This window comes from Streptomyces sp. NPDC020681 (assembly GCF_044334895.1).
GTDB lineage: Bacteria > Actinomycetota > Actinomycetes > Streptomycetales > Streptomycetaceae > Streptomyces.
Window position 1 is genome coordinate 1 of record NZ_JBIRTX010000032.1, and the last position, 46,839, is coordinate 46,839.

Annotated in this window: 34 protein-coding genes and 1 pseudogene; 13 read left to right on the forward strand and 22 right to left on the reverse strand. The window is 70.4% G+C overall.

The window, feature by feature from the left end:
- Positions 1-122: 122 nt before the first annotated feature.
- The 3 genes from ACH4YL_RS37930 to ACH4YL_RS37940 all read right to left on the reverse strand — a co-directional run bounded on the left by ACH4YL_RS37930 (position 123) and on the right by ACH4YL_RS37940 (position 4,302).
- Positions 123-980, reverse strand: coding sequence for an ABC transporter permease (locus ACH4YL_RS37930; protein WP_398512086.1), 858 nt, complete (start codon positions 978-980; stop codon positions 123-125).
- Positions 977-3,757, reverse strand: a complete 2,781-nt coding sequence (locus ACH4YL_RS37935) for an alpha/beta fold hydrolase (RefSeq protein ID WP_398512087.1) — start codon at positions 3,755-3,757, stop codon at positions 977-979. The genes ACH4YL_RS37930 and ACH4YL_RS37935 overlap by 4 nt, the downstream gene beginning before the upstream one ends.
- A 200-nt stretch (positions 3,758-3,957) precedes the next feature.
- Positions 3,958-4,302 (reverse strand): class I SAM-dependent methyltransferase, encoded by a 345-nt coding sequence (locus ACH4YL_RS37940; protein WP_398512088.1) that lies wholly within the window; start codon positions 4,300-4,302, stop codon positions 3,958-3,960.
- Positions 4,303-4,604: 302 nt separating this feature from the next.
- Here ACH4YL_RS37940 and ACH4YL_RS37945 point away from each other — a divergent pair, with 302 nt between their 5' ends.
- On the forward strand, positions 4,605-5,792 hold the full coding sequence (locus ACH4YL_RS37945) for a S8 family serine peptidase (protein ID WP_398512089.1): 1,188 nt from the start codon (positions 4,605-4,607) through the stop codon (positions 5,790-5,792).
- Here the strand turns inward: ACH4YL_RS37945 and ACH4YL_RS37950 are convergent.
- The 6 genes from ACH4YL_RS37950 to iolC are packed head-to-tail and all read right to left on the reverse strand — an operon-like array spanning position 5,789 to position 12,671.
- Positions 5,789-6,406, reverse strand: a complete 618-nt coding sequence (locus ACH4YL_RS37950; protein ID WP_398512090.1) for a DUF4291 domain-containing protein — start codon at positions 6,404-6,406, stop codon at positions 5,789-5,791. The genes ACH4YL_RS37945 and ACH4YL_RS37950 overlap by 4 nt on opposite strands.
- A 57-nt stretch (positions 6,407-6,463) precedes the next feature.
- A complete protein-coding gene (locus tag ACH4YL_RS37955; protein WP_398512091.1) occupies positions 6,464-7,963 on the reverse strand; it encodes a CoA-acylating methylmalonate-semialdehyde dehydrogenase in 1,500 nt (499 codons plus the stop codon).
- 11 nt (positions 7,964-7,974) lie between these two features.
- Complete coding sequence (iolD, locus tag ACH4YL_RS37960; protein WP_398512092.1) at positions 7,975-9,885, reverse strand: 3D-(3,5/4)-trihydroxycyclohexane-1,2-dione acylhydrolase (decyclizing); 1,911 nt, start codon at positions 9,883-9,885, stop codon at positions 7,975-7,977.
- Entirely contained in the window at positions 9,882-10,766 is an 885-nt protein-coding gene (gene iolB, locus ACH4YL_RS37965) for a 5-deoxy-glucuronate isomerase (protein ID WP_398512093.1), read from the reverse strand. The genes iolD and iolB overlap by 4 nt, the downstream gene beginning before the upstream one ends.
- A 16-nt stretch (positions 10,767-10,782) precedes the next feature.
- Positions 10,783-11,667, reverse strand: a complete 885-nt coding sequence (locus ACH4YL_RS37970; RefSeq protein WP_398512094.1) for a deoxyribose-phosphate aldolase — start codon at positions 11,665-11,667, stop codon at positions 10,783-10,785.
- Entirely contained in the window at positions 11,664-12,671 is a 1,008-nt protein-coding gene (iolC, locus tag ACH4YL_RS37975) for a 5-dehydro-2-deoxygluconokinase (protein ID WP_398512095.1), read from the reverse strand. The genes ACH4YL_RS37970 and iolC overlap by 4 nt, the downstream gene beginning before the upstream one ends.
- A gap of 129 nt (positions 12,672-12,800) precedes the next feature.
- Between iolC and ACH4YL_RS37980 the strand changes: the two genes are divergently transcribed.
- Entirely contained in the window at positions 12,801-13,712 is a 912-nt protein-coding gene (locus ACH4YL_RS37980; RefSeq protein WP_398512096.1) for a sugar phosphate isomerase/epimerase family protein, read from the forward strand.
- 227 nt (positions 13,713-13,939) lie between these two features.
- Positions 13,940-14,140, forward strand: coding sequence for a helix-turn-helix transcriptional regulator (locus ACH4YL_RS37985; RefSeq protein WP_398512097.1), 201 nt, complete (start codon positions 13,940-13,942; stop codon positions 14,138-14,140).
- A gap of 58 nt (positions 14,141-14,198) precedes the next feature.
- Here ACH4YL_RS37985 and ACH4YL_RS37990 read toward each other — a convergent pair whose 3' ends face one another.
- Positions 14,199-16,484 (reverse strand): MMPL family transporter, encoded by a 2,286-nt coding sequence (locus ACH4YL_RS37990; RefSeq protein ID WP_398512098.1) that lies wholly within the window; start codon positions 16,482-16,484, stop codon positions 14,199-14,201.
- Between the two features lie 163 nt (positions 16,485-16,647).
- On the opposite strand from ACH4YL_RS37990, the gene ACH4YL_RS37995 reads away from it, so the two are divergent.
- The 3 genes from ACH4YL_RS37995 to ACH4YL_RS38005 all read left to right on the forward strand — a co-directional run bounded on the left by ACH4YL_RS37995 (position 16,648) and on the right by ACH4YL_RS38005 (position 20,352).
- Positions 16,648-17,451: a TetR/AcrR family transcriptional regulator gene (locus tag ACH4YL_RS37995; protein WP_398512099.1), complete on the forward strand. Its 804-nt coding sequence runs from the start codon at positions 16,648-16,650 to the stop codon at positions 17,449-17,451.
- 122 nt (positions 17,452-17,573) lie between these two features.
- Positions 17,574-17,882, forward strand: coding sequence for a heavy-metal-associated domain-containing protein (locus ACH4YL_RS38000; protein WP_398512100.1), 309 nt, complete (start codon positions 17,574-17,576; stop codon positions 17,880-17,882).
- Between the two features lie 205 nt (positions 17,883-18,087).
- Positions 18,088-20,352, forward strand: a complete 2,265-nt coding sequence (locus tag ACH4YL_RS38005; RefSeq protein WP_398512117.1) for a heavy metal translocating P-type ATPase — start codon at positions 18,088-18,090, stop codon at positions 20,350-20,352.
- Between the two features lie 581 nt (positions 20,353-20,933).
- On the opposite strand, the gene ACH4YL_RS38010 is transcribed toward ACH4YL_RS38005, so the two are convergent.
- Together ACH4YL_RS38010 and ACH4YL_RS38015 are read right to left on the reverse strand one after the other, a co-directional pair.
- Complete coding sequence (locus ACH4YL_RS38010; RefSeq protein ID WP_398512101.1) at positions 20,934-22,223, reverse strand: citrate synthase; 1,290 nt, start codon at positions 22,221-22,223, stop codon at positions 20,934-20,936.
- A 229-nt stretch (positions 22,224-22,452) separates the two neighbouring features.
- Positions 22,453-24,660 (reverse strand): ATP-dependent RecD-like DNA helicase, encoded by a 2,208-nt coding sequence (locus ACH4YL_RS38015; RefSeq protein ID WP_398512102.1) that lies wholly within the window; start codon positions 24,658-24,660, stop codon positions 22,453-22,455.
- A gap of 404 nt (positions 24,661-25,064) precedes the next feature.
- Here ACH4YL_RS38015 and ACH4YL_RS38020 point away from each other — a divergent pair, with 404 nt between their 5' ends.
- The gene (locus ACH4YL_RS38020) at positions 25,065-25,700 is read left to right on the forward strand and encodes a C39 family peptidase (RefSeq protein ID WP_398512103.1); all 636 of its coding nucleotides are present in this window, start codon (positions 25,065-25,067) and stop codon (positions 25,698-25,700) included.
- Here the strand turns inward: ACH4YL_RS38020 and ACH4YL_RS38025 are convergent.
- The 3 genes from ACH4YL_RS38025 to ACH4YL_RS38035 form a co-directional block, all read right to left on the reverse strand.
- Positions 25,697-26,527, reverse strand: a complete 831-nt coding sequence (locus ACH4YL_RS38025) for a sugar phosphate isomerase/epimerase family protein (protein ID WP_398512104.1) — start codon at positions 26,525-26,527, stop codon at positions 25,697-25,699. The two genes, ACH4YL_RS38020 and ACH4YL_RS38025, sit on opposite strands and share 4 nt — an antisense overlap.
- The gene (locus ACH4YL_RS38030) at positions 26,524-27,681 is read right to left on the reverse strand and encodes a dihydrodipicolinate synthase family protein (RefSeq protein WP_398512105.1); all 1,158 of its coding nucleotides are present in this window, start codon (positions 27,679-27,681) and stop codon (positions 26,524-26,526) included. Before ACH4YL_RS38030 ends, ACH4YL_RS38025 begins: the two co-directional genes overlap by 4 nt.
- 79 nt (positions 27,682-27,760) lie before the next feature.
- On the reverse strand, positions 27,761-28,912 hold the full coding sequence (locus tag ACH4YL_RS38035; RefSeq protein WP_398512106.1) for a Gfo/Idh/MocA family protein: 1,152 nt from the start codon (positions 28,910-28,912) through the stop codon (positions 27,761-27,763).
- A 167-nt stretch (positions 28,913-29,079) separates the two neighbouring features.
- Between ACH4YL_RS38035 and ACH4YL_RS38040 the strand changes: the two genes are divergently transcribed.
- The 3 genes and pseudogenes from ACH4YL_RS38040 to ACH4YL_RS38050 all read left to right on the forward strand — a co-directional run.
- Positions 29,080-30,141: a LacI family DNA-binding transcriptional regulator gene (locus tag ACH4YL_RS38040; protein ID WP_398512107.1), complete on the forward strand. Its 1,062-nt coding sequence runs from the start codon at positions 29,080-29,082 to the stop codon at positions 30,139-30,141.
- A 116-nt stretch (positions 30,142-30,257) separates the two neighbouring features.
- Positions 30,258-31,193: a GNAT family N-acetyltransferase gene (locus tag ACH4YL_RS38045; protein WP_398512108.1), complete on the forward strand. Its 936-nt coding sequence runs from the start codon at positions 30,258-30,260 to the stop codon at positions 31,191-31,193.
- Positions 31,190-31,951 (forward strand): annotated as a pseudogene (locus ACH4YL_RS38050) (sugar phosphate isomerase/epimerase family protein); the annotation flags it as partial. The gene ACH4YL_RS38045 and the pseudogene ACH4YL_RS38050, both read left to right, overlap by 4 nt.
- On the opposite strand, the gene ACH4YL_RS38055 reads toward ACH4YL_RS38050, so the two are convergent.
- Positions 31,854-32,810: an EamA family transporter gene (locus tag ACH4YL_RS38055; RefSeq protein WP_398512109.1), complete on the reverse strand. Its 957-nt coding sequence runs from the start codon at positions 32,808-32,810 to the stop codon at positions 31,854-31,856. The pseudogene ACH4YL_RS38050 and the gene ACH4YL_RS38055 overlap by 98 nt on opposite strands.
- Positions 32,811-32,953: 143 nt before the next feature.
- On the opposite strand from ACH4YL_RS38055, the gene ACH4YL_RS38060 reads away from it, so the two are divergent.
- From ACH4YL_RS38060 to ACH4YL_RS38070, 3 genes are all read left to right on the forward strand, one after another.
- Positions 32,954-33,868: a LysR family transcriptional regulator gene (locus ACH4YL_RS38060; RefSeq protein ID WP_398512110.1), complete on the forward strand. Its 915-nt coding sequence runs from the start codon at positions 32,954-32,956 to the stop codon at positions 33,866-33,868.
- A 220-nt stretch (positions 33,869-34,088) separates the two neighbouring features.
- Positions 34,089-35,930: a glycoside hydrolase family 3 protein gene (locus ACH4YL_RS38065; RefSeq protein ID WP_398512111.1), complete on the forward strand. Its 1,842-nt coding sequence runs from the start codon at positions 34,089-34,091 to the stop codon at positions 35,928-35,930.
- Between the two features lie 322 nt (positions 35,931-36,252).
- Entirely contained in the window at positions 36,253-36,852 is a 600-nt protein-coding gene (locus ACH4YL_RS38070) for a hypothetical protein (RefSeq protein ID WP_398512118.1), read from the forward strand.
- Positions 36,853-36,884: 32 nt separating this feature from the next.
- On the opposite strand, the gene ACH4YL_RS38075 is transcribed toward ACH4YL_RS38070, so the two are convergent.
- From ACH4YL_RS38075 to ACH4YL_RS38100, 6 genes are all read right to left on the reverse strand, one after another.
- Positions 36,885-38,318: a S28 family serine protease gene (locus tag ACH4YL_RS38075; RefSeq protein ID WP_398512112.1), complete on the reverse strand. Its 1,434-nt coding sequence runs from the start codon at positions 38,316-38,318 to the stop codon at positions 36,885-36,887.
- A 119-nt stretch (positions 38,319-38,437) separates the two neighbouring features.
- The gene (locus ACH4YL_RS38080; protein WP_398512119.1) at positions 38,438-38,782 is read right to left on the reverse strand and encodes a hypothetical protein; all 345 of its coding nucleotides are present in this window, start codon (positions 38,780-38,782) and stop codon (positions 38,438-38,440) included.
- A gap of 159 nt (positions 38,783-38,941) precedes the next feature.
- Positions 38,942-42,661 carry an ABC transporter ATP-binding protein gene (locus tag ACH4YL_RS38085; RefSeq protein WP_398512113.1) on the reverse strand — a complete coding sequence of 1,240 codons (3,720 nt, stop codon included), beginning with the start codon at positions 42,659-42,661 and terminating at the stop codon, positions 38,942-38,944.
- Positions 42,662-42,758: 97 nt separating this feature from the next.
- Positions 42,759-43,712, reverse strand: a complete 954-nt coding sequence (locus ACH4YL_RS38090) for a serine hydrolase (RefSeq protein WP_398512114.1) — start codon at positions 43,710-43,712, stop codon at positions 42,759-42,761.
- Positions 43,713-43,824: 112 nt separating this feature from the next.
- Positions 43,825-44,865, reverse strand: coding sequence for an esterase-like activity of phytase family protein (locus tag ACH4YL_RS38095; RefSeq protein ID WP_398512115.1), 1,041 nt, complete (start codon positions 44,863-44,865; stop codon positions 43,825-43,827).
- Between the two features lie 9 nt (positions 44,866-44,874).
- On the reverse strand, positions 44,875-46,401 hold the full coding sequence (locus tag ACH4YL_RS38100) for a UDP-N-acetylmuramoyl-L-alanyl-D-glutamate--2,6-diaminopimelate ligase (RefSeq protein ID WP_398512116.1): 1,527 nt from the start codon (positions 46,399-46,401) through the stop codon (positions 44,875-44,877).
- Between the last annotated feature and the right edge of the window lie 438 nt (positions 46,402-46,839).

The window sequence follows — 46,839 nt, forward strand, 5'->3', positions numbered from 1 at the left end:
CCTCCGTGCGGTGTGTTCCTAGACAGCTCCACCACATCGGAGGTCTTCGCCATGTTCAAGACCCACAACTGTCAACAACGCTCGTGATCAATACATCTAGGGCCTGTCGTCTGGATCTGGCCCTAGGACACGATGTCCTTGCGGGAGAAGTTCCGGAAGGCCAGTGCGAACAGGACCAGGGCGTACGTCACCGACACCGCGGCGCCCTTGACCATGCCGTTCCACTCCAGCTGCGGCTGGAGTGCGTCGATCCAGGCGAACTGCCAGTGCGCGGGCAGCACATCGCGCCAGGAGCCGAGCGCGGTGACCGCGTCCAGCACATTGCCGACGATCGTCAGTCCGACCGCTCCGCCGACCGCGCCCAGAGGTGCGTCGGTCTTGGTGGACAGCCAGAACGCAAGCCCGGCGGTGACCAGTTGGGAGACAAAGATGAAGCCCACGACCAGAGCAATACGCGGCACGGTGTCGCCCGCGGCGAGGGAACCTCCCGTGGGCAGCTCCAGCGGCCCCCAGCCGTAGGCGATCGAGCCCACCGTCAGGGCGACGAGCGGCAGCAGCACCATCGCCGCCGCGCTGAAGCCGAGCGCCACCGCGAGCTTGGACCACAGCAGCCGGGAGCGCGGGACGGGGGCGGCGAGCAGATAGCGAAGGGAGGACCAGCTCGCCTCCGAGGCCACGGTGTCCCCGCAGAACAGCGCCACCGGCACCACGAGCAGGAAGCCCGCCGAGACGAACAGGCAGGTGGCGGCGAAGTTGGCGCCCGACGCGGTGGCCGTGTCCATCAGGGTGATCCGGCCGTTCTCGCCGGCCTCCGGTGACCCGGCGATGGCGAAGGCGATGAGCAGCACGAACGGCAGCGCCGTCAGCACGCCGGCCATCACCAGCGTCCGCCTGCGCTTCAGCTGCCGTACGGCCTCCACTCGCAGCGGCAGTGTGCGGCGTGGCCGGTAGCCGGGTGCCGAGTCGACGAGCGTGCTCATGCGTTTCCTCCGATCAGGGTGAGGAAGGCATCCTCCAGGCGGCGGTGCGGTCCGACGCCGGTCAACGGCACGTCCAGCCGGACGAGTTCGCTGATCATGCCGGTGGGGGTGGCCCCGTCGAGGCGTACGAGCAGGCCCTCGTCGACGCGTACGGCCGAGCCGATGCCGGGCAGCGCGCCGATCTTCTCGACCACCGGATCGGCGACTTCGGCGGCGGTCGTGACGAGCAGGGTGTCGCTCTCGCCGGTGATCTCCGCGACCGGTCCTGCCTGCACCAGCCGACCGCGGTCCATGACGACGAGATGGGTGCAGGACTGCTCGACCTCGGAAAGGAGGTGGCTGGAGACGATCACGGTCCGGCCTGCGGCGGCGTACCGGATCATCACGTCCCGCATTTCGCGGATCTGCGGCGGGTCGAGTCCGTTGGTCGGTTCGTCGAGGATCAGGAGATCCGGCATGCCGAGCATGGCCTGGGCGATGGCGAGCCGCTGCCGCATGCCCTGCGAGTAGGTGCGTACGGCGCGGGCGAGGGCGTCGCCGAGGCCGGCGATCTCCAGGGCCTCCTCGATGTGCGCGTCGCTCGCGGGGCGGCCGGTGGCCCGCCAGTACAGCTCCAGGTTGTCGCGGCCCGAAAGGTGCGGCAGGAAGCCCGCGCCCTCGACGAACGCGCCGACCCGGGAGAGTACGGGCGCGCCGGGCCGGATGGCGTGGCCGAAGACACGGATCTCGCCGTCGTCGGGCCTGATGAGGCCCATCAGCATGCGCAGGGTGGTGGTCTTGCCCGCACCGTTGGGGCCGAGGAGGCCGAGGAGCTGGCCCTTTTCGACACGGAAGGAGAGTTCCCGTACGGCGTACCGGTCGGACGACTTGGAGTACCGCTTGGTCAACCCGGTGATCTCCAGCGGCACTTCGGCGAGTTCCGGGTCGGGTGCCGGTGCGAGTGTCCGGCGGCGGGCGGTGAATAGCAGGGCCGCCGCCACGAGCGCGCCCGCGGCCGGGAGCCCCCAGGTCCACCAGGGCAGCCCTGTGGCCTGGGTCTCCACGGCGGGCGCGGTCGGGACGGCGAGCGTGCCTCCGTCGGCGAGCGCGACGGTGTACGTGGCGGGCGCGGCCGGGGACGCGTAGCCGAGGTCGGTCGCGGAGAGCACCAGCCGCAGCCGGTGACCGGCGTCGACCTCGTGGTCGACGGAGGGAAGGGTGAGCGCGACGTCCTTGCCCTGCTCGGCGTCCTCGATGTGGACGGGTGCGACGAGTTGGGCGGGCAGCACCTGTTCGCGGCCGTCGGGGCCGACGTCGTACACCTTGCCGAACAGGACCGCTTCGCCGCTGGAGGAGCTGACCTTGACGCGGACGGTCGGCGAGCCGGTGATCCGCAGCGACTGCTGGAGCGGCTGGGACTCGAAGCGTGCGAACTGGCCAGGGAAGTCGAGGGAGAGGCCGAGGCCGAGAGAGGAGAGCTGGCTCAGGCCGCCGCCGAGGCCGGGGACGGCGGAGATGGCGGGCGGGCTGGCGCCTGCCGGGTTGGCGAAGCTCTGTTCGCGGCCGGTGAGCGCGATGGGCTGGGCGCCGCTGGTGAGACCGGGGTAGCGATCGCCGGTCGCGCCTCGCAGCAGTGCCTCGCCGTCGGTGGAGTCGACGCCGCCGGTCCGGCTGACGCGGAAGGCAGGTCCGGTGTCGGCGCCCTTGTCCTGCTTGAGATAGCGGTCGAACCAGGAGGTGACACGGCTCTCGATGCGGTCGCCCTCGCGGTCGCCGCCGTCGTGGCCGCCGGCGATCCAGTCGACGGAGACGGGCGCGCCGTTGGCGCTGATCTTCTTGGCCATGGCGTCGGCGTGCGCGAGCGGGAAGAGCGAGTCGGACTGGCCCTGCACCATCAGCGTGGGCACCTTGATGCGGTCGCCGACGGCGGAAGGGCTCCGGCGTTCGAGGAGCGCGCGGGCCTGAGCGTCGGGCTTTCCGGCGACCGCGACGCGTTCGTACATGGCACACAGCGCGGGCTGGAAGCGGCCGCAGCTGCCGGGGTTGGCGGGCCCCGCGGACGTGCTGGTGCCTGGCGCGCCGTCCGTCCCGGCGCCGTCCGTCCCGGTGCCGCCCGCCGGCTGGTCTCCGGCGGGTGCGTCGGCCGGCCGGCCGGCGGGCTGGTCACCGGCGATGCCCGGCGCGCCCGCCGAGCCGGTGGAGAAGAAGATCCCGGCCCAGAGCTTCTTGAAGACGCCGTCCGGGAAGAGCGCGTCGGAGAGGTTCCAGTAGGTGATGGCGGGAGCAATGGCGTCCACGCGCTGGTCGTATCCGGCGGCGAGCAGTGAGATGGCCCCGCCGTAGGAGGCGCCGGCGACGCCGACGCGCGGGTCCCCGTCCTTGTCCAGCTGCACGTCGGGACGTTTCGCCAGCCAGTCGAGCAGCCGCGAGACGTCCTTGACCTCGAAGTCGGGGTCGTTGAGTCCGATCTGTCCGGTGGACGCGCCGAAACCGCGGGCGGACCAGGTCAGCACGGCGTATCCGTCGCGGGCCAGCTTCTCGGCCTGTTCGCGGACGTCGTCCTTGCTGCCGCCGAAGCCGTGCCCGAGGAGCACGGCCGGGCGCCGGGCGGTGCCGCCTGCGGTGAAGTAAGAGGTGTCGATCTTCGCCCCGGGCATCTCCTGCACCCGGTCCTCGCGGTGCACGGTCGGTGCGCCGTCGTCGGCGACCGCGGTCCAGGTGCCCGCGCCGGCGAGAACGGCGACGGCGGCGACGCCTGCGAGCCATCGGCCGCGTGGCCGGGGGATTCGGATCTGCATGATTGAAACCCTAAGCGGATGCCTCTGCTCTCTCGGCTGCCGCCAGGCGGAACTGAAGAGCCTCCTCGAGTAGTAGGCAGTGCCGTCGCCGTACACCAGATGCGGTATGCACCGCCCCTCGTCCTTTATGTGCCGCATACGCGCCGGGTCGGCGACGTGCGGCGGCGCCGGTCCGTCGTCCTCCGAGAGGTCCGGCAGCGTCACGTCTCGTCGGCGGCCCTGAAGATCGCGAACTGGTCCATCCGCTCAAAAGCCCCAGGACAGAGGAAGACGAGCCGTCCGCCGGGCCGCGGCGCCCGGCCGAAGTTGGCCAAGACGGCAACGGAGTTTGTGAAGAACAAGATCCCGTAGCGGCTGACGGCAACGTCGGACTCGGCCCCACCTAAGGGGTGCGCCTGGGCTGCGGCCTGGATGGGATCACAGTTCGCCATGCCTTCTTCGTCGGCGCCCGCGCGGGTTCGCGTGACCATCGGCCAAGCGAGGTCGACGCCGCGCGGAAGCCGCGTGCGTGCCCGGCGCGGCGGGGCGCGAGAGGGGTGAGGCATCCGTTGCCGCAGTCGATGCCGAGCACGGAATCGGTCATATCGATGGGGGCTGCAGCCAGGAACGGAGCGCCGGCAGGGCTGTTGAGGAAGTCGCAGCGGGACGGGCTGCCGGCGCGGTGGCGGCCCCCGTATCCGCCCCGGACTTCGGCTTGATGAGTGTTCACAATGTGTGGATCCGTCATGCAGCAGATGGCGATGCTGTCTTGTGTCGCACGTCACGTCACGAGACGCTGGTCAGCGCATATGCAACGGCTGGCACCATGCACACCCGTACTTGCCCGTGAACGGTCAACGAAAGGTAGGTGCACGAGATGAGAGCCACTGCCCGACGCTACGGGGCGCTGATACCCACAGTCGCCCTTGCCGCCGGTCTCCAGTTCGCCGCCTCCCCCACCGCGCAGAGCGCGCCCGTCGGCGATCTTCGTCTCGCTCCCACTGCAACCGCCGTACAGAACAGCTGGATTGTCGTCCTGAGGGACGGCTCGACGCGCGCCGCCGATTTCGGGGTCACGTCGAAACACACCTACCGCAATGTGCTCAAGGGCTTCTCCGCGACGATGTCCGACGCGAAGGCGGCGAAGCTCGCCGCGGATCCGCGCGTGGCGTATGTCGAGCAGAACGAGATCGTCCGCCTCAACGACACACAGCCCAATGCGACATGGGGCATCGACCGCGTCGACCAGCGGAATCTGCCGCTGTCCAAGACGTACACATACAACACGTCCGCGTCGAATGTGAACGCGTACATCATCGACACCGGAATCCGCACGTCCCACAGCGAGTTCGGCGGCCGCGCGAGCGTCGGCACGGACACGGTGGGCGGCGGCCAGAACGGTCAGGACTGCCAGGGTCACGGCACGCATGTGGCCGGCACGGTCGGCGGCAAGACGTACGGCGTCGCCAAGAGCGTCAAGCTCATTGCCGTACGCGTCCTGGACTGCAATGGCTCCGGCACAACGGCCGGTGTCATCGCGGGCGTCGACTGGGTGACCGCGAACGCGAAGAAGCCGGCCGTGGCGAACATGAGCCTGGGCGGCAGCGCGAGCACCTCGCTGGACAACGCCGTGAAGAAGTCGATCGCGTCGGGCGTCAGCTATGCGATCGCCGCGGGCAACGGCAACTTCCTGGGCATGCCGGTCAACGCGTGCGGGGTCTCCCCCGCCCGTGTCCCCGAGGCGATCACGGTCGGCGCGACGGACATCACGGACCGCCGGGCGTCGTTCTCCAACTACGGCACGTGCCTCGACCTGTTCGCTCCGGGCGTCAACATCACCTCGGCGTGGCGGACGAACGACACGGCCACGAACACGATCTCGGGCACGTCGATGGCCACGCCTCACACGGCGGGCGTCGCGGCGCTGTACCTGGCGACCCACACGACGGCCACCCCGGCCCAGGTCCGGGACGCCCTCGTCAACAACGCCACGAACGGCAAGGTCCAGAACCCCATCTCCGGCTCCCCGAACAAGCTGCTGTACTCGCTGTTCTAGCCGGTCAGCTGCCCGAGGAGGTCCTGCCCTGCGGGGTACGGACGCTCCTCGGGCAGCAGTCTGTCCGCGGCATCCAGGTCACCGTCCCGCACGAGGGCGTGGATCCGGTGCGCGAGCGGCGTCACATCGCTGATCGACACGGTCCACTCGTCCGCGTACAGCCGCGGGGCCTCACCGCCGAGGCCGAGCTGCAGCGAGCGGTACGGCAGGGGGTTGAGCCGCAGATCGCGCTCGGGATCCCACTGGACCCGGGCGGGCGAGCTTCTCAACTGCCGCTTCCAGTCCGCCTGATCGGTGTGCACATCGCTGTCGTAGTGCGAGAGGCAGGCGTTCCGCAGAGCCCAGTCGAATCCTTCGCGGGTGATCTCGACGGCGAGGACCGTCTCCTGGTCCTCCTTCAGGCCCCAGCCGCAGCGGTACATCATCCACAGGAACGACGGCTTGATCCACGTCATGCGGTCCCGCTTCCACTCGGCGGGAAAGCGGCCGTCGCGGGCTGCGGGCAGGCCGATGCGCGGGGCGTAGGCCTGGTACACGGTGATCGTGTCCGCCGTGTGGAGTGCGCGGATGCGGCGTGCCGGCTCGTCCGTGAGCCGACGTGATGGTTCGTTCATGAGCCCAGGGTGGTCCGGCCGGTGCGGCCGGACCACCGAATTACGCTGCGGGCGTGCTCAGTCGTGGCGCGGGAAGCCCAGGTCGACGCCCGCCGGGGCCTCCGACGGGTCCGGCCAGCGGGTGGTGACGACCTTGCCGCGGGTGTAGAAGTGCACTCCGTCGTTGCCGTAGATGTGGTGGTCGCCGAAGAGCGAGTCCTTCCAGCCGCCGAAGGAGTGGTAGCCCACGGGGACCGGGATCGGCACGTTCACGCCGACCATGCCCGCCTCGATCTCCAGCTGGAAGCGGCGGGCCGCGCCGCCGTCGCGGGTGAAGATGGCCGTGCCGTTGCCGAACGGTGAGGCGTTGATGAGCGCCACGCCGTCCTCGTACGTCTCCGTCCGCAGCACGCACAGCACCGGACCGAAGATCTCGTCGCGGTACGCGTCGGAGTCCGTGGAGACCTTGTCGAGCAGCGACAGGCCGATCCAGTGGCCGTCCTCGAAGCCGTCGACCGTGTAGCCGGTGCCGTCGAGCACGACCTCCGCGCCCTGGGCCGCGGCGCCCGTGACGTACGAGGCGACCTTGTCGCGGTGCACCTTGGTGATCAGCGGGCCCATCTCGGACTCCGGGTCGTTGCCCGGGCCGATCTTGATCTTCTCGGCGCGTTCGCGGATCTTCTGCACCAGTTCGTCCGCGATGGAGCTGACCGCGACGACCGCGGAGATCGCCATGCAGCGCTCGCCCGCGGAGCCGTACGCCGCCGAGACCGCCGCGTCGGCCGCCGCGTCCAGGTCCGCGTCGGGCAGGACCAGCATGTGGTTCTTCGCGCCGCCGAGCGCCTGGACCCGCTTGCCGTTCGCCGAGGCGGTGGCGTGGATGTACTTCGCGATCGGCGTCGAGCCGACGAAGGAGACCGCGGTCACGTCCGGGTGCGTGAGCAGGGCGTCGACCGCGACCTTGTCGCCGTGGACGACATTGAGCACACCGTCGGGCAGCCCGGCCTCCGCGGCCAGTTCCGCGAGGAGAATCGAGGCCGACGGGTCCTTCTCGCTCGGCTTCAGTACGAAGGTGTTGCCGCAGGCGATGGCGAGCGGGAACATCCACATCGGCACCATCGCCGGGAAGTTGAACGGCGTGATGCCTGCGACGACGCCGAGCGACTGGCGGATCGCGGAGACGTCGACGCGGTTGGAGACCTGCGTGGACAGTTCGCCCTTGAGCTGCGTGGTGATGCCGCAGGCCAGCTCGACGATCTCCAGGCCGCGGGCGACCTCGCCGAGCGCGTCGGAGTGCACCTTGCCGTGCTCGGCGGTGATCAGCGCCGCGATGTCGTCACGGTGGGCGTCCAGCAGCGCGCGGTAGCGGAAGAGGATCGAGGTGCGCTGGGCGAGCGAGGACGTGCCCCAGGTGGCGTACGCGTCCTTCGCCGCGGTGACGGCCGCGTCGACCTCTTCGGCCGAGGCCAGCGCCACCTGCGTGGTGACGGCGCCGGTCGCCGGGTCGGTGACCGGACCCCAGTTGCCGGACGCGCCGTCGACGGTCTTGCCACCGATCCAGTGGTTGACGGTCTTCATTTCGAGCTCCTTCACAGATGGCGGCGTCGGGCTGCGGCCTGCCGGTCGTACTCCTCCCGGGCCTTGACCGCCGACGGTCGGGTCGCGGTCTCGGCCACCGGAACATCCCACCACGCCTGAGCGGGAGGCGCGCCCGACACAGTGTCTGCCGTTTCGGTCTCGACGTAGACACCTGTGGGGACGTTCGCCTCACGCGCCTCGGCGAGCGCTTCCCGCAGGTCACGTACCGTCTTGGCGCGGATCACGCGCAGCCCGAGCGACGCGGCGTTGGCAGCCAGGTCGACCGGGAGCGGCGGGCCGGTGAAGGTCCCGTCCGGGGAGCGGTGGCGGTAGGCGGTGCCGAAGCGCTCGCCGCCGACCGACTCGGAGAGGCCTCCGATGGAGGCGTACCCGTGGTTCTGCAGGATCACCACTTTGATGGGGATGTTCTCCTGGACGGCCGTGACGATCTCGGTGGGATTCATGAGATAGGTGCCGTCGCCGACGAGCGCCCAGACGGGCCGGCCGGGCGCGGCCATCGAGACGCCTATGGCCGCGGGGATCTCGTAGCCCATGCAGGAGTAGCCGTACTCGACGTGGTACTGGTCGGCGGACCGTGCTCGCCACAGTTTGTGCAGGTCGCCGGGGAGGGAACCCGCCGCGTTGATCACGATGTCGTCCTCGGTGACCAGGCTGTCGAGCGCGCCGAGCACCTGCGGCTGGGTGGGCCGGATGTCCGGGTCCTCGGCCTCGTACGCGGCGTCGACGCGGTGCTCCCAGCGCTCCTTGTCGTCGGCGTACTCCGTCTCGTAGGCGGGCTCGACGCGGGAGCCCCGGCCGAGGGCCGCGGTCAGCTCCTCGAGAGCGGCGCGGGCGTCCGCGACGACGCTGAGGCCGGACATCTTGTGCGCGTCGAACGAGGTGATGTTGATGTTCAGGAACCGGACGGCCGGGTTCTGGAACAGCGTGAACGAGGCGGTGGTGAAGTCCGACCAGCGGGTGCCGATGCCGATCACCAGGTCCGCGGTACGGGCCAGCTCGTCCGCGGTCGCGGTGCCGGTGTGGCCGATGCCGCCGACGTCGCACGGGTGGTCGTACGGCAGGGAGCCCTTGCCCGCCTGTGTGGAGGCGACCGGAACACCGGTCGCGTCCGCGAACGCGCGCAGTGCGTCCTCGGCCTCGCTGTGATGGACGCCGCCGCCCACGACGACCAGCGGGCGGCGGGACGAGGCCAGGGCCCGGGCGGCTTCCGCGACCGCGTCCAGGTCGGGCCGCGGCCGGCGCACCTGCCAGACCCGCCCGGCGAAGAACTCCTCCGGCCAGTCGTACGCCTCGGCCTGCACGTCCTGCGGCAGCGCCAGCGTCACCGCGCCGGTGTCTGCCGGGTCGGTGAGCGTGCGCATCGCCTGCAGGGCCGCCGGGATCAGCGCCTCGGGCCGGGTGACGCGGTCGAAGTAGCGGGAGACGGGGCGCAGCGCGTCGTTGACCGACACATCGCCCGCGTACGGGACTTCGAGCTGCTGGAGCACAGGGTCGGCGGGGCGGGTCGCAAACACGTCGCCGGGCAGCAGCAGCACGGGCAGCCGGTTGATGGTGGCGAGCGCGGCGCCGGTGACGAGGTTGGTCGCGCCGGGGCCGATGGAGGTGGTGACGGCCTGGGCGGAGAGCCGGCGGGACTGGCGGGCGTAGCCGACAGCGGCATGCACCATGGCCTGTTCGTTGCGGCCCTGGATGTACGGCATGGGGGGTCGGGGCGACGTCCCTCCGGAAGGCGCGGCCGGGCCGGCTTCCAGCAGTGCCTGGCCGAGTCCGGCCACATTGCCGTGGCCGAAGATGCCCCAGGTGGCGTCGATCAGGCGGTGGCGGCGGCCGTCGCGCTCGGTGTACTGGTGGGCGAGGAAGGCGACGAGGGCCTGGGCGACGGTGAGTCGGCGCGTCTTCATCGGTGGCGTCCCTCGCTCTCGTACAGGGGCAGTCGCGGGTCGACGGGCTGGGCCGGCCAGGTGTCGCGGATCCAGCCGTGGTCCGGGTGGTCGCAGATCAGCCACTCGCGGTCCGCACCCGGGCCCGCCATGACATTGAGGTAGTACATGTCACGGCCGGGCGAGGCGATGGACGGGCCGTGCCAGCCGTCCGGGATGAGGACGGCGTCGCCGGTGCGGACCTCGGCGAGCACGTCCGCGCCGCCGGGACGGGACGGCGAGACGCGGTGGTAGCCGAGTCCGCCGCCGTCGATCTCGAAGTAGTAGATCTCCTCGAGTTCGGACTCGACGCCGGGTCGGTACTCGTCGTGCTTGTGCGGCGGGTACGAGGACCAATTCCCGCCGGGCGTCAGCACCTCGACCGCGATCAGCCGGTCGCACTCGAAGGTGCCGGCCGCCGCGAAGTTGTTCACCTGCCGGGAGCAGCTGCCTGAGCCGCGCAGCTCGACCGGTACCTCCGGCGCGGGGCCGTAGCGAGCGGGGAGTCGGCGCTCGCACTTCGCTCCTGCCAGGGCGAAGCGGCCTCCCGCGCCGGAGGCGATCTGTGCATGGGCGTCGCGCGGCACATAGGCGAAGTCCGTCACTCCGCCGAACACGCTCTTTCTGCCCTGCAGTTCGAAAGACTCGCCTTGCGTGTGCACCGTGCAGCCGCCGGCCAGCGGCAGCACGATCCACTCGCTGTCCCCGGCGGCGAGTGTGTGCGTGCCGCCCGGCTCCAGCTCCAGTACGCGGAGGCCGGAGTACCCCCAGCCGGCCTGCTCGGGGTCGACCCGGAGGGCATACGGCCCACTGGCCGCACTGCCCGCCGGTACGTACAGCTCCTGCAACGTGTCGTCGCTCATGACCTCTCCGTACCCCCTACAGCAGTCCTACGGCCGTGTCGACCGCACCGGAGACGTCGCCGTCGACCGGATAGAGCAGCGAGCGTCCCACCACCAGTCCTTGGACGGTGGGCAGTTGCAGCGCACCACGCCATTTCTCGTAGGCGCCGTGCTGGTCGTCGCCGATCTCTCCTCCGAGGAGGACCGCTGGAAGGGTCGAGGTCTCCATCACCGACGCCATGTCGTCGGGGTCGTCGGTGACGGGGACCTTGAGCCAGGTGTACGCGGAGGTGCCGGCCAGGCCCGATGCGATCGCTATCGACCGGGTCACTGCGTCGGCGCTGAGATCGTTGCGGAGCTGTCCGTCGATTCGGTGACAGATGAACGGCTCGATGAAGACGGGAAGCTGACGCTCGGCCATCTCGTCGACGGCGCGGGCGGTGGCGTGCAGCGTGTCGAGCGAGCCCGGGTCCTGGTAGTCGATCCGGAGCAGCAGCTTTCCCGCGTCGAAGCCGAGCCGGTCCAGGTCCTGGGCGCGATGGCCGGTGAAGCGGTCGTCGAGCTCGAACGTCGCGCCCGCGAGCCCGCCGCGGTTCATGGAGCCCATGACGACCTTGTCTTCGAGCGCGCCGAGCAGGAGCAGGTCGTCGAGGATGTCGGCGGTGGCGAGTACGCCGTCGACGCCGGGGCGGGAGAGCGCGACGCAGAGCCGTTCGAGCAGGTCGAGGCGGTTGGCCATGGCGAGCGGGCTGTCGCCGACGGCGAGCGCGCCGCGGGCCGGGTGATCCGCGGCGATGATCATCAGCCGGCCGCTCTCGCCGATGAGCCGGGGCCTCCGGCGCCGCCGGGCGGCGGCCTCCGCGACGGCCTCGGGGTGCCGGGTCCGGATCCCGACCAGCTCGGCGATGTCGACGCGGCTCACGAGGAGTCCCCGGGAGGTGCGAACGCGGACGGCGGTGGTGTCGGTGACGGCGGGACCGGGCCGCCGGAGAGGACCTGGTCGACCTCGGACGGGTACGGCATCGCGGTGGAGCAGGCGAGGCGGGCGGCGACGATGGCCCCGGCCGCGTTGGCATACCGCATGGTGCGCTCCAACTCCCAGCCGGCGAGCAGCCCGTGGCAGAGCGCCCCGCCGAACGCGTCGCCCGCGCCCAGCCCGTTGACCACCTCCACCGGAACCGGCGGGACCTCGGCCCTGCTGCCGTCACGATGCAGGGCGAGCACGCCCTTGGGGCCCTGCTTGACGACGGCGAGCTCGGCCCCGGCGGCGAGAAGCGCGCGGGCCGCGGCTTCCGGCTCACGCTCACCGGTCGCGATCTCGCACTCCTCGAGATTGCCGACGGCGACCGTGGCGTGCGTCAGCGCCTCGCGGTAGTACGGCCGCGCCTCGTCCGGGTCCGTCCAGAACATCGGCCGCCAGTCGAGGTCGAAGACGGTCGTGCCGGACCGGTCCCGGTGGGCGAGCGCGGCGAGCGTCGCCGTACGGCTCGGCTCCGCGCACAGACCCGTGCCGGTCATCCAGAAAACGCGCGCCTCGCGGATCGCCGCCAGGTCCAGCTCGTGCTGATGGATCTCCAGGTCGGGCGCCTTGGGCTGCCGGTAGAAGTAGAGCGGAAAGTCGTCCGGCGGGAAGATCTCGCAGAAGGTGACGGGAGTGGGATACGCGGCCACCGGCGTCACCCAGCGGTCGTCGACGCCGAACTCGCCGAGCGCCTGGTGGAGATAGTCCCCGAAGGCGTCCTGGCCGGTGCGGGTGATGACCGCCGTGCGCCGGCCGAGCCGGGCCGCGCCGACGGCGACGTTCGTGGCCGAGCCGCCGAGGAACTTCCCGAACGTGTCGACCTGCGCCAGCGGGACCCCGGTCCGCAACGGATACAGGTCCACCCCGATCCGGCCCATCGTGATCACGTCGTACGGCTGAGGCATGCGCGTCCCTTCGGTTCGACGCCGGCTGTCCCCAGGTCTAGTGCTCCTTCCTGAGCCCTGTCAACATTTTGTCCTTACATTCGGACGAAGGCTTGACACCCTTCCGCGACGGCCGGAAAGCTCGTCCGCATGACCTCCTCCGTCCCCTCCCTGAACCGCATCCGGGTCGGCTCGGCCCCCGACTCCTGGGGCGTGTGGTTTCCCGACGATCCTCAGCAGGTCCCCTGGCAGCGCTTCCTCGACGAGGTGGCCGACGCCGGGTACGAGTGGATCGAGCTCGGCCCGTACGGCTATCTCCCCAGCGACCCCGCCCGTCTCACCGAGGAGACGCGCCGGCGCGGGCTGAAGGTCTCGGCCGGGACGGTCTTCACCGGGCTGCACCACGGACCCTCCGTCTGGGAGAAGACCTGGGCGCACGTCTCGGACATCGCCGCGCTCACCCAGGCCATGGGCGCGGAGCATCTGGTCGTCATCCCCTCCTTCTGGCGCGACGACAAGACCGGCGAGGTGCTGGAGGACAGCACGCTCACTCCCGGGCAATGGCGCGATCTGACCGCTCAGACCGAGCGGTTGGGCCGCGAGGTGCGCGAGCGCTACGGGTTGAAGATCGTCGTGCATCCGCATGCGGACACCCATGTCGACAGCGAGGAGAACGTCAGCCGCTTCCTCGACGCCACCGATCCCGACCTGGTCTCGCTCTGTCTGGACACCGGGCACTACGCCTACTGCGGCGGTGACAGCGTCAAGCTGATCGAGACCTACGGCGAGCGGATCGGCTATCTCCACCTCAAGCAGGTGGATCCGGCGATCCTCGCCGAAGTCGTCGCGGACGAGCTGCCGTTCGGGCCCGCGGTCGGACGCGGTGTGATGTGCGAGCCGCCGGCCGGCGTGCCCGCGCTGGAGCCCGTACTGGCGGCGGCCCAGGCGCTGGGCGTCGAACTCTTCGCCATCGTCGAGCAGGACATGTACCCCTGCCCGCCGGACAAACCCTTCCCGATCGCGCAGCGGACGCGCGGCTTCCTGCGCTCTTGCGGCGCCTGAGTCACACGCGCCACTTCTGTCACGCCGCTTCTGTCACAGTTGTCGCCCGCTCGTCACGCATGTCTCCATTACGCGGGTCTTCCGTCACAGCCGATCAACAGCCCCATCTCTCCCTCCACTCACCGTCGTTCAACGAGGCACAGGCTCAGTGATCGCCAGCGTTGACGCGGCGGCTCCCTCGACGGCCCCCCGGCCGCCGCTGCCGCGCGCGCAGGGAGGTGCCACAGATGACGGACAGAAGACTCTGGTCCTACAAGGACATCGCCGCACACATCCGGGTACAGCCGGACACGGTCCGCTCCTATCGGAAGCACGGTCTTCTCCCGCCGCCCGACCATGTCGAGGCAGGCAGGCCCTTCTGGTACGCGGACACGATCCGCGTCTGGGTGGCCAACCGCCCTGGAAACAGGGGCCGCAACAACGATTGACCCTGATCCGGACCTGCCGGTCCCGCACCCCAGGGGTGCGGGACCCGAGGAGGCCGCGTCAGGCGCCGACCTTGTCCCGCGGTGGCATGGGATCGCGATCCGGCTCCTGGGCCGGAGCCTGCTGCGCCGCCGGCTGGGCAGGTGTCTCGCCGCCCTCGCTCAGCCCGAAGCGCCGGTGGAACCGCCGCAGCGGTCCGGGTGCCCACCAGGTCGAGGCGCCCATCAGCTTCATCACCGACGGGACCAGCAGACTCCGGACCACCATCGCGTCCATCAGGACTGCCAGCGCGATGCCGAGGCCGAGCATCTTGGTGTTGGTGACCCGTGAGGTACCGATGCCGACCATCACCACCGCGAGGATCACGGCCGCCGCGGTTATCAGGCCGCCGGTGCGCTGAAGGCCGAATCTCACCGAGTGCTCGTGGTCATGGGTGCGGTCGTACTCCTCCTTGATCCGGGAGAGCAGAAAGACTCCGTAGTCCATCGAGAGTCCGAAGGCGATGCAGAACATCAGCACGGGCAGGGTCGTTTCGATGTCTCCGGTGGAGGTGAAGCCGAGCAGTCCGGAGAGATTGCCGTCCTGGAAGACCCAGACCACCGCTCCGAACATCGCCGTCAGACTCAGCGCGTTGAGCACGACGGCCTGGATCGGGATCAGCACGCTGCCCGTGAGCAGGAAGACCAGGAGCAGCGTGACCACGGCGATGATTCCCAGCGCCATGGGCAGCCGGTCCGCGATCGCGGACTTGGAGTCCTCCAGCACCGCCGCCCGGCCGGTGACCGACGTCTCGAACGGGGCCGGTACATCACGTAGTTCATGCACCAGCCGCTGCGCCTGCGCACCCACTGCCTCGCCCTTGGGCTGCACCGTGAAGTAGGCGGAGCCGTCCGCCGTGATCGGCCCGTCGACCCGCAGGACGCCCGGGAGTGCGGCGATGCGAGCGCGGTAGTCGGCGTACGCGGCAGGCGTGGTCGGCGACCCGGCGGTGTCCTCGGCGAACACCTCGAGGCCTCCGGCCGGACTGCCGGGGAAGCCGTCCCGTATCTGCTGCTGGACGACATGGGACTCCGCGGTGGCCGGCAGCTGGCGGTCGTCCGGCGTGCCGAACTTCACGCCCAGGAAGGGCAGTCCGAGCAGGAGCAGCGCGGCAATGGTGCCGAAGGCGAACAGCGGCGCGCGGCGCATCACCAGGCCGGCGATCCGGCCCCACCCGGCACCGGACTCCGTCTCATCGGAATCCGGTGCCCCGGCGGTCGCCGCCTGTGCGGCGGCCTCCTTCCGCCGCCTGAACAGCCCTCGCAGGTCAAGCGCGTTGACCCGATGCCCCAGCAGCATCAGAGCGGCCGGAAGCAGAATCAGCGCGGCGGCCGCGGCCAGCAGCACCACCGCGATCCCGGCGTAGGCGAACGAGCGCAGGAAGTACTGCGGGAAGACCAGCATCGCGGCCAGCGAGACGGCCACCGTCAGCGCGGAGAACAGGACCGTACGCCCCGCGGTGCGCAGGGTGGCACCCACCGCCTCCCGCACCTCGGACCCCGAGGCCAGCTCCTCCCGGAACCGGCGCACGATGAACAAGGCGTAGTCGATGGCGAGTCCGAGGCCCAGAGCGGTGGTGAGGTTCTGCGCGAAGACCGAGACGTCGGCGAACTCGGTGATGCCGCGCAGCACCGCGTTCGTCCCCAGGATGGCGACGATGCCGACCCCCAGCGGCAGCAGCGCCGCGACCGCACTGCCGAAGACCATGATCAGCAGCACCAGCGTCACCGGCAGAGCGATCATCTCGGCCCGCAGCAGGTCTTCCTGGATGGTCGTCGTCATCTCGTGCTGCACCGCCACCGGGCCGCCGAGCGAGACCTCGACCGGCCCGTGCGCGCCTCTGTAGTCCGGCGCGATCCGCTCCAGCACCTCGGCGGCGGCCTTCTCGTCGCCCTGGATCCGGGCCGCTATCAGCGCCTGCCGCCCGTCGCCGGCCCGCAGCGCGGGTGAGCGCGTCTGCCAGTACGACCCGACTCCCGTCACGTCCTTCTCGGCGGCCAGCCGCTCTGTCAGCCGCCGCCCCTCGGCCGCGACCGCCGGGCTGTCCACGCTCTCCCGCCCGCCGTCCACGAGCAGCAGCAGATTCGGCTGGGAGGCGGGGAACTCCCGCTCCAGCGCCTCGGTCGCATAGGTCGACTCGGCGGCCGGGTCGGCCCATCCGCCGCTGCCCATCCGGTCGGCGACCCCGCTCCCGGCGAACACGGCGAGTGCGGTGAGGACCAGCGCGGCCAGCAGCGAGAGACGCGGCCGCGCGGTGACCAAGCGCGTCCACCCTCCGAGCCGCGGCGGGCTGTTGACTTCGGACATGGTGCGGTGTCCCCTTCACCGTGGCCCATGCGCAGGCTTCCCGTCAGGCAGCATGGGTCGACCATTGCCATAGAATGGCAAACACGAGCAATCGCTCGCATTAATCAAGAATGCGAGCGACCACTCGCGTTTGTCAACCGCTTCAGGAAGCTGGGGATTTCACGTGCCGGAGCACAGGAAACCGGAGCCCACGCCTCCGGCGCCCGCCACGACGGACACCGAGACGACACCGCCCGCGGCAGACGCGACAACCACCGCCGCCGCCGAGCCGGCGGTCGAGCCCGTCAACGAGCCTTCCGCCGAGCCCGTCGCCAAGCATTCCGCCGAGCCCGCCGCCAAGCCGCGCCGCCGCCAGGCCCGCGGAGAGCGCCGTATCGCGCAGCTGCTCGACGCCGCCGCGAACGTCTTCTGCACCTCCGGCTACACCGCCGCCAGCACCAACGCCATCGCCCGCGAGGCAGGCGTCTCCCCCGGCACGCTCTACCAGTTCTTCCCGAACAAAGAGGCCATCGCCATCGAACTCGGCGGCCGCCTCCTCCAGCAGTGGCGCGAGTCCCAGGGCGCGGCCCTCGGCGCCGCCAACCTCCAACTGCCGCTCAACGAGCTGCTCGACGCCGTGCTCGACCCGCTCTTCGCGTTCAACTACGAGAATCCGGCGTTCGCCGTACTGATCCACGGCCCGGACACCCCCGGCCAGATCACCCAGGAGTTCAACTCCATCCACGACGGACTGCTCGCCCGGATCGAGGAGGTCATCGCGGGCTATCTGCCCGACGCCCCTCCCGACGAGCTCAGCAAGATCGTCACCATGACCTTCACCATCTTCAAGGCCGGCCTCGATCTGGTGCTCTCGCACGAGGGCGAGGAGCGGCAGGCATACGTCACGGAGATCAAGAAGGTCATGTTCCGGTACCTGGACCCCTACCTCTGCGCCGCCGAGGCGACCGACGGACAGGGAAACCCGTAAGACGTCGTCCCGCACCTACCCCCTAGGGGTATACGATGGGGAGTGTCGCAGGGTCCCGGGTGCCCCGGAGGCCCCTGGCGCACCATGAGTGCACCTCCCGCAAGACGTACAAGGAGAACGACATGACCGCGGAGACCGAGCTCTCTCAGACCGCCCCCGCCTCCGGCTGCTGCGGCGGTGGCGCCTGTGGCACCGGCGCGGCCGATGTGCAGATCGGCGGCGTCACCACCGTCTACCAGGTCACCGGAATGACCTGTGGCCACTGCGAGGGTGCCGTCTCCGGCGAGATCTCCGAACTCGCCGGCGTCACCTCGGTGACCGCCGTGGCCGCCACAGGCCGGGTGACGGTCGTCTCCGAAGCCCCGCTCGACGAGAAGGCCGTACGCGAGGCCGTCGACGAGGCCGGGTACGAGCTCGTCGGCCAGGCCTGAGCGCTCCCCGCTCCACCAGCCCTCCCGCCGGGCCGTACCGACCCCTTCGATACTGGTCGAGTACGGCCCGGCCTCGTTCTCTGGAGTCCCGAACGTGGAAACGTCCCAGGTCGAAACGGATCAGGTGGCAACGGACCAGTTGGCAACGGACCGGCTGGCAACCGACCAGTTGGCAACCGACCAGGTCGAACTCGCCATCGGCGGGATGACCTGCGCCTCGTGCGCCGCTCGTGTGGAGAAGAAGCTCAACCGCATGGACGGCGTCAGCGCCACGGTCAACTACGCCACCGAGAAGGCGAAGATCTCCTACCGGTCCGACGTGAAGATCGCCGACCTCATCACCACCGTCGTGAAGACCGGCTACTCGGCCGAGCAGCCCCCGATACCCGCGCCCGCGCCCGAGCCCGAACCCGACGCCGGAGTCACGCGCCGCCAAGAGGCCACGTCCGACGACGCCGCGCACACCGACCCGGCCACCGACGCACTGCGCCGGCGCCTCATCGTCTCCGCCGTACTCTCCGTGCCCGTCGTCCTCATGGCGATGGTGCCCGCCCTGCAGTTCGACAACTGGCAGTGGCTCTCACTGACCCTCGCCGCCCCCGTCGTCGTCTGGGGCGCGCTGCCCTTCCACCAGGCCGCCTGGACCAATCTCCGGCACGGCGCGGCCACCATGGACACCCTGGTCTCCGTCGGCACCCTCGCCGCCTTCGGATGGTCCCTCTGGGCGCTGTTCTTCGGCGATGCGGGAATGCCCGAGATGCAGCACGGCTACGACCTCACGGTCTCGCGCACCGACCCCTCGTCCGCGATCTATCTCGAGGTCGTCGCGGGCGTGGTGACCTTCATCCTCCTCGGCCGCTATCTGGAGACCCGTTCCAAGCGCAAGGCCGGTGCGGCTTTGCGCGCGCTGATGCAGCTGAGCGCCAAGGACGTCTCCGTACTGCGCGACGGCACGGAGGTACGGATTCCGGTCGCCCGGCTGAGCATCGGTGACCGCTTCGTCGTGCGCCCCGGCGAGAAGATCGCCACGGACGGCACGGTCGTCGACGGCTCGTCCGCCGTGGACGCCTCGATGCTGACGGGCGAGTCCGTGCCGGTGGATGTCGCCGCGGGCGATGCGGTCACCGGCGGCTGCGTCAACACCGCCGGCCGGCTCGTCGTCGAGGCCACCCGGGTCGGCGCCGACACCCAGCTGGCCAGGATGGCCCGGCTGGTCGAGGACGCCCAGAACGGCAAGGCGGAGGTGCAGCGCCTCGCCGACCGGATCTCCGCCGTCTTCGTGCCCGTGGTGCTGCTGCTCGCGGTCGGCACGCTGGCCGGCTGGCTGCTGGTCACGGGCGACGTGACCGCGGCCTTCACGGCCGCCGTCGCCGTGGTGATCATCGCCTGCCCGTGCGCTCTGGGGCTCGCGACGCCGACCGCCCTCATGGTCGGCACCGGGCGCGGCGCGCAGCTCGGCATCCTCATCAAGGGCCCTGAGGTCCTGGAGTCCACTCGAAGGGTGGACACGGTCGTCCTGGACAAGACCGGCACGGTCACGACCGGACGGATGCGCCTTCAGGACGTGTACGCCGCCCAAACCGGCGAAACCGGCGAAACCTTCGAAGCCGCCGACGAGCTCGAACTGCTGCGCCTCGCGGGCGCACTGGAGCACTCCTCGGAGCACCCGATCGCGCGCGCCGTCGCCGACGGAGCCGCGGAGCGCGTCGGTCCGCTGCCGGTCCCGACATCCTTCGAGAACGTCCCGGGTCTCGGCGTACGAGGCACGGTCGAGGGCCACGAGGTGCTGGTCGGCCGGGCGCGGCTGCTCGAGCGGGCCGGCGTGGAGCTCTCCCGCGAGCTGCCCGAAGCGGCGCGCGCCGACGTGGCCGGGGCCAACGGCCGTACGGCAGTCTTCGCGGCCCGGGACGGCAAGCTGCTCGGCGTCCTCACGGTCGCCGACGCGGTCAAGGACACCAGCGCCGAGGCGGTCGCCCGGCTGCGGGCCCTGGGCCTCACCCCGGTGCTGCTGACCGGCGACAACAGGGCGGTGGCCGAGTCGGTCGCGGCCGAGGTCGGCATCGACGAGGTGTACGCGGAGGTCATGCCGGAGGACAAGGTCGATGTGATCAAGGAGCTGCAGGCACAGGGCCGCAGCGTGGCGATGGTCGGCGACGGCGTGAACGACGCGGCCGCGCTCGCCACCGCCGACCTCGGTCTGGCGATGGGCACGGGCACGGACGCGGCCATCGAGGCCGGTGACCTGACGCTCGTACGAGGAGATCTGCGGGCCGCCGCCGATGCCATCCGTCTCGCCCGTCGGACGCTTGCCACAATCAAAGGCAATCTTTTCTGGGCCTTTAGCTACAACGTCGCCGCACTGCCTCTCGCGGCATCAGGCCTGCTCAACCCCATGATCGCGGGTTTTGCCATGGCCTTTTCGTCCGTATTTGTGGTGACCAACAGCCTGCGACTTCGCTCCTTCAAGTGACTACATGTGACGCACAAGACCTTCACAAAGAGAGCTAGATCACAGAATATTGGGGGTAACCATTGAGGCTCCTCGCGAGTCTGAATGGGCGATGCCGAGAACGTCTTGGGGGACGTTCATGGGATGTCTTGGGGGACGTCCCAGGCAAGCGTTGGCCGGGGCACGTGCCCGGGGAGCTTTGAGCGGCCCTCCCGTGCGTACGTACCCCGGCAGACCGCGTGAGGAGCTTCTGCAGCCCAGCAGAGACACCCGGCCGGATCCCGTGGGGGGAATCCGCTCCGGGGATATGGGAAGCGCCCCGCCCGTCGACCCGTGGGGGGATCGGCAGCGGGGCGCTTTCCGCGTTCTACGCGGTTGCGTTCACCGGGTATGACCGGTCAGGTACTGGTTCAGCGTTCAGCCCACGTGCCTGTGCGCCTGGAGCGCCGTAGCCCGCACGCGGGTGGTCTCGGACCGGCTTGCACCGCGTGCCGCGCACCCGGCTCGCGGTGCCGTACCCGCCCAGCCGCGCACCCGGCTCGCGGTGTACCAGCCCGCCGCACGCCGGGCTCAGCCGTGCCCTACCGCCGCGCAAGCGGCCTTCAGCGGGCCTCGACCGGGACGAAGTCGCGCAGGACCTCGCCGGTGTAGATCTGCCGCGGACGGCCGATGCGGGAACCGGGCTCCTTGATCATCTCGTGCCACTGGGCGATCCAGCCGGGCAGCCGGCCGATCGCGAAGAGCACGGTGAACATCTCGGTCGGGAAGCCCATGGCGCGGTAGATCAGGCCGGTGTAGAAGTCCACGTTCGGGTAGAGGTTGCGCGAGACGAAGTAGTCGTCGGAGAGCGCGTGCTCCTCCAGCTTGAGCGCGATGTCGAGCAGCTCGTCGGACTTGCCGAGCGCCGAGAGGACATCGTGCGCCGCGGCCTTGATGATCTTCGCCCGCGGGTCGAAGCTCTTGTAGACGCGGTGGCCGAAGCCCATCAGGCGGACGCCGTCCTCCTTGTTCTTCACCTTGCGGATGAAGGAGTCGACATCGCCGCCGTTGGCCTGGATGCCCTCGAGCATCTCCAGCACCGACTGGTTGGCGCCACCGTGCAGCGGGCCCCACAGGGCCGAGATGCCGGCGGAGATCGAGGCGAACATGTTCGCCTGCGAGGAGCCGACCAGGCGCACGGTGGAGGTCGAACAGTTCTGCTCGTGGTCCGCGTGCAGAATCAGCAGCTTGTCGAGTGCGGACACGACGACCGGGTCGAGGTCGTACTCCTGGGCCGGCACCGAGAAGGTCATGCGCAGGAAGTTCTCGACGTACCCGAGGTCGTTGCGCGGGTAGACGAAGGGGTGGCCGATCGACTTCTTGTAGGCGTACGCCGCGATCGTCGGCAGCTTGGCGAGCAGCCGGACCGTGGAGAGATGGCGCTGCTTCTCGTCGAACGGGTTGTGACTGTCCTGGTAGAACGTCGACAGCGCGCTGACCACGGAGGACAGCATCGCCATCGGGTGGGCGTCGCGCGGGAATCCGCCGAAGAACCGCTTGACGTCCTCGTGCAACAGCGTGTGCTGGGTGATCTCGCCCCGGAAGGCGGAAAGTTCGTCGACCGTCGGAAGCTCGCCGTTGATCAGCAGATACGCCACCTCGAGGAAGGTGGAGCGCTCGGCCAGCTGCTCGATGGGGTAGCCGCGGTAGCGCAGGATGCCCTGCTCGCCGTCGAGGTAGGTGATCGAGGATTTATAGGCGGCCGTGTTGCCGTAGCCGCTGTCCAGGGTCACCAGACCGGTCTGGGCTCGGAGCTTCCCGATGTCGAAGCCCTTGTCACCGACGGTGCTGTCGACCACCGGGTAGGTGTATTCACCGTCCGCGTACCGCAGTACTACAGAGTTGTCGCTCACGTCATCCCTCACCGACGTAGTGCCTCTTCTTCGAGGTGCCCTGACTGTCTCTACCATCCCCCATTTGGCTCAGGAGAGTGCACTCGGGGTCGACCATTGGGCCTATCGGCGGCACTCAGTGCCGCCAACCTGCTCATCTTGCCCCGTTCGCCCTGGCTCCGGAAGCCGGGGTGGCATTTCCCACCCTCGGGAGCCGGAGGGCTCCCCCGGCCGGCGGAGTTCCGCCGCGTCAGCCGCCGGACAGCCGGTGGTCGAGAGCGGTGAAGCGTCTGCCTGCGGAAACGGTGCGCACTGCCTGTCCTATCGCCTTACGGGAGCCGACCAGCACGACAAGCTTCTTGGCCCGGGTGACCGCCGTGTAGAGGAGGTTCCGCTGCAGCATCATCCACGCTCCGGTGGTGACCGGGATCACCACAGCCGGGTACTCACTGCCCTGCGAGCGGTGGATGGTCACGGCGTACGCATGTGCCAGCTCGTCCAGCTCGTCGAAGTCGTACGGAACCTCCTCGTCCTCGTCCGTCAGCACCGTCAGCCGCTGATCGTCCAGGTGGAGCGAGGTGACCACGCCGACCGTGCCGTTGAAGACGCCGTTCTTGCCTTTCTCGTAATTGTTGCGAATCTGGGTGACCTTGTCGCCGACCCGGAAGACCCGGCCGCCGAAGCGCTTCTCGGCGAGATCGGGTCTCGCGGGTGTAATCGCCTGCTGGAGAAGGCCGTTGAGCGTGCCGGCGCCGGCGGGTCCGCGGTGCATTGGCGCGAGAACCTGCACATCGCGCCGCGGATCGAGACCGAATTTCGCCGGAATCCTGTTGGCCGCCACATCCACGGTGACCCGGCCGGCGTCCTCCGTCTCCTCCTCCACGAAGAGAAAGAAGTCGGACAGCCCTGAAGTGATGGGCTGCACCCCGGAGTTGATGCGGTGCGCGTTGGTGACGACGCCGGACTGCTGGGCCTGCCGGAAGATCCGGGTGAGCCGGACGCTGGGCACCGGACCGCCGTCCGCGAGCAGATCCCGCAGCACTTCGCCCGCGCCGACGCTCGGCAGTTGGTCCACGTCCCCGACCAGCAGCAGATGCGCGCCCGGTGCGACCGCCTTCACCAGCTTGTTGGCCAGCAGCAGATCGAGCATCGACGCCTCGTCCACCACGACCAGATCCGCGTCCAGCGGCCGGTCCCGGTCGTACGCCGCGTCGCCGCCCGGTTTCAGCTCCAGCAGCCGGTGCACGGTCGAGGCCTCGGCGCCGGTCAGCTCGGCGAGCCGCTTGGCGGCCCGGCCGGTCGGCGCGGCGAGCACCACCTTCGCCTTCTTGGCTCGGGCCAGCTCCACCACCGACCGTACGGTGAAGGACTTTCCGCAGCCCGGACCGCCCGTCAGCACGGCGACCCGACTGGTGAGCGCGAGCTGGACCGCCGCCTTCTGCTCGGGCGCCAGCTCGGCGCCCGTGCGCTCCGCGAGCCAGGCCAGAGCCTTGTCCCACTCGACGTCCCGGAACGCCCCCAGCCGGTCGTCGGAGGCCCGCAGCAGCCGGGCCAACTGGGCGGCGAGACTCAGCTCCGCGCGGTGAAAAGGCACGAGATAGACCGCGGTCAGCGGCTCCCCGCCGTCGGGGGCCGGCACCGTCTCCCGTACGACACCCTCCTCGTCCGTGGCGAGCTCGGCGAGGCACTCGATGACCAGGCCGGTGTCCACCTGGAGCAGCTTCACCGCGTCCGCGATCAGCTGCTCCTCGGGCAGGAAGCAATGGCCCTGGTCGGTGGATTGGGACAGGGCGTACTGCAGGCCGGCCTTGACCCGCTCCGGGCTGTCGTGCGGTATGCCGACGGCCTGGGCGATCTTGTCGGCGGTGAGGAAGCCGATGCCCCAGACGTCCGCGGCGAGCCGGTACGGCTGGTTCTTCACGACCGAGATCGAGGCGTCGTCGTACTTCTTGTAGATACGCACGGCGATGGAGGTGGAGACGCCGACGCCCTGGAGGAAGATCATGACCTCCTTGATGGCCTTCTGCTCCTCCCAGGCGGCGCCGATCAACTTCGTGCGTTTCGGGCCGAGTCCGGGTACCTCGATCAGCTTCTTCGGCTCCAGCTCGATGATGTCGAGGGTGTCGACGCCGAAGTGGTCGACGATGCGCTCGGCGATGCGAGGGCCGATGCCCTTGATCAGACCGGAGCCGAGATAGCGGCGTATGCCCTGGACGGTGGCGGGGAGGACCGTCGTGTAGTTCTCCACGGTGAACTGCTTGCCGTACTGCGGATGGGAGGCCCAGCGGCCCTCCATGCGCAGGGACTCGCCCGGCTGCGCGCCGAGCAGCGAGCCGACCACCGTGAGGAGATCGCCGGCACCACGACCGGTGTCGACGCGGGCGACCGTGTACCCGTTCTCCTCGTTGGCGTAGGTGATCCGCTCGAGGACCCCTTCGACCACTGCCAGATTGGACATGATCCGACGCTACCGCCGGGGTCGGACAGTGCGGGCCGCCTGTGGACAACTCCGGTACGGGCGCTGCCACGGCTCTGCGGTCGGGGCCCGGGGCCGGGACCCCGGGACAGCGTTGGGGGCCCGGTCGAAACGACCGGGCCCCTTCCCATTCCCTCCCGTCAAGGACTCCCCGATCCCCCCAGATCCCTCCCCGGAAGCCTTGATGACAGGTACGACCCGCCTCACCGCGAAAGGGTTGCACGACTGCGGGCAGTTATTTTTGCGGACTCGCGGATTCCCTCAACAAGGGGACGAAAGGCGCAGGTCGGAGCGTTTCGGTCATGAATGAAGATTCTTTCCCGACGTTCTTTCCCGACGTTCTTTCTCGACGGACTCCCCCGCACGACCCGGGCAGACTGGACCCCATGCCTGAGTCGATCGTGCACCCCGTGCCCTACTACGCCCAGTGGGCCTCCGCCCGGCTCGTGCCCGAGATCGTGTCGCGGCGGATGCCGGCCACCGAGGATCCGCTCTGGCGGGAGTACGGGGCCTCGACCGCCGAGGAGTACGAGTGGTGGTCGTGGCGGCTGTGCGGGATGGCGTGTCTGCGGATGGCGCTGGGCCACTGGGGGCACGCGGTGCCGTCCGCGATGGAGTTGGCGCGGGAGTGCGTGGACGCCGGAGCGTATGTGCAGCGCGGTGACGGCCTCGACGGGCTGATCTACGCGCCGTTCGCCGCGTATGCGCGGCAGCGGTGGGGGCTGGCCGCCGACGTACGGCCGGAGTTGCCGGCAGCGGAGATCACCAAGCATCTCGCCGACGGCAGGCTGGCCATCATCTCCGTACACCCGTCCATCCGGCATCTCGATCCGGCGCCGCCGCGCAAGGGCGGACATCTGGTGCTCGCCGTCGGGGCCACGGACGACGAGCTCCTGATCCACAATCCGTCCGGCTTTCCCGATCACTCGCAGGAGTTCGCCCGCGTCCCGTGGACCGAGCTGGAGCGCTTCTACGCCGGGCGTGGCATCCTCCTCGGCCGATCACCGGACGCACGGCTCTAGAGCACGAACTGTGCGTACCGGGCCGCCGTCTCCTCCAGGACCTCTGCGCCGTCCCGCGCCCACAGCCCTTCGTTGAACAGCTCCACCTCCACCCAGCCCCGGTACCCCGCCGCCGCCACCCTCTCCCGCCACTCCCTCATGTCGATCGAACCGTCGCCGATCTGGCCGCGGCCGTTCAGCACGCCGGCGGGCAACGGCGTCGTCCAGTCCGCCAGTTGGAAGGCGTGGATACGGCCGGACGCGCCCGCTCTCGCAACCGCCGCCGGGGCCGTGTCGTCCCACCAGATGTGGTACGTGTCCACCACCACGCCCACCTGCGACGACGGGAAGCGCTCCGCCAGGTCGAGCGCCTGGGTCAGCGTGGAGACCACGCAGCGGTCGGACGCGTACATCGGGTGGAGCGGTTCGATCGCCAGCCGTACGCCGCGCTCCTGCGCGTACGGGCCGAGTTCGGACAGCGCGTCCGCGATCCGCTCCCGCGCGCCCGCCAGGTCGCGGCTGCCCCGGGGCAGTCCGCCCGACACCAGGACCAGGGTGTCCGTGCCCAGCGTCGCCGACTCGTCGATCGCGGCGCGGTTGTCGGCGAGCGCGCGGGCCCGTTCGGCCGGGTCGATCGCCGTGAAGAAGCCGCCGCGGCAGAGGCTGGTGACCGTGAGGCCCGCGTCCCGTACGAGCTTGGCCGCCGCTTCGACGCCGTGGGCCTGGACCGGCTCACGCCACAGGCCGACTCCGCCGATGCCCAACCGCACGCAGGATTCGGTGAGTTCGGGCAGCGTCAGCTGTTTCACCGTCATCTGGTTGATGCTGAACCGACTCAGGTCACTCATACCTCGACTCCGTACACGCTGAGCAGGGATTTCATCCGGGTCGCGGCCAGGTCCGGGTCCGGGAACAGGCCCAGCCCGTCGGCCAGTTCGTACGCCCGCGCGAGGTGCGGCAGCGAGCGTGCCGACTGGAGGCCGCCGACCATCGTGAAGTGCGTCTGACGGCCCGCGAGCCAGGCCAGCAGCACCACGCCCGTCTTGTAGAAACGGGTCGGCGGCTGGAAGAGATGCCGGGAGAGTTCGACCGTCGGGTCGAGGAGCTTGCGGAACCCGTCGGTGTCGCCGGTGTCCAGGATCCGTACCGCCTCGGCAGCCAGTGGGCCCAGCGGGTCGAAGATCCCGAGCAGGGCGTGGCTGAAGCCGCGTTCGTCGCCGGCGATCAGTTCGGGGTAGTTGAAGTCGTCGCCGGTGTAGCAGCGCACGCCGTCCGGCAGCCGCCGGCGCAGGGCGATCTCGCGGCCTGCGTCGAGCAGCGAGATCTTGATGCCGTCGACCTTGTCGGGGTGCGCGGCGATGACGTCGAGGAAGACGGCGGTGGCGGTGTCCAGATCGGCGCTGCCCCAGTAACCGTCGAGCGCCGGGTCGAACATCGGGCCCAGCCAGTGCAGCACGACCGGCTCGCTCGCCTGGCGCAGCAGATGACCGTAGACGTCGCGGTAGTCGTCCGGAGTGCGCGCGGCCGCCGCGAGCGCGCGGGACGCCATCAGGATCGCCTGCGCGCCGGTCTCCTCGACGAGCGCGAGCTGTTCCTCGTACGCGGCGCGTACGGTCGCGAGGTCCGCGGCCGGCCCGGTCAGCTGGTCGGTGCCCACCCCGCAGGCGATCTTGCCGCCCACCGCCTTCGCCTCCGCCGCCGAGCGCCGGATCAGCTCCGCCGCGCCCGCCCAGTCCAGGCCCATCCCGCGCTGCGCGGTGTCCATCGCCTCGGCGACGCCGAGACCGTGCGACCACAGATGGCGGCGGAAGGCGAGCGTGGCGTCCCAGTCGACGGCGGCGGGCGAGTCGGGGCTCGTGTCGGCGTACGGGTCGGCGACGACGTGCGCGGCGGAGAAGACGGTACGGGAGGTGAACGCGCCGCCCTCGGTGAACCGCAGCGGCTCGGCCCGTGGGGTGTACGGGCGCAACTGCCCGTCCGTGCCCGGGAGTCGGATAGTCACAGCGTCGCCTCCGGCAGTCGGCCGGTCGCGGCGCCGGCCCGGCTCCTCGCGGTCACGACGTGAGCCCCGCACCTTGCGGTCACAGGGTCAGCTCCGGCACGTCGAGGCGGCGGCCCTCCGCGCTGGAGCGCAGGCCCAGCTCGGCGAGCTGCACACCGCGCGCGCCCGCCAGCAGGTCCCAGTGGTACGGCTCACCGAGCGCGACATGGCGCAGGAACAGCTCCCACTGCGCCTTGAAGCCGTTCTCGAACTCCCTGTTGTCCGGGACTTCCTGCCACTGGTCGCGGAAGGACTCCGTGGCAGGCAGGTCCGGATTCCACACGGGCTTGGGCGTGGCGCTGCGGTGCTGCACGCGGCACCGCCGCAGGCCCGCGAGCGCGGAGCCGTGTGTGCCGTCGACCTGGAACTCCACGAGTTCGTCGCGCATCACCCGTACCGCCCAGGAGGAGTTGATCTGCGCGACGGCGCCGCCCGCCAGCTGGAAGATGCCGTACGCGGAGTCGTCGGCGGTCGCGGCGTACGGCTTGCCGCGCTCGTCCCAGCGCTCCGGGATGTGCGTGGCGACCTGCGCCGTCACGCTGGTGACCCGGCCGAACAGCTCGTGCAGTACGTACTCCCAGTGCGGGAACATGTCGACGACGATGCCGCCGCCGTCCTCCGAGCGGTAGTTCCAGGACGGGCGCTGCGCCTCCTGCCAGTCGCCCTCGAAGACCCAGTAGCCGAACTCGCCCCGTACGGACAGGATCTCGCCGAAGAACCCGCCGTCCACCAGGCGCTTCAGCTTCAGCAGACCCGGCAGGAAGATCTTGTCCTGCACGACGCCGTGCCGGATGCCGGCCGCCTGGGCGAGGCGCGCCAGGTCCAGGGCCCCGGCGAGGTCGGTCGCGGTCGGCTTCTCGGTGTAGATGTGCTTGCCCGCGGCGACGGCCTGCTTGATCGCGGCGACCCGGGCGGAGGTGACCTGCGCGTCGAAATAGATCTCCACGCTGTCGTCGGCGAGTACGGCGTCGAGGTCGGTCGTCCAGTGTGCGAGGCCGTGCCGTTCGGCGATCTCGCGCAGCGCGTGTTCGCGTCGGCCGACGAGAACGGGCTCGGGCCACAGGACGTCGCCGTCGCCGAGGTCGAGTCCGCCCTGTTCCTGGATGGCGAGAAGGGAGCGCACGAGGTGCTGGCGGTATCCCATCCGTCCCGTCACGCCGTTCATGGCGATCCGCACTGTCCTGCGTGTCACGAAGTAGCCTCCATGTCCTTTGATGCCGGGACGGTTCCCTCTTTATGGCCGTGTTCCCTAGATACCGCTGTAGCAAGCGCTTTCTACGCGATAAGACGCTAGCCTGCCGACAGTGACCCGGACAAGGGCCCAGCTCGGCCCTGTTGCATCTCCCGCGGAGGAAAGCGATGACAGTCACCCTGGCGGATGTGGCGGCGCGCGCCCGGGTGTCCCCGGCCACCGTCTCCCGCGTGCTGAACGGCAACTACCCGGTCGCCGCTTCGACGAAGGAACGGGTGCTGCGGGCGGTCGACGAACTCGACTACGTACTGAACGGACCCGCGAGCTCGCTCGCCGCGGCCACGTCCGACCTGGTCGGCATCCTCGTCAACGACATCGCCGACCCTTTCTTCGGGATCATGGCGGGCGCGGCGCAGACGGAGATCGGCGGACAGGAGGGCACCGGGCGCGCGGGCGGCGAGAAACTGGCGGTCGTCTGCAACACCGGCGGCTCGCCGGAACGCGAACTGACCTACCTCACACTGCTCCAGCGGCAGCGGGCCGCGGCGGTCGTGCTGACCGGCGGCGCGCTGGAGGACCCGGACCACATCAAGGCGATGGCCGCGAAACTGACGAAACTCGCGGAGGCGGGCACCCGGATCGTGCTGTGCGGCCGGCCGCCGGTGCCGGGCGACTCGATCCTCGCCGCGCTGACCTTCGACAACCGGGGCGGCGGACGTCGCCTGACGGAGCACTTGGTGTCACTCGGCCACCGGCGGATCGGTTACGTGGCGGGCCCGGTGGAACGGACGACGACCCGGCACCGCCTTGAGGGCCACCGGGCGGCGCTGGCCGCGGCCGGCATCGACGACCAGGACCAGGACCACGTCACCGTGCACGGCCCGTACACCCGCCAGTCCGGCTACGACGCCACGCTCGAACTCCTCCGCAGGGACCCCGACTTGACGGCCGTGGTGGCCGCGAACGACACGGTGGCACTGGGTGCCTGCGCAGCCCTGCGGGACCGGGGCCTGCGGATCCCCGAGGACATCTCGGTCGCCGGCTTCGACGACCTCCCGTTCTCGGTGGACGCGGTCCCGGCACTGACGACGGTACGACTCCCGCTGTACGAGGCGGGAGCGCGGGCGGGCCGGCTGGCGATGGGCAAGGAGGCGCCGCCGCCGGGAGGCATCGCGACGATCGCCGCGGAACTGATGGCGAGGGAGTCGACGGCGCGACCGAAGGGGTGAGCGGGGGCCTTCAGGGCGGGCTTGCGCGCCCCGAGGCCCCGCGTCCCGACATCTTGCGAGGCTCCGGAGTCCGGACGTACCTTTGACTCAGTCAAAGGAAAATCTCGGAGACGCTCATGCCGATTCAAGAGATCCGCGCCTTCAACCGCTTCTACACCAACCTCATCGGCGCGCTCGACTACAGCAAGCACCTCTACACCCCCTACACCCTCACCGAGTCCCGCGTCCTCTACGAGCTCGCCCACAGCCCCCGTACCGACGCCGCCGACCTGCGGGCCGAGCTGTCGCTCGACGCCGGGTATCTGAGCCGGCTGCTCGCCAAGTTCGAGCGGGACGGGCTGGTGGGGCGGGCGCCGTCCGAAGTGGATTCGCGGCGGCAGCGGATTACGCTCACCGCGCGTGGGCGGGAGGCCGCCGCGTTGTTGGACGAGCGGTCGCGGGAGGCCGTCGGGGCGCTGGTGGACAGGGTGCCGAAGCAGGAGCAGCCGCAGTTGGTCGAGGCCATGCGGACCGTGCGGGAGATCCTCGGGCACGACAGGCCCGCGCATCGCGACGGGCCGGTGCTGCGCGATCCCGTGGCCGGTGATCTGGGGTGGGTCGTGCAGCGGCACGGGGCCCTGTACGCCGCCGAGTACGGCTGGAACGCCGACTTCGAGGGGCTTGTCGCCCGGATCGTCGCCGACTTCGCGCAGGACCACGATCCCCATCTGGAGCGCGTGTGGATCGCGGAGCTGGACGGGCGGCCGGTCGGAACGGTGATGTGCGTACGCGACGACGCACCGGCCACCGCGCGGCTGCGGCTGCTGCTCGTCGAGCCCGAGGCCCGCGGGCACGGGCTCGGTGACCGACTCGTGCGTACGGTGGTGGATTTCGCGCGCGAAGTGGGGTACCGGGAACTGGTGCTGTGGACCAATGACGTACTGGACGGTGCCCGCCGGATCTATCAGCGGGCCGGATTCACCCTCGTCGCCGAGAAGCCGCACCGCTCGTACGGAGTCGATCTGGTCGGGCAGGACTGGCGACTGCCCCTGCAAGAGGAGACAACCAAGTGAAGTTCGCGTTTTCGACGCTCGGGGTGCCGAGGATGGCCATCAGTGACGTCGTGCAGCTCGCCGCCGGCACCGGGTACCAGGGGGTGGAGCTGCGGGCCGACCCCGAGGAGCCGGTGCACCCGGGGGTCGGGGCGCGGGAACGGGCCGACGCGCGGCGGGAGTTCGAGCGCGGCGGCGTGGAGATCCTCACCGTCTGCGGGTACGTCGGCGTCGCGGCCGAGGGCGACGACGCTCCCGTGCTCGAAGAGCTCGAGCAACTGCTGCTCCTGGCCAAGGACCTGGGCGCTCCGCACGTACGCGTCTTTCCCGGCGGAGTCGGCCAGGACCCGGCCACCGCCGAGGCCGTCGCCGCCCGCCGGCTCGGCGCCGCCGCGGAGACCGCGGCCGGGCTCGGCGTACGGATCCTGCTGGAGACCCATGACTCGCACCGGAGCGGAGCTGCCGTGTCCCGCATTCTGGGGCCGGTCGGTCACCGGAACGCGGGAGCGATCTGGGACGTGATCGGGCCCTGGCTGGACGGTGAGGAACCGGCCGCCGCGCATGCCGCGCTCTCCCCGTTCCTCGGCTACGTCCAGGTCAAGGACGTCGCGTCGGCCGACGACCTCGCGCCGCTGCCGCTCGGCGCCGGCGTGCTGCCGCTGGCCGAGTGCCTGGGCACGCTCACCGAGGAGACGTGGCTGTGCTGGGAGTACGAGAAGCGCTGGCATCCGGAGGCGGCGGACCTTCCGGCGCTGCTGGTGCCGGGGCGGGAGCACCTGGAGAGCCTGCTCGCGAAAGTGAGGTGAGCGCGACGCCGCCGACGAGCAGCACCGCGGCGCCCCAGCGCAGCGGGCTGACCGACTCGTCGAGCAGCAGCGCCGCCGACGACATGCCGAAGACCGGCACGAGGAGCGAGAAGGGGGCGACGGCGGAGGCGGGATAGCGGCGCAGCAGGAACCCCCAGACGCCGAAGCCGAAGACCGTCGCACCCCAGGCGACATAGACGATCGCGCCGACGCCGCTCCAGTCGAGCGCGCGCAGTGCGGCCAGATCGGCCTCCGGGCCCTCGAAGACCAACGACAGTGTGAGCAGGGGCAGTACGGGGACGGTGGAGACCCAGATCATGAAGTTCAGGGCGTCCGGCGGGGACGCCTTGCGGGTCAGCACATTGGACACGCCCCAGCAGGCGGCGGAGGTGATGACGAGGACGAAGGCGAGCACCGGGCCGGACGCGCCCTCGTCGACCGCCGCGAGCGCGATGCCGGACAGGGCGACGGTCATGCCCGCGATCCGTATGCGCCCCGGGCGTTCGCTGAGGAGCACGGCGGCGAAGACCGCAGTGAAGACCGCCTGGATCTGCAGGACCAGCGAGGACAGGCCGGCGGCCATGCCGCGGTCCATGCCGATGAACAGCAGCCCGAACTTCGCCACACCGAGCGCGAGGCCGACACCGAGCACCCACTTCCAGGCGACCTTGGGGCGGCCCACGAAGAAGACGGCGGGCAGGGCCGCGACGAGGAAGCGCAGCGCGGAGAAGAGCAGTGGCGGGAAGTGACCGAGGCCCAGCTCGATGACGACGAAGTTCACTCCCCAGACGGCGGTGACGAGTACGGCGAGAGTCACGTGTACGGGACGCATGCACTGAGGATCACCGGGCACGACCATGTAGCACCAGCGCGCATTTCTACATGGTTGAATTGAGTGATGCTTACGAATGCCTCATGGGCAGGAAATCCTGAGAGGGCGGGGAATCCTGAGTGAGGGCGAGGTAGGAGGCGGTCATGCTCGATCTGGGGCGTCTGCGCGCACTGCACGCCGTATCCGTCCACGGGTCCGTCGCCGCCGCGGCCATGGCCCTCGGCTACACCCCGTCCGCCGTGTCGCAGCAGATCACCAAGCTGGAGCGGGAGACCCGGACGACCCTGCTGGAGCGGCGGGGCCGCGGTGTCGCGCTCACCGAGGAGGCGCGTCATCTGGCCGCCACCGCACAGGAGTTGCTCGCGATCGTCGAGCGCGCGGAGACGACGCTGGAGGAGCGACGGGGCCAGCCGACGGGCCGGCTCACGATCGGGGCGTTCGCCTCCGCGGCCCGCGGACTGCTGCCCGGCGTACTCGCCGAGCTGGGCCGACGGCATCCGGGGCTTGACACGCGGATGTCCGAGGTCGATCCGCATCTCTCCATCGACCTGGTCGCCCGCGGCATGGTCGACCTGGCCGTCGCCCACGACTGGGACATCGCGCCGCTGCCCGCGCCGGAGGGCGTGGAGCAGGCGGTCATCGGCGACGACCTCAGCGATCTGCTGGTGCCCGAGGGTCATCCGCTGGCCTCGCGGGCATCCGTGCGCCGCGAGGATCTGGCCGGTGAGCGCTGGATCTGCCAGCCGCCGGGCACGGTCTGCCACGACTGGCTGGTGCGTACGCTGCGGGCGGCGGGCTGCGAGCCCGATCTCGCGCACCAGGCGGAGGAGTACCACACCCAACTGGCGCTGGTGGCGGCCGGTTTGGGCGTCGCCCTGGTTCCCCGCCTGGGCCGCGGCCCGCTGCCCGCCGGGGTGCGGGCGGTCGCGCTGGATCCGGTGCCGGTGCGGCGGCTGTACGCGCTGTGGCGGCCGGGGGCGGCGCGGCGGCCGGCGATCACGGCGGCGGTGGAGCTGCTTCAGGGGCAGTGGGCGGGCGTGGCGCGCTCCAGCGCCTGAGCGACACGCGGCGGTCTCACGGACCGGGGCCCGGGCCCCGGGAGGCGCCACGCCCCAAGACCCCGGGCGGGCCCCGCGACCCGCCGTCCCGGTGACCTTCCGCGCGTCGTGCGGGGTTTCTGCTGCCGCACTCTTGACCTGGCAGTTATTTTCGGGCTATCCGTGAGTCCTTGGAAGTTTCCTTCAACTCCCTTGTCGAGCAAGGCCGGAAGGAGCACCCATGCACGGACCCATGCACGGACCCACGCCCAACCGCAGCCTCTCCAGACGCACCCTCCTCACCGCGACCGCGGCGACCGCCGTGGCGGCGGGGGCAGTCACCGGCGGATCACCCGCGTCCGCCGTCACCCCTCATCACGACCGCCTCAAGCGGCTCATCTCCCGTATGAGCATCGAGGAAAAGGTCGGGCAGCTCTTTGTGATGCGGGTGTACGGGCACTCCGCCACCTCTCCCGACCAGGCCGACATCGAGCTCAACCTCAAGGAGATGGGCGTCCGCACGGCCGCCGAGCTCATCGCCAGGTACCACGTCGGCGGCATCATCTACTTCGCCTGGGCCCACAACACCCGCGACCCGCACCAGATCGCGGATCTCTCCAACGGCATCCAACGCGCCGGGCTCTCCCAGCAGACGCCCGTGCCACTGCTGATCTCCACCGACCAGGAGCACGGCATCGTGGCCCGCGTGGGCAGGCCCGCCACCCTGCTGCCCGGCGCGATGGCGCTCGGCGCGGGCGGCTCCCCCGCGGCCGCCCGTACGGCCGCGCAGATCGCCGGCGTCGAACTGGCCGCGATGGGCATCCTGCAGAACTACGCCCCGGTCGCCGACGTCAACGTCAATCCCGCCAACCCGGTCATCGGCGTACGGTCCTTCGGCGCCGACCCCGAGGCCGTCGCCCGGCTGGTCGCCGCCCAGGTACGCGGCTACCGCAGCGCGGGCGTCGTCGCGACCTCCAAGCACTTCCCGGGGCACGGGGACACGACCGTCGACAGCCACACGGGCATCCCCGTCATCACGCACACCCGCGCGCAGTGGGAGGAGATCGACGCACCGCCGTTCCGGGCCGCGATCGGCGCCGGGATCGACTCGATCATGACGGCGCACATCCAGTTCCCCGCGCTGGACCCGAGCAACGACCCGGCCACGCTCTCCCGCCCGATCCTCACCGGCATCCTGCGCGAAGAGCTCGGCTACGACGGCGTGGTGGTCACCGACGCGCTCAATATGCAGGGCGTACGAGACAAGTACGGCGACCACCGCGTGCCGGTGCTCGCGCTGCTGGCGGGCGTGGACCAGCTGCTCAACCCGCCCGATCTGGCCGTCGCCTGGAACGGCGTGCTGTCCGCCGTGCGCAGCGGCGAGATCAGTGCGGCCCGCCTCGACGAATCGATCCTGCGCGTGCTGCGGCTCAAGGAGCGGCTGGGCCTGTTCCGCGACCCGTTCGTGAACCCGCGGCGTCTTGAGCGCACCGTCGGCACCCGTGCGCATCTCGCCGCCGCGGACCGGATCGCCGAATCCACCACCACACTGCTGGTCAACGAGGACCGGCTGCTGCCGCTGAGCCGCCGCAGGGAGCCGAACCTGCTCGTCGTCGGCGCCGACCCGGCCTCGCCGACCGGCACGACAGGACCGCCGACCGCCGTGCTGGCGAAGGCATTCACGGAACTGGGCTTCACGGCCACCGCGCTGTCCACCGGCATCACGCCGACCGCCGCGAAGATCGACGAGGCGGTGGCTGCGGCAAGCGGCAAGGACGCGGTGATCGTCGGCACGTACAACGTCTCGGCCACCAGCCCTCAACGCACCCTGGTGGCCCGGCTCCTCGCGACCGGAGTGCCGGTCGTGACGCTCGCCATCCGCAATCCGTACGACATCGCGCAGCTCGGCGCGGTCCCGGCGGCGCTGGCCGCGTACTGCTGGACCGATGTCGAACTGCGTGCCGCCGCACGGGTGATCGCGGGCCGGGCCGACCCGGAGGGACGGCTGCCGGTGCCGGTCCAGCGTGCGGACGACCCGGCGCAGGTGCTGTATCCCGTGGGCCACGGGCTGTCGTACGACTGACGTACGAGACCCGACGCGACTGGCGTGACCCGTCTCGACGGGTCACGCTGGAGGCACCGGCCGGATGGCCGGGGCTCGGGGGGTCCGTATGGCACGAAGGCGGAGGTCCGCGGGGGCACAAGCGGCCGCCTTTCGGATCGGGCCGGATCAGCGAGCGGGGTCTGGCGATGGGGGCACCTCCCGTGCCCGAAGGGCTACGGGGGAGCATCGCAAGGCGGAGGAAGGAGCCGACGCGGAGCGTCGGCGACTGACGACAACGCGGCGAGGCGCCGTGCCAGGGCACGCGAGCCCGGCAAGATCCGAAAGGCGGCCGCTGAGCGCCCTGGCAACGGTGTTGCTCCTGCTGGTGGCGGCGCTCGTCGCGGGCTGCCAGCAGGCGACGGGACGCGCGGACACCGCGGGCTCCTCCGTCACCGCCGGCCCCACGCCCAGCCCCGGGTACGGACTTGTCTTCCTCGGCCCCGGCGACTGCGGCTCACGCGGCCGTGACTTCCGCGAAGTGCCGTGCACCAGTGAGAAGGCCGTGGCCCGGGTGATCGCCCGGCACGAAGGGCCGCGGGAGGCCGGGCCGTCCTGTCCTCGGGCCACCGACTTCGTGCTGCATGTCTCCGAGAGCCGTCCGTCGGCCGACGAGAACGGCGACGGGGACGTGGGCCAGGGCTACGCCTGTATGCGCAATCTGGAGCCGCCGCACCCCGGGGACCCGGGCGGAGGTGGCGGCCCGCACACCGTCGTCGGCGACTGCGTCCACAGCGAGGGCAAGGGCCGGGTGAAGGAGACCGCCTGCGACGGATCGGGCGCGCGGGCACCGGAGTTCGAGGTGCGGTCCGCCGTGGCGGAGCGGGCGCAGTGCCCCTCGTCCACGGACCTGTATGTGCAGCTCGGCGGAGAAAGGCCGGTGGGCTGCGCCCGCCGCCTCTGACGAGGAGACGGGCACAGCCCACGAGGGAGGGGTTACGGCCGCAGGGCCGGCTCCCGCTCGATGTCACGCTGGTCGAGCTTCGCGTCGAACCTGCTCAGCGGCTTCGCCTTGGCCTCGTCCTGCTGGACGGCGGCCGGGGCGACGCCCGCCCACTTCAGGATCGAAGCGGTGGCGGCGGCCTTCTGGTCGGCCACCAGACCGGCCACATTGGCACCGTGGTTGGCGCCGGGCGCGACATAGACATAGCTGTCGCGAGTGCCCTTGCCGACCCGGAACTGCTCCGCGCCCCACGGGTCGTTCTGGCCGTAGACGAACATCATCTGGTTGGCGTTGTGGCGCACCCAGCTGTCGACGTCGTTCATCACCCACGGCTTGAAGCGCATCGGGATGTCACGCGGCACGAAGTTCCGCGGCGGCTGGTAGCCGTACTTGCTCAGCCCGTTGAGGTGCGGCTGCTTGATGTCCGGCGAGCCCAGCTCGGTGCCTGCCTGGTAGTAGTACGGCGTGTACTGGCCCAGGCCCTGGTCCGTGTAGAAGGAGAAGCCGGAGATCGCGTCGACGGTGTCCCAGATCTGCTGGTCCGTGGCGGTCTTGGCGACCGGGATCGACGCGCAGTCGGCGACCAGGCTGTACTGCCAGAACGCCCAGGTGTAGTCGAGGACGACGGCCTCGTACGCCTTGTCGAGCGAGCCGACCGTGGTGAAGGTGTAGCCGTTGTCGGCGGCGTACTTCGTGTACAGCGCCTCCAGCGGCTCGCGGCGCACCAGCGCCTCGGCCTGCACGGCGTTCAGCTTGTCGCGGCACTCCTTGGTGCCGACGTTCGCCAGGAACTTGTCGTACGCCGAGTCCTCGTTGTTGCGCACGTCGTTGGGCGCGACATACGCGACGACGCCGTCCATGTCGCGCGGGTAGAAGCGCTCGAAGTAGGTGGCGGTCATGCCGCCCTTGGAGCCGCCGGTGGCGAGCCACTTCTTGGCGTAGATCTTCTTCAGCGCGGTGAAGACGCGGTGCTGGTCGCTGGCGGCCTGCCAGATGTCGAGCTTGGACCAGTTGGCCGGGTCGGGGCGGGACGGCGTGAAGAAGCGGTACTCCAGGGAGACCTGGTTGCCGTCGATGATCGCCGTCGGCTCACTGCGGCGGGGCGTGGTGGACACGTTGTAGCCGGAGGTGAAGAAGACGGTGGGGCGGTTGGTGTCCTTGTGCAGCAGGGTGATCCGCTGTTTGAAGGAGCCCTTGCCCGGTTGCCGGTGGTCGACCGGCTGTGTGTAGTTGAGGACGAAGTACCGGTAACCCGGATACGGCTTCTCCTCGATGAGACTCATGCCCGGAATCGCGAGGATCCGGTCCTTGATGTCCGTGCCGGCTGTCGGCTCGGCGGCGGTAGCCGCACCGGCCGTCGCACCGGCCGCACTCATGGTGCCTATGAGCACCACGAGCGACAGCAGCCATCTGAGCGCCTTGCGCATTCACCCTCCCCTGATTCACCTGTGGTCGCGGTGAACCTAGCGGGGGCAATGCCCGGCCCGCCAGCCCCAGTTGGCAGTGGACATTCCACCGGCCCGCTCAAGGCCTGGTCAGAGGCGGGTCAGCAGAGGATCCAGCCCGTCGAGCGGGCGACGCCGGAGATCGCTCCGGTGGCACGTACGCAGCGGTTGAGCGCATGCACGGTGACCGGTCCGGCCTGCTGGGTGAAGGTGCCCTTGTCGCCCGCGGGACGGCCGCCGCGGGCCTGGAGCGAGACGGACATCGCGCGCCTCATCCCGGGCCGCTTGGCGACGGTCACGGCGCAGGCGTAGTTCCGGCTCTTGTAGATCCGCAGCTCGCCGTAGGTGAACCGGTAGGTCTTCTGCGGTCTGCCGGAGCAGGCGGAGGCGACGGCCTCGGCCTGCTGTGTGCCGGGCCCGGCCACGGCGAGCAGGCCTGCCGCCATGAGCACGGCGAGCCCCTGCGCGAGCAGCCGCCGGCCGAACGTTGCCCGATTGCCCGAGTTCCGCTCTGCCCCACCGACCACGTCGTCTCCCCTCGTCACGGCTCCGTACATGCGTACGACGCAATCGGAGGCGTGATGGTTGCGACACCCGTGAAAGCGTCACACCGTGGCGGGTTCGTCCTCGCCGATGAAGGTGCGCCACAGGGTCGCGTACGGACCGTCCAGCGCGAGCAGTTCGTCGTGGCTGCCGTCCTCCACGACCCGGCCGCCGTCCATCACGACGACCCGGTCCGCGCGCGCGGCGGTGGTCAGCCGGTGTGCGACGACCAGCGTGGTGCGGCGGCCGGTGAGCCGGTCCGTGGCCTGGTTCACCTGGGCCTCGGTGGCCAGGTCGAGGGACGCGGTCGCCTCGTCGAGCAGCAGGATGTCCGGGTCGACGAGCTCGGCGCGGGCCAGCGCGATCAGCTGGCGCTGGCCGGCCGAGAGGTTGCGGCCGCGTTCGGAGACCTCGTGGAGATAGCCGCCGTCGAGCGTGGCGATCATGTCGTGGGCGCCGACGGCCCGGGCGGCGGCCTCCACCTCGGCGTCGCTCGCGCCGGGCCGGCCGTAGGCGATGGCGTCGCGGACCGTACCGGCGAAGAGATATGCCTCCTGCGGGACGACGCCGAGCCGGTGCCGGTACGCCGTCAGATCCAGCTCCCGCAGGTCCATGCCGTCGACGGCGACCCGGCCGTTCGTCGGGTCGTAGAACCGTGCGACCAGCTTGACCAGCGTCGACTTGCCCGCGCCGGTCTCGCCGACGAAGGCGACGGTCTGGCCGGCCGGGATGCGCAGGTCGACGCCCTTCAGGGCCTCTTCGTCGTCCCCGTAGGCGAAGCTCACGTCCTCGAAGGCCACCTCGCCGCGCAGCGAGCCCACTTCGGCGGGCTTGTCCGCGGTGGCGGTCGAGGTCGGCTCCTGGAGCAGCTCCTGGATGCGCCGCAGCGAGACCGCCGCCTGCTGGTAGCCGTCGAAGACCTGCGACAGCTGCTGCACGGGAGCGAAGAACAGGTCGATGTACAGGAGATAGGCGACGAGTGCGCCGGTGGTCAGCGTGCCCGCCTCGACCCGGCCCGCGCCCACCCACAGCACGGCGGCCACGGCCACCGACGACAGCAGCTGCACGAAGGGGAAGTAGACCGAGATCAGCCACTGGCCGCGGACGCGGGCTTCGCGGTAGTGGTCGCTGCGCTCCACGAAGCGGTCGTTGCCGAAGCCTTCGCGGCCGAACGCCTGGACGATCCGCAGCCCGGACACCGACTCCTGGAGGTCGGCGTTGACGACGCTGATGCGCTCGCGGGCCAGTTCGTACGCCTTCACGCTCTGCTTGCGGAAGAAGTACGTGCCGACGATCAGTACCGGCAGGGTCGCGAAGACCACCAGCGCCAGCGACACGTCGATCACCAGCAGGGCGACCATGATGCCGAAGAAGGTGACCACCGAGACGAAGGCGGTGACCAGTCCCGTCTGCAGGAACGTGGAGAGCGCGTCCACGTCCGTCGTCATCCGGGTCATGATCCGGCCGGTCAGCTCGCGCTCGTAGTAGTCGAGCCCGAGCCGCTGGAGCTGCGCGAAGATCTTCAGACGTACGGAGTAGAGCACCCGCTCGCCGGTGCGGCCGGTCATCCGGGTCTCGCCGAACTGGGCGGTCCACTGCACGAGCACCGTGACGAGCGCGAGGCCGGAGGCCGCCCAGACCGCGCCGATCGCCAGTTGCTCGACGCCTTCGTCGATGCCGTGCCGGATCAGGATGGGCAGCAGCAGGCCCATGCCGGCGTCGACGGCCACCAGAGCCAGGCTGATCAGCAGCGGCAGGCCGAAGCCGCGCAGCAGCAGGCGCAGCGCGCCGCCCTCGCCGTGCGTCTGCTCGGCGCGCTCGGCCCGTGCCTCGTCGATGTCGGGGGTGTCCTCGGCCGGCGGCAGTGCCTCGACCTGCGCGAGCAGTTCTGGGGTCGCACCGGGCTCCGCGGACTCCGCCGCGTTCTCTTCGCGCGCCCACAGCCTGGGCGTGATGCCGCGTTCGGCGTCGAACTCCGCCTCGAGCTCGTCCCGTACCGAGTAGTCCTCCTCCGGCTCGGCCTCCAGCGCCGGGATGTGGCCGGGCGAGACGCCGCCGAGCTCGTCCGGGTCGGTCAGCAGCCTGCGGTACAGGGCCGAACGCCGGGTCAGCTCCTCGTGCGTGCCGATGTCGGCGAGACGTCCGCCGTCCAGCACGGCGATGCGGTCGGCGAGGCCGAGGGTGGAGCGGCGGTGCGCGATCAGCAGCGTCGTACGCCCGGCCATCACGGAACGCAGCGCCTCGTGGATCTCGTGCTCGACCCGGGCGTCCACGGCGGAGGTGGCGTCGTCGAGGAGCAGCAGCCGCGGGTCGGTGAGGATCGCGCGGGCCAGTGCGATGCGCTGGCGCTGGCCGCCGGAGAGGGTGAGTCCGTGCTCGCCGACCTTGGTGTCGTAGCCGGCCGGCAGTTCGGCGATGAAACGTTCGGCCTGCGCGGCGCGCGCGGCGGTCTCGATCTCGTCCTGGGTGGCGTCGGGCTTTCCGTACGCGATGTTCGCGCGGACCGTGTCGGAGAAGAGGAAGCTGTCCTCCGGCACCAGCCCGATCGCGGCCCGCAGCGATTCGTGCGTCAGCTCGCGGACGTCATGGCCGCCGACGAGGACCGCGCCGTGCGTCACGTCGTAGAAGCGCGGCAGCAGCAGCGAGACGGTGGACTTGCCACTGCCGGACGAGCCGACGACGGCAACCGTCTCACCCGGCTGGATCTCCAGCGAGAAGCCGTCCAGTACCGGCCGCTCCTCGTCGTATCCGAAGGTCACGTCGTCGAACTCGACGGTCGCGGGCGCGTCCGCCGGGAGCTCCTTGGTGCCGTCCTGCATCGTCGGCTCGGTGTCGATCAGCTCCAGTACCCGCTCCACACCGGCCCGCGCCTGCTGGCCCACGGTCAGCACCACGGCAAGCATCCGGACGGGGCCGACGAGCTGCGCGAGATAGCTGGAGAAGGCGACGAAGGTGCCGAGCGTGATCTGGCCGCGGGTGGCCAGCCAGCCGCCGAGCGCCAGCATGGCGACCTGTCCGAGCGCGGGGACGGCCTGGAGTGCCGGGGTGTAGCGGGAGTTCAGCCGGATGGTGCGCAGCCGCCCGGCGAACAGCTTGCGACTGGCCTCGCGCAGCTTGCCGGTCTCCTGCTCCTCCTGGCCGAAGCCCTTGACGACGCGCACGCCGGAGACGGCGCCGTCGACGACGCCCGCGACGGCGGCGGCCTGGCTCTGCGCGTACCAGGTGGCCGGGTGCAGCCGGACGCGGCTGTGCTTGGCGATGAACCAGAGAGCGGGCGCGACGGCGAGCGCGATCAGCGTGAGCGGCAGCGACAGCCACGCCATGATCACGAGGGAGATGATGAAGAGCAGGACGTTCCCGATGGTCATCGGGAGCATGAAGAGCAGGCCCTGGATGAGCTGCAGATCGCTGGTGGCGCGGCCGACGACCTGGCCGGTGGAGAGGTCGTCCTGGCGGCGGCCGTCGAGCCGGGTGATCGTCGCGAACATGTCGGTACGGAGATCGTGCTGGACATCGAGCGCGAGGCGGCCGCCGTAATAGCGGCGGATGTACGTCAGTACGTACACGACGAACGCGGCGGCGACGAAGAGTCCGGTCCATACGGCGAGGGAGCGATTCCGGTCGCCGATCACATCGTCGATGACGATCTTGATGATCAGCGGGACGAGCGCCATGACGGCCATGCCGGCCAGCGACGAGCCGAGCGCGAGCACCACATTGCGCCGGTAGCGCCACGCGTAACCGGTAAGCCGCCGTGCCCACCCTTGGTCTGCCGCCGCCACGTGGTGCCTCCCGTTTGATTTTGATCCACCGGAAGGCACCAACGCGGAGAGCAGCAGATTTCATCCCGCCGCAATGATTCCGCGGCGGCTGTTCGGGTCAGCGGGTGGCCGGGACCGCGTCCTTTGCGGCCGTCTCCGGGGTGCCGGGCAGCGCCTCCTGCGGGACGGCGGGCGGCGTGAAGACCTGGGCGGTCTGCACGGCGGCCGGCGCGAGGTCCTGGTGGACGAGGCGCGCGAGGCCCTGGATGGTGTTGACGCCGTACTGCATGGAGTTGTTGTCGTGCGTCAGCACGGAGATCGTGTAGCTGTGTCCTCCGCTGGTGAACGCGCCGACGCTGTGTACGCGCCAGCCGTGCGTGGCCCGCGAGAGCCAGCCGTTCTTGATCTGGACGCGGGCGGTGCTCGGTGCGCCGGCCGAGACGCCCCAGCGCTGCGAGGACACGACCTTGTACATCAGGCCGAGCGTGTAGCCCCGGGAGGCGTCGGTGAGGACGCTGTTCTTCAGGGCCAGCAGATTCATCAGCAGCATCTGGTCGCCGGCGCTGATCTGCGTGAGGCCCCAGTAGCCGCCCGAGCCGGGGATGGTGCGGGACATCTTGGCGACGGTCAAAAAGCCCTGGATCTTCGTGGTCCCGAGCTGCTTCCAGAGCGTGCTGGTCGCGGCGTTGTCCGACTTGGTGATCATGTTGGTGGCCAGCTGCTTCTCGGTGCTGGTCAGCGCGCGGCCGGTCTTCTGCGCGTCCCACAGCAGCGTCGTCAGCACGGTCACCTTGACCACGCTGGCCGAGTCGAACCGGTCGCCGATGCGCAGACCGCAGGTGGTGTTGGTGGTGTTGTCGCGGACGGCGACGGCGGCCGTGGTGGCCCGGCCCTTGAGCGCGGCGGTGATGTCAGCCGTCAGCTCGGCGGCGAGCCCGGCCTTGCCGGAGGTACAGGTGACCGTCGGCGTCGCGGCCGTCGCGGGCGTCGCGCCCACGGCGAGCGGCACGAGCGTCGCGGCGGCCAGGACCGCGGCGAGGCGCGCACGGCGCGGTATTCGGTGGTGAGTCATGGAGGCTTTCCCGTCCCCTTGTGCCTGGTGCGGGCGCGCCTTTCCGGCGCACCCGCACCTCATGACTCACGAGAGGCCGAAAAGTTGTACGGCCTGCCGAAGTCGAGGCGCCTCAGTGGTGCGGAAGCTTCACCGTGAGGCGGTAGAAACGGGTGATCTGCGCGGGGTTCTGGTTGTCGTCGCTGGCGAGCAGCAGCCGCAGCCGGCCGCCGGGAGCGCCTGAAGTGACCGCCATGGCCTCGATGTTGTCGAGCAGCGGGTTGGGCTGGGGCTGCTTGGCGGGAGCGCCGAGGGACGGGCAGTCGACGAGGTCGGCGAGGAGCGTCTTGCGCACCAGGCCCTCGTCTCCTGTGATGTTCTCCACACCGCTCATGTCCTTCGCCCGGCGCGGATCGGCGACATAGAGCCGCACGGTGTTGCCGACGCCGGCCGTGAACCCGCGCTCCAGGACCAGCAGCCGGCCGTCGCCCGTGGCGGTGATCTCGCTGACGCCGAGGCCGGTGTCGGCGCGATAGCCGTACTGCGCGGAGAGCCGGAAGCCGTGCCAGGGGCTGTGCCGCTGCCAGGTCTGCATCCGTACGATGCCCGCGCCGTCGCCGGTGAGCGGTCCTTCCATGGCGGCGACGAGCGTCCGCCCGCCGGGCTGGAGCGTCAGCCCCTCGAAGGTGAGATTCCGCGTGGCGCGCCCGGCCGGTGCGACCTTCAGCGCGTCCGGCACGGGCAGGCTGCCGAGGATCGCGCCGTCGCGGCTGTACCGGCGTACGGAGGGCTCGGTCTCGGAGCTGATCAGATAGCTGCCGTCGCGCTCGACGACGATGCCCTCGGAGTCCAGCTGGGCACCGCTCTCGTCGGCGAGATGCACGACGCTCTTCGGCGCCAGGCTCCTGCCGTCGAGGCCGAACAGCTCGGACCGGTCGGACACCGCGGCGAGGCGTCCGCCGCTGTCGACGGCGAGCGCGGAGAAGTTGCCGACGAAGACGCCCTGGAACTCGGTCTTGTCGAGGGCGTCGGAGTAGCTGTCGATGCCGACGCGGGCGGAGCAGGCCTGGCCCGGCGCGGGCAGGGACTGGGCAGCCGCGGGCCCGGCGGCGGTCACACAACTGCCCACGGCCACAGCGGCGGTCAGGCTGGCGAGAACGGTTCGCAGACGCATGCCGTCACGTTAGGCCGCGCCGGGTAGAGCCCGGGCGGACTCCCCGTGAACGTTCGCGACGGCGAGTTCGCGCACGGTCGCCATGTCGCTGAACGGCAGCAGCTGTTCGCCGACGATCTGGTACGGCTCACTGCCCTTGCCCGCGACGAGCACGATGTCATCCGGTCCGGCGGCGGACAGGGCGAAGGCGATCGCCCGACGACGGTCGGCGAACCGCTCGAACCGGGTGCCGGTCGCCGTGAGGCCGGGCGTGATCTGGTCCAGGATCGTCTCGGGGTCTTCGTATCGCGGGTTGTCCGAGGTGAGGACGCACAGGTCGGAGAGGGTTCCGGCGATCTCTCCCATCTGCGGCCGCTTGGTGACGTCCCGGTCGCCGCCGCAGCCGAAGACGGTGATGACCCGGCCGGTGGCGAAGTCCCGGATGGCGGTGAGCACCTTTTCCAGGGAGTCGGGAGAGTGCGCGTAGTCCACGATCACGGACGTGCCGCGCGGGGTCTCGAAGCGTTCGAACCGCCCCGGGACCGGAGGCATCCGGTCGAGTGCGCCGACCAGTCCGGTCAGGTCGTGCCCGAGGAGATGGCAGGCCGCCAAGGTGGCCAGCGCGTTGGAAACCGAGAACCGCCCGGGTACCGGAATCGCGGCCGGGTACTTGCGTCCGGCGTGGTGCAGGGTGAAGCGTGTGCCGAAGGCGTTCATGCTGAGGTCGGTCGCCCGGAAGTCGGCCTCGGCGTCGAGGGCGTACGTGGTGACCGCGCCGGGCATCATCGCCCGGATTCCGGCTCCGACCGGGTCGTCCGCGTTGACCACCGCGCGCCGGCACAGCCCCTGGAACAGGCGCAGCTTGGCGTCCCGGTAGTTCTCCATGGTGCCGTGGTCGTCCAGATGGTCCTGCGTCAGGTTGGTGAAAATGCCCACGTCGATGAACGCGTGGTCCACCCGGTGAGTGAGCAGCCCCATCGACGTGGCCTCCAGGACCACCGTGCCCACCTCACGGTCGCGCATGTGCCCGAGCAGGTACTGGAAGTCCGGCGACTCCGGCGTGGTCAGCACCGATCTCGGCATCGGAATCAGCGCGTCCCCGATCCGGCTGCCGGCCGTCCCGATCACGCCCACCTTCGCGCCCTCGGCGATCCGCAGCACGGACTCGACCATGTACGACACCGACGTCTTCCCGTTGGTGCCGGTGACGGCCACCATGTCCATCGCGCGTCCGGGCTCGCCGTAGTAGCGGGAGGTGACGACCGCGGCCGTCGTCCGTGTGTCCGGCACGCGGACGACACACACTCCGCCTGCCGACGCCCACACCGCCGCGGGAAGATCGGGCGCCGCGCCGTCGACGAGCACCGCCACAGCCCCACGCGCCAGCGCCTGGCCGACGGCCTCGGGGCCGCCCTCGGTGTGACCGGGCACGGCGATGAACAGCGATCCCGGCAAGACGCGGTGCGCGTCGAAGCACGTCCCCGCAGTGATCCTCGTCTCCGCGTCGCCCAGAAGAACCTCATGGTCGTGCCCGGCCAGCAACTCGCTCAACTTCACAGGGGTCCTCTGATACGCAATGGGTCCAGAAATGGGGTCGGCACAGTGGTGCGGTCCGGGAACCGGAAAAAAGCCCCTGGCGGCGCGGACGAACTCCGCGGGCGGGGCAGGAAGGCCGGGCAGGACGCCCGTGGGGAAGTGGCTAGCCGTGGCCGTGCAGCGCGCGGCAGCCCGCCCGGGACGCGGTGGGGCACAGCGTGTGAGGCGCCTGTCGCAGGCCCTTCCTCACCGCATGTGTGCAACCCATGGGTGGAGTGTACGTCCCGCTGAGGGGCCGGGAATCCCTCAGCGGGAGCCGGGATTCCCTCAGCGGGATACGGAGATCTAGGGCCTGTCGTCTGGATCAGGCCGGATGAGTGAGCGGGGTCTGGTGCCGTGGATCGCAAGGCGGAGGAGGGAGGCATGGCGGAGCCATGCCGACCGACGACAACGCGGCGA

Coding starts and splice junctions, on each gene's coding strand:
- ACH4YL_RS37930 (WP_398512086.1), bottom strand. CDS start 980: ATGAGCACGCTCGTCGACTCGGCACCCGGCTACCGGCCACGCCGCACA.
- ACH4YL_RS37935 (WP_398512087.1), bottom strand. CDS start 3,757: ATGCAGATCCGAATCCCCCGGCCACGCGGCCGATGGCTCGCAGGCGTC.
- ACH4YL_RS37940 (WP_398512088.1), bottom strand. CDS start 4,302: ATGCCTCACCCCTCTCGCGCCCCGCCGCGCCGGGCACGCACGCGGCTT.
- ACH4YL_RS37950 (WP_398512090.1), bottom strand. CDS start 6,406: ATGAACGAACCATCACGTCGGCTCACGGACGAGCCGGCACGCCGCATC.
- ACH4YL_RS37955 (WP_398512091.1), bottom strand. CDS start 7,963: ATGAAGACCGTCAACCACTGGATCGGTGGCAAGACCGTCGACGGCGCG.
- iolD (WP_398512092.1), bottom strand. CDS start 9,885: ATGAAGACGCGCCGACTCACCGTCGCCCAGGCCCTCGTCGCCTTCCTC.
- iolB (WP_398512093.1), bottom strand. CDS start 10,766: ATGAGCGACGACACGTTGCAGGAGCTGTACGTACCGGCGGGCAGTGCG.
- iolC (WP_398512095.1), bottom strand. CDS start 12,671: ATGCCTCAGCCGTACGACGTGATCACGATGGGCCGGATCGGGGTGGAC.
- ACH4YL_RS37980 (WP_398512096.1), top strand. CDS start 12,801: ATGACCTCCTCCGTCCCCTCCCTGAACCGCATCCGGGTCGGCTCGGCC.
- ACH4YL_RS37985 (WP_398512097.1), top strand. CDS start 13,940: ATGACGGACAGAAGACTCTGGTCCTACAAGGACATCGCCGCACACATC.
- ACH4YL_RS37990 (WP_398512098.1), bottom strand. CDS start 16,484: ATGTCCGAAGTCAACAGCCCGCCGCGGCTCGGAGGGTGGACGCGCTTG.
- ACH4YL_RS38000 (WP_398512100.1), top strand. CDS start 17,574: ATGACCGCGGAGACCGAGCTCTCTCAGACCGCCCCCGCCTCCGGCTGC.
- ACH4YL_RS38005 (WP_398512117.1), top strand. CDS start 18,088: ATGACCTGCGCCTCGTGCGCCGCTCGTGTGGAGAAGAAGCTCAACCGC.
- ACH4YL_RS38015 (WP_398512102.1), bottom strand. CDS start 24,660: ATGTCCAATCTGGCAGTGGTCGAAGGGGTCCTCGAGCGGATCACCTAC.
- ACH4YL_RS38020 (WP_398512103.1), top strand. CDS start 25,065: ATGCCTGAGTCGATCGTGCACCCCGTGCCCTACTACGCCCAGTGGGCC.
- ACH4YL_RS38025 (WP_398512104.1), bottom strand. CDS start 26,527: ATGAGTGACCTGAGTCGGTTCAGCATCAACCAGATGACGGTGAAACAG.
- ACH4YL_RS38040 (WP_398512107.1), top strand. CDS start 29,080: ATGACAGTCACCCTGGCGGATGTGGCGGCGCGCGCCCGGGTGTCCCCG.
- ACH4YL_RS38045 (WP_398512108.1), top strand. CDS start 30,258: ATGCCGATTCAAGAGATCCGCGCCTTCAACCGCTTCTACACCAACCTC.
- ACH4YL_RS38055 (WP_398512109.1), bottom strand. CDS start 32,810: ATGCGTCCCGTACACGTGACTCTCGCCGTACTCGTCACCGCCGTCTGG.
- ACH4YL_RS38060 (WP_398512110.1), top strand. CDS start 32,954: ATGCTCGATCTGGGGCGTCTGCGCGCACTGCACGCCGTATCCGTCCAC.
- ACH4YL_RS38065 (WP_398512111.1), top strand. CDS start 34,089: ATGCACGGACCCATGCACGGACCCACGCCCAACCGCAGCCTCTCCAGA.
- ACH4YL_RS38075 (WP_398512112.1), bottom strand. CDS start 38,318: ATGCGCAAGGCGCTCAGATGGCTGCTGTCGCTCGTGGTGCTCATAGGC.
- ACH4YL_RS38080 (WP_398512119.1), bottom strand. CDS start 38,782: ATGGCGGCAGGCCTGCTCGCCGTGGCCGGGCCCGGCACACAGCAGGCC.
- ACH4YL_RS38090 (WP_398512114.1), bottom strand. CDS start 43,712: ATGACTCACCACCGAATACCGCGCCGTGCGCGCCTCGCCGCGGTCCTG.
- ACH4YL_RS38095 (WP_398512115.1), bottom strand. CDS start 44,865: ATGCGTCTGCGAACCGTTCTCGCCAGCCTGACCGCCGCTGTGGCCGTG.